General features: G+C 51.1%; 58 protein-coding genes (2 of these 58 only partly in view). 15 read left to right on the top strand and 43 right to left on the bottom strand.

From position 1 onward, the window contains the following. From CBE73_RS16770 to CBE73_RS16730, 9 genes are all read right to left on the bottom strand, one after another. Positions 1-429: the 5' portion of an ABC1 kinase family protein gene (locus CBE73_RS16770; RefSeq protein ID WP_094095203.1), read on the bottom strand. It extends 1,239 nt beyond the left edge of the window; only the first 429 of its 1,668 coding nucleotides appear in the window; the start codon lies at positions 427-429; the stop codon falls past the left edge of the window. Positions 430-468: 39 nt separating this feature from the next. Continuing rightward, the gene (locus CBE73_RS16765) at positions 469-885 is read right to left on the bottom strand and encodes a phasin family protein (protein WP_174704756.1); all 417 of its coding nucleotides are present in this window, start codon (positions 883-885) and stop codon (positions 469-471) included. 284 nt (positions 886-1,169) lie between these two features. Next, the gene (locus CBE73_RS16760; RefSeq protein WP_094095202.1) at positions 1,170-1,925 is read right to left on the bottom strand and encodes a copper homeostasis protein CutC; all 756 of its coding nucleotides are present in this window, start codon (positions 1,923-1,925) and stop codon (positions 1,170-1,172) included. Between the two features lie 119 nt (positions 1,926-2,044). Beyond that, on the bottom strand, positions 2,045-2,692 hold the full coding sequence (locus CBE73_RS16755) for a hypothetical protein (RefSeq protein WP_229752585.1): 648 nt from the start codon (positions 2,690-2,692) through the stop codon (positions 2,045-2,047). Beyond that, positions 2,673-4,463 (bottom strand): sensor histidine kinase, encoded by a 1,791-nt coding sequence (locus tag CBE73_RS16750; protein ID WP_094095201.1) that lies wholly within the window; start codon positions 4,461-4,463, stop codon positions 2,673-2,675. The genes CBE73_RS16755 and CBE73_RS16750 overlap by 20 nt, the downstream gene beginning before the upstream one ends. Further along, positions 4,460-5,140: a response regulator transcription factor gene (locus CBE73_RS16745; protein ID WP_094096364.1), complete on the bottom strand. Its 681-nt coding sequence runs from the start codon at positions 5,138-5,140 to the stop codon at positions 4,460-4,462. Before CBE73_RS16745 ends, CBE73_RS16750 begins: the two co-directional genes overlap by 4 nt. A gap of 252 nt (positions 5,141-5,392) precedes the next feature. After that, positions 5,393-5,887, bottom strand: coding sequence for a low molecular weight protein-tyrosine-phosphatase (locus tag CBE73_RS16740; RefSeq protein ID WP_094095200.1), 495 nt, complete (start codon positions 5,885-5,887; stop codon positions 5,393-5,395). A gap of 72 nt (positions 5,888-5,959) precedes the next feature. Further along, positions 5,960-7,132 (bottom strand): DUF4179 domain-containing protein, encoded by a 1,173-nt coding sequence (locus tag CBE73_RS22585; RefSeq protein ID WP_094095199.1) that lies wholly within the window; start codon positions 7,130-7,132, stop codon positions 5,960-5,962. After that, entirely contained in the window at positions 7,110-7,682 is a 573-nt protein-coding gene (locus CBE73_RS16730) for an RNA polymerase sigma factor (RefSeq protein ID WP_094095198.1), read from the bottom strand. The genes CBE73_RS22585 and CBE73_RS16730 overlap by 23 nt, the downstream gene beginning before the upstream one ends. Before the next feature lie 225 nt (positions 7,683-7,907). Here CBE73_RS16730 and CBE73_RS16725 point away from each other — a divergent pair, with 225 nt between their 5' ends. From CBE73_RS16725 to CBE73_RS16715, 3 genes are all read left to right on the top strand, one after another. Beyond that, positions 7,908-8,888: an aldo/keto reductase gene (locus tag CBE73_RS16725; RefSeq protein WP_094095197.1), complete on the top strand. Its 981-nt coding sequence runs from the start codon at positions 7,908-7,910 to the stop codon at positions 8,886-8,888. A gap of 274 nt (positions 8,889-9,162) precedes the next feature. Beyond that, positions 9,163-9,369 (top strand): hypothetical protein, encoded by a 207-nt coding sequence (locus CBE73_RS16720; protein WP_157739604.1) that lies wholly within the window; start codon positions 9,163-9,165, stop codon positions 9,367-9,369. 303 nt (positions 9,370-9,672) lie between these two features. Next, on the top strand, positions 9,673-10,893 hold the full coding sequence (locus CBE73_RS16715) for an MFS transporter (RefSeq protein WP_094095195.1): 1,221 nt from the start codon (positions 9,673-9,675) through the stop codon (positions 10,891-10,893). Between the two features lie 235 nt (positions 10,894-11,128). Here CBE73_RS16715 and CBE73_RS16710 read toward each other — a convergent pair whose 3' ends face one another. The 5 genes from CBE73_RS16710 to CBE73_RS16690 form a co-directional block, all read right to left on the bottom strand. Then, positions 11,129-13,240, bottom strand: coding sequence for an ABC transporter permease (locus CBE73_RS16710; RefSeq protein WP_094095194.1), 2,112 nt, complete (start codon positions 13,238-13,240; stop codon positions 11,129-11,131). Next, positions 13,237-13,998 (bottom strand): ABC transporter ATP-binding protein, encoded by a 762-nt coding sequence (locus tag CBE73_RS16705; protein ID WP_094095193.1) that lies wholly within the window; start codon positions 13,996-13,998, stop codon positions 13,237-13,239. The genes CBE73_RS16710 and CBE73_RS16705 overlap by 4 nt, the downstream gene beginning before the upstream one ends. 73 nt (positions 13,999-14,071) lie before the next feature. Further along, positions 14,072-15,058, bottom strand: a complete 987-nt coding sequence (locus CBE73_RS16700; protein WP_094095192.1) for a sensor histidine kinase — start codon at positions 15,056-15,058, stop codon at positions 14,072-14,074. Next, positions 15,033-15,710, bottom strand: a complete 678-nt coding sequence (locus tag CBE73_RS16695; protein WP_094095191.1) for a response regulator transcription factor — start codon at positions 15,708-15,710, stop codon at positions 15,033-15,035. Before CBE73_RS16695 ends, CBE73_RS16700 begins: the two co-directional genes overlap by 26 nt. Before the next feature lie 235 nt (positions 15,711-15,945). Then, positions 15,946-16,146, bottom strand: a complete 201-nt coding sequence (locus tag CBE73_RS16690) for a hypothetical protein (protein WP_094095190.1) — start codon at positions 16,144-16,146, stop codon at positions 15,946-15,948. A 269-nt stretch (positions 16,147-16,415) separates the two neighbouring features. On the opposite strand from CBE73_RS16690, the gene CBE73_RS16685 reads away from it, so the two are divergent. Beyond that, positions 16,416-17,393, top strand: a complete 978-nt coding sequence (locus CBE73_RS16685) for a YsnF/AvaK domain-containing protein (protein WP_094095189.1) — start codon at positions 16,416-16,418, stop codon at positions 17,391-17,393. A 329-nt stretch (positions 17,394-17,722) separates the two neighbouring features. On the opposite strand, the gene CBE73_RS16680 is transcribed toward CBE73_RS16685, so the two are convergent. Continuing rightward, positions 17,723-17,941: a hypothetical protein gene (locus CBE73_RS16680; RefSeq protein ID WP_094095188.1), complete on the bottom strand. Its 219-nt coding sequence runs from the start codon at positions 17,939-17,941 to the stop codon at positions 17,723-17,725. A 180-nt stretch (positions 17,942-18,121) separates the two neighbouring features. Between CBE73_RS16680 and CBE73_RS16675 the strand changes: the two genes are divergently transcribed. Further along, complete coding sequence (locus tag CBE73_RS16675; RefSeq protein WP_094095187.1) at positions 18,122-18,964, top strand: copper amine oxidase N-terminal domain-containing protein; 843 nt, start codon at positions 18,122-18,124, stop codon at positions 18,962-18,964. A 128-nt stretch (positions 18,965-19,092) separates the two neighbouring features. Here the strand turns inward: CBE73_RS16675 and CBE73_RS16670 are convergent, their stop codons facing one another. From CBE73_RS16670 to CBE73_RS16655, 4 genes are all read right to left on the bottom strand, one after another. After that, complete coding sequence (locus CBE73_RS16670; RefSeq protein ID WP_094095186.1) at positions 19,093-19,854, bottom strand: ABC transporter permease; 762 nt, start codon at positions 19,852-19,854, stop codon at positions 19,093-19,095. 5 nt (positions 19,855-19,859) lie between these two features. Continuing rightward, the gene (locus CBE73_RS16665; RefSeq protein WP_094095185.1) at positions 19,860-20,615 is read right to left on the bottom strand and encodes an ABC transporter ATP-binding protein; all 756 of its coding nucleotides are present in this window, start codon (positions 20,613-20,615) and stop codon (positions 19,860-19,862) included. A gap of 330 nt (positions 20,616-20,945) precedes the next feature. Then, positions 20,946-21,284: a DUF1048 domain-containing protein gene (locus tag CBE73_RS16660; RefSeq protein WP_094095184.1), complete on the bottom strand. Its 339-nt coding sequence runs from the start codon at positions 21,282-21,284 to the stop codon at positions 20,946-20,948. 20 nt (positions 21,285-21,304) lie between these two features. Continuing rightward, on the bottom strand, positions 21,305-21,625 hold the full coding sequence (locus tag CBE73_RS16655) for a PadR family transcriptional regulator (protein ID WP_094095183.1): 321 nt from the start codon (positions 21,623-21,625) through the stop codon (positions 21,305-21,307). A 284-nt stretch (positions 21,626-21,909) separates the two neighbouring features. Here CBE73_RS16655 and CBE73_RS16650 point away from each other — a divergent pair, with 284 nt between their 5' ends. The 3 genes from CBE73_RS16650 (at position 21,910) to CBE73_RS16640 (ending at position 24,381) form a co-directional block, all read left to right on the top strand. Continuing rightward, positions 21,910-22,359 carry a MarR family winged helix-turn-helix transcriptional regulator gene (locus CBE73_RS16650; RefSeq protein ID WP_068699902.1) on the top strand — a complete coding sequence of 150 codons (450 nt, stop codon included), beginning with the start codon at positions 21,910-21,912 and terminating at the stop codon, positions 22,357-22,359. A 48-nt stretch (positions 22,360-22,407) separates the two neighbouring features. After that, a complete protein-coding gene (locus CBE73_RS16645; protein WP_229752584.1) occupies positions 22,408-22,935 on the top strand; it encodes an arsinothricin resistance N-acetyltransferase ArsN1 family A in 528 nt (175 codons plus the stop codon). Positions 22,936-23,037: 102 nt separating this feature from the next. Continuing rightward, positions 23,038-24,381 carry an NAD(P)-binding domain-containing protein gene (locus CBE73_RS16640; protein ID WP_229752583.1) on the top strand — a complete coding sequence of 448 codons (1,344 nt, stop codon included), beginning with the start codon at positions 23,038-23,040 and terminating at the stop codon, positions 24,379-24,381. Positions 24,382-24,442: 61 nt separating this feature from the next. On the opposite strand, the gene CBE73_RS16635 is transcribed toward CBE73_RS16640, so the two are convergent. The 11 genes from CBE73_RS16635 to CBE73_RS16585 all read right to left on the bottom strand — a co-directional run bounded on the left by CBE73_RS16635 (position 24,443) and on the right by CBE73_RS16585 (position 33,158). Further along, a complete protein-coding gene (locus CBE73_RS16635; RefSeq protein WP_068699898.1) occupies positions 24,443-24,871 on the bottom strand; it encodes a protein-tyrosine phosphatase family protein in 429 nt (142 codons plus the stop codon). A 33-nt stretch (positions 24,872-24,904) separates the two neighbouring features. Further along, positions 24,905-25,330 (bottom strand): arsenate reductase (thioredoxin), encoded by a 426-nt coding sequence (arsC, locus tag CBE73_RS16630; protein ID WP_094095181.1) that lies wholly within the window; start codon positions 25,328-25,330, stop codon positions 24,905-24,907. 41 nt (positions 25,331-25,371) lie between these two features. After that, positions 25,372-26,775: an arsenic transporter gene (locus CBE73_RS16625; RefSeq protein WP_094095180.1), complete on the bottom strand. Its 1,404-nt coding sequence runs from the start codon at positions 26,773-26,775 to the stop codon at positions 25,372-25,374. Positions 26,776-26,789: 14 nt separating this feature from the next. Next, positions 26,790-27,104 carry an ArsR/SmtB family transcription factor gene (locus tag CBE73_RS16620; RefSeq protein ID WP_094095179.1) on the bottom strand — a complete coding sequence of 105 codons (315 nt, stop codon included), beginning with the start codon at positions 27,102-27,104 and terminating at the stop codon, positions 26,790-26,792. 376 nt (positions 27,105-27,480) lie between these two features. After that, complete coding sequence (locus CBE73_RS16615; RefSeq protein WP_094095178.1) at positions 27,481-28,770, bottom strand: ABC transporter permease; 1,290 nt, start codon at positions 28,768-28,770, stop codon at positions 27,481-27,483. After that, entirely contained in the window at positions 28,763-29,668 is a 906-nt protein-coding gene (locus CBE73_RS16610; RefSeq protein WP_094095177.1) for an ABC transporter ATP-binding protein, read from the bottom strand. Before CBE73_RS16610 ends, CBE73_RS16615 begins: the two co-directional genes overlap by 8 nt. Then, positions 29,668-30,576, bottom strand: a complete 909-nt coding sequence (locus CBE73_RS16605) for an ATP-binding cassette domain-containing protein (protein WP_094095176.1) — start codon at positions 30,574-30,576, stop codon at positions 29,668-29,670. The genes CBE73_RS16610 and CBE73_RS16605 overlap by 1 nt, the downstream gene beginning before the upstream one ends. Next, positions 30,573-30,986 (bottom strand): GntR family transcriptional regulator, encoded by a 414-nt coding sequence (locus tag CBE73_RS16600; RefSeq protein WP_094095175.1) that lies wholly within the window; start codon positions 30,984-30,986, stop codon positions 30,573-30,575. Before CBE73_RS16600 ends, CBE73_RS16605 begins: the two co-directional genes overlap by 4 nt. Before the next feature lie 46 nt (positions 30,987-31,032). Beyond that, positions 31,033-31,761, bottom strand: a complete 729-nt coding sequence (locus CBE73_RS16595; protein WP_157739603.1) for a hypothetical protein — start codon at positions 31,759-31,761, stop codon at positions 31,033-31,035. Between the two features lie 256 nt (positions 31,762-32,017). Further along, positions 32,018-32,782 carry a type I methionyl aminopeptidase gene (gene map, locus CBE73_RS16590; protein ID WP_094095173.1) on the bottom strand — a complete coding sequence of 255 codons (765 nt, stop codon included), beginning with the start codon at positions 32,780-32,782 and terminating at the stop codon, positions 32,018-32,020. A gap of 187 nt (positions 32,783-32,969) precedes the next feature. Further along, entirely contained in the window at positions 32,970-33,158 is a 189-nt protein-coding gene (locus tag CBE73_RS16585; RefSeq protein ID WP_068699876.1) for a hypothetical protein, read from the bottom strand. Between the two features lie 475 nt (positions 33,159-33,633). On the opposite strand from CBE73_RS16585, the gene CBE73_RS16580 reads away from it, so the two are divergent. Together CBE73_RS16580 and CBE73_RS16575 are read left to right on the top strand one after the other, a co-directional pair. Then, a complete protein-coding gene (locus CBE73_RS16580; protein ID WP_094095172.1) occupies positions 33,634-34,956 on the top strand; it encodes an MGDG synthase family glycosyltransferase in 1,323 nt (440 codons plus the stop codon). 237 nt (positions 34,957-35,193) lie between these two features. Then, positions 35,194-35,532, top strand: a complete 339-nt coding sequence (locus CBE73_RS16575; protein ID WP_094095171.1) for a DUF4870 domain-containing protein — start codon at positions 35,194-35,196, stop codon at positions 35,530-35,532. Between the two features lie 430 nt (positions 35,533-35,962). Here the strand turns inward: CBE73_RS16575 and CBE73_RS16570 are convergent, their stop codons facing one another. The 4 genes from CBE73_RS16570 to CBE73_RS16555 form a co-directional block, all read right to left on the bottom strand. Continuing rightward, positions 35,963-37,141 carry a LacI family DNA-binding transcriptional regulator gene (locus CBE73_RS16570; protein ID WP_094095170.1) on the bottom strand — a complete coding sequence of 393 codons (1,179 nt, stop codon included), beginning with the start codon at positions 37,139-37,141 and terminating at the stop codon, positions 35,963-35,965. Positions 37,142-37,149: 8 nt separating this feature from the next. Then, a complete protein-coding gene (locus tag CBE73_RS16565; RefSeq protein WP_094095169.1) occupies positions 37,150-37,719 on the bottom strand; it encodes a xanthine phosphoribosyltransferase in 570 nt (189 codons plus the stop codon). 185 nt (positions 37,720-37,904) lie between these two features. Continuing rightward, entirely contained in the window at positions 37,905-38,213 is a 309-nt protein-coding gene (locus CBE73_RS16560) for a hypothetical protein (protein WP_094095168.1), read from the bottom strand. 163 nt (positions 38,214-38,376) lie between these two features. Next, entirely contained in the window at positions 38,377-39,126 is a 750-nt protein-coding gene (locus CBE73_RS16555) for a zinc ribbon domain-containing protein (RefSeq protein WP_094095167.1), read from the bottom strand. 313 nt (positions 39,127-39,439) lie between these two features. Here CBE73_RS16555 and CBE73_RS16550 point away from each other — a divergent pair, with 313 nt between their 5' ends. Beyond that, on the top strand, positions 39,440-40,105 hold the full coding sequence (locus CBE73_RS16550; RefSeq protein WP_094096362.1) for a GTP pyrophosphokinase: 666 nt from the start codon (positions 39,440-39,442) through the stop codon (positions 40,103-40,105). 221 nt (positions 40,106-40,326) lie between these two features. On the opposite strand, the gene CBE73_RS16545 is transcribed toward CBE73_RS16550, so the two are convergent. The 7 genes from CBE73_RS16545 to CBE73_RS16515 form a co-directional block, all read right to left on the bottom strand. Then, on the bottom strand, positions 40,327-41,226 hold the full coding sequence (locus CBE73_RS16545; protein ID WP_174704755.1) for a hypothetical protein: 900 nt from the start codon (positions 41,224-41,226) through the stop codon (positions 40,327-40,329). 20 nt (positions 41,227-41,246) lie between these two features. Next, the gene (locus CBE73_RS16540; RefSeq protein WP_094095165.1) at positions 41,247-44,351 is read right to left on the bottom strand and encodes a DEAD/DEAH box helicase; all 3,105 of its coding nucleotides are present in this window, start codon (positions 44,349-44,351) and stop codon (positions 41,247-41,249) included. 210 nt (positions 44,352-44,561) lie between these two features. Further along, positions 44,562-44,939 (bottom strand): RidA family protein, encoded by a 378-nt coding sequence (locus CBE73_RS16535; RefSeq protein ID WP_094095164.1) that lies wholly within the window; start codon positions 44,937-44,939, stop codon positions 44,562-44,564. Between the two features lie 57 nt (positions 44,940-44,996). Next, entirely contained in the window at positions 44,997-46,421 is a 1,425-nt protein-coding gene (locus tag CBE73_RS16530; protein WP_094095163.1) for an ATP-binding protein, read from the bottom strand. 216 nt (positions 46,422-46,637) lie between these two features. Continuing rightward, positions 46,638-46,916 carry a hypothetical protein gene (locus CBE73_RS16525; protein ID WP_094095162.1) on the bottom strand — a complete coding sequence of 93 codons (279 nt, stop codon included), beginning with the start codon at positions 46,914-46,916 and terminating at the stop codon, positions 46,638-46,640. A gap of 36 nt (positions 46,917-46,952) precedes the next feature. Continuing rightward, on the bottom strand, positions 46,953-47,153 hold the full coding sequence (locus tag CBE73_RS16520; RefSeq protein WP_094095161.1) for a CsbD family protein: 201 nt from the start codon (positions 47,151-47,153) through the stop codon (positions 46,953-46,955). A 223-nt stretch (positions 47,154-47,376) separates the two neighbouring features. Next, positions 47,377-48,807, bottom strand: a complete 1,431-nt coding sequence (locus tag CBE73_RS16515) for an HD-GYP domain-containing protein (protein ID WP_308420925.1) — start codon at positions 48,805-48,807, stop codon at positions 47,377-47,379. 287 nt (positions 48,808-49,094) lie between these two features. On the opposite strand from CBE73_RS16515, the gene CBE73_RS16510 reads away from it, so the two are divergent. The 4 genes from CBE73_RS16510 (at position 49,095) to CBE73_RS16495 (ending at position 54,677) form a co-directional block, all read left to right on the top strand. Continuing rightward, the gene (locus CBE73_RS16510; RefSeq protein ID WP_094095159.1) at positions 49,095-50,771 is read left to right on the top strand and encodes a potassium/proton antiporter; all 1,677 of its coding nucleotides are present in this window, start codon (positions 49,095-49,097) and stop codon (positions 50,769-50,771) included. 247 nt (positions 50,772-51,018) lie between these two features. Next, positions 51,019-52,977 carry an FAD-dependent oxidoreductase gene (locus CBE73_RS16505; RefSeq protein WP_094095158.1) on the top strand — a complete coding sequence of 653 codons (1,959 nt, stop codon included), beginning with the start codon at positions 51,019-51,021 and terminating at the stop codon, positions 52,975-52,977. A gap of 199 nt (positions 52,978-53,176) precedes the next feature. After that, on the top strand, positions 53,177-53,647 hold the full coding sequence (locus CBE73_RS16500; RefSeq protein ID WP_094095157.1) for a hypothetical protein: 471 nt from the start codon (positions 53,177-53,179) through the stop codon (positions 53,645-53,647). A gap of 49 nt (positions 53,648-53,696) precedes the next feature. Next, positions 53,697-54,677, top strand: a complete 981-nt coding sequence (locus CBE73_RS16495) for a polyprenyl synthetase family protein (RefSeq protein ID WP_094095156.1) — start codon at positions 53,697-53,699, stop codon at positions 54,675-54,677. Between the two features lie 681 nt (positions 54,678-55,358). On the opposite strand, the gene CBE73_RS16485 is transcribed toward CBE73_RS16495, so the two are convergent. After that, positions 55,359-56,231: a 4-hydroxybenzoate octaprenyltransferase gene (locus CBE73_RS16485; RefSeq protein WP_094095154.1), complete on the bottom strand. Its 873-nt coding sequence runs from the start codon at positions 56,229-56,231 to the stop codon at positions 55,359-55,361. Positions 56,232-56,235: 4 nt separating this feature from the next. Beyond that, positions 56,236-57,363 carry the 3' portion of an aspartate aminotransferase family protein gene (locus CBE73_RS16480; RefSeq protein WP_094095153.1) on the bottom strand. 255 nt of this gene lie beyond the right edge of the window, so the window shows 1,128 of its 1,383 coding nt (coding positions 256-1,383); the start codon falls outside the window, past its right edge; it ends in the stop codon at positions 56,236-56,238.

Here is a 57,363-nt window from a genome sequence, read left to right as displayed (position 1 = left end):
GTCTGGCAGCACGGCCTCATGCACCTGTCCGATGGAGGCCGCCGCCATAGGCACGCGGGCAAAATCCAGGAACAGCTCCTCGATAGTACCGCCGAGCTCTTCTTCCACGATCGCCGCAGCGGCTTCGTAAGAGAAGGGAGGCACGTTATCCTGCAGCTTCTCCAGCTCGGCAATAATGTCAGCCGGAAGCAGATCGGGACGGGTGCTGGCGATCTGGCCGATCTTCACATAGGTTGGCCCGAGCTCCTCCAGAATGAGACGGATCCTTTCGCCCCGCGTCTTCGGATGGGACTCTTCTTTCCTCCCCTTAAACGGAATGTGATCGGGAAACCCCAGCTCATGGGCAATATACCCGAAGCCGTTGCGGACCAGAGCCGATGCGATTTCCCGGTACCGGAGGAGATGCCTTACCCGTTTCCCCGCCTTCATCGTCCGCTCTCCTCCCTCCTTGTCCGGTATACGCCGCCGTTATAGGCGGTCGTCCGGTTTCTGCAGATCGTCTGCCAGCTCTTGAACCGGAGCCGAAGCTCCCCCTTCCGCGGAATCTCCCGCCGGCGCCTGTGCCTGCGTTCCAGTCAACCCAGGATTTTGCGCAAAAACCTTTTGCTCCAGCAGTTCAATCCGTCTCAGCAGCTCCTCAACCTGCTCTTTTGTTGCATAGTGATGAGCTCCTGTCATCTTCTGGACGCGTTCATTGACCATAGTCTCCAGATTCCGCCGGGCCTCCTGGCCTTTAGCAACCAGATCATTGACTACGTCCGACGATTCGCCTCGGGTGATTTCGCCTTTCTTGACGAGCTCCTCCACCGCTTTCTCAATTTGCTCCTTGCTTTGTGCCGCTACACCCAGTCCGAGTGATACCGCTCGGTTAAACAGATCCTTCATTATCCTGGCTCCCTTCGTATGATCTTCACCTTCACATGCTCTTTCGCCTACACAGGTTCTTCACTTGTTCGAGTTCACATGCTCGACATCATCAACGTATTTGAGCAGCCTGTTTCCAGATCCAAAACCTGCCTTAACGGCATCAAACTCCCGGCTTTGGCCTTTGTTTTATTTTACCACTTTTGGGCCTTCCCATTCGAGTCCGGACGGAATTCTCCAGCAGATCCGAAAAAAATACATTAATCCGTTCATTAAGTCCGTCATTAATCGGCTCATTCACATCATTAACCTTTAAGTCTCTTAACGAGCTTCCGCAGCCGCTCCGGATCGATCTCCTTTAAACCGTCTCCATCCCGCCGCACCGACGTTCCGAAATGCACCTCAGCCACACCGGCGGCCTGGACGAAATCGGCGATGCCTTCTATCGTAAGACCGTGTCCTGCCAAAATGACCGGCCGTTCCTGCCGAGTCTGGGTCTGGCCCTCTTGCCCGGACCCTGCGGGGCTTTCCTGCGCCAGGCTGGCGTCAGGCTGCCTGGACAGCCGCACCAAATCGGCAATCACAGGAATGGCCTGCGGAGCCGGCATCACACCTCCCGAGGTCAGCACCCGGTTGATCTGCGGGTAAGCCTTCAGCTCCGCCAGCCCGCCGGTCAAGTCAGCCAGCTCGTCAAAAGCGCGGTGGAAGGTCACATTCATCCCTTCCGCCAGCGGCAGCCAGCGCTCCAGCGCAGCCCGGTCGATCCGCCCCGCCGGCGTTAAAGCACCGATAACGATGCCGGCGGCTCCAGCCTGCCGGATCGCTTTGATCTCCTCCGCCATGACTTCCTGATCCGGCTGGCTATACACGAAGGAGCGGCTGTGCGGACGGACCATAACGTGAACCGGAATCCGGATGGACCGCACCACCTGCTTGACCATGCCGATTCCGGGCGTCAGCCCGCCTTCGCCGATGGCGGTGATAAGTTCGATCCGGTCCGCCCCGCCTTGTTCGGCGGTGACGGCATCTTCGATGCACGTTGCGATGACTTCGAGCAGCATAGGAACACCTCTTTTTCCAATATTAATGTAGTTACAGCTATTATAAAGGAAAAACTGACGCCAGATGAATCCTGGCGCCAGTTGAATGCGGCTGGGTAAGATCGCTTCTATTTGCCCGTTTATTTCAGCTCGATTTCTTTCTTCCAGCTGAGTTCTTGTCCTTGATCGTTCTGGAACTGGAAGATGACCTGGCCCTTTTCGCCTTTCATCTCTTCCGGATAGAAGAAGCCGGAGAACTGGCCGTTACCGCTGATATAGAAACCGTCAGCACCCGTCTGCCCGTTCTGCAGGGCTTCTTGCGGCGTGTTCGAAATGTTGTTTTTGTCCGACACCCACTGCATTTCTTGAAGCATATAACCTTCCGGCACTTTCTGGATCGAAAAGTCGAAGCTGCGAACCTCCGTAGTCGGCTTCGGCGTCTGATCAATGATGATCAGGATCTCTCCGCTGCTGCCCTCCTCCGCTCCTGTATTGGCATCGGAGGATGAGTTCCCGGACGAAGGCACAGCTGAATCTCCGGTGCCCGGCTGCTCGTCTGCAGCCGGAGCGGAGGGTTCGTTTGGTTCCACTGATGGAGTTGCCGGAGCTGACGAAGCTGACGAACCGGCGGAGCCGTTTGGACTGTTTGGCGAGGAATCCGCCCCTGCATTACTTCCCACGCCAGCTTGATTCCCGCCCGAGGCTTCGGGTTTGCCGCAGGCACTCATCATCAGAGTAAGCAGCAGCGCTGATCCAACCAAAATCGTTCTATTTATATTCATATTCATCTTCATAGTCATCTCCTTTGAATTCTTGCAAGGTAAAATAAAAGGCAACGCCCTTTGCGGTATTTACCGCGCCATACCGGCTGCCGTGCAGCTCCAGAATATGCTTGACGATCGCAAGCCCCAGCCCTGTCCCACCGGACTTCCGGTCCCTGGAGCGCTCCACGCGGTAGAAATGATCCCAGATCCGATCAAGGTCTTCTTCCGCAATGGGAGCTCCGGTATTTTCGATCCAGACCGTAAGGGTTCCTGCATCGCCCGCTCCAACCTCTACATAGATCGTGCTATTCGGGCTTGCATGCCTTACGGCATTGCTTAACAGGTTCAGAATAACCTGCTCCAGCTTGCCGGGGTCTCCGGTTACGTAACGCTCTGCGCCCCCGCCTTGTGTCTCCATCCGGAATGTCAGCCCTTTCTTCTCCATCTGCTGCGAGAAGGATGCTGCCATCGTCTCTATCAGCTCTGTCAGCGGGAACACTTCCGTATGCAGCTTCACGGCCTTCAGTTCATATTTGGACAGCTCGAGCATTTCGAGGATCAAGGCGTTCATCCGATCCGTCTCATGGACGATCAAAGCGAGGTAACGCTCGCGTTTCTCTTCAGCCACGTCATCCTGAAGCCCTTCGGCGAACCCTTTTACAATGCCCAAAGGGGTCTTCAGCTCATGAGACAGATTAGCGATCAGCTCTCTGCGGAGCTGCTCGGAACGTTCTTTCTCTGCCACGTCCTTCTTAAGCTGCCAGTTGGTCCGCGAAAGCTCCCGGAGAGTCTCATCCAGATTGCGGGACAGCGAAACCAGGTTGCGAGACAAGGTGCCGAATTCATCACGGGAACGAATATCCGGCTGTGCCGAGAAATCCAGCCTGGCCAGCCGCTCGGACAATCGGTTCAGCTTGACCAGCGGCCGCGATACGATGCGGGAATAGATCAGGGACAGCAGGACCACAAGCAGCAGAATGGCCGGAGCCGCATACACAAAATATTGTTTGAGCGTCCCTACGGCTTCCCCGACCGGCTGCAGCGAGGTCATGGCCAACAGGTAACGCTGTTCCCCGCTCTGCGTCTGCAGCTCAGGCAACGGCTGGATGAGCACCGCATATTCAACACCGCTCCATTCATCCGTCCACTCCCGCCTAAGGAGATTCCCATCGCTAAGCTGGTTATCCGGCTGGCTTTGCGGCGCAAGATCTCTCAGCGCGTTATCCACCAGCGCATCCTGATAATACGGATTAAACGAGCGCTGCTCCGGCAGGATCAGATCGGTCACCGTCCCGGAGACCCGCATCAGCCCTTCCCCCGGCTCTGCCCCGGATGGCTGAAACTCCACCGGATGCAGCACGGTGTCCTTCTCATCCATGTAGATACCGTCCACGACCAGCTGGTCGCCCGGTTGGATGTTCAGCTGCAAATCGCGGACAGTCATTCCTTCAGACGGGAACAACACGGTGACGGATTTATCAGCCGTCCGAAGCTGAATAAAATAAGGATTAATAGCTACTCTGTTGAATTCCCCGTTCAACAGGGCTGTGCTGGCATCATTGCGGTTCATGAAGGTCCCCAGCATTCGGTCCATCTCCTGCTCACTGCCGCCCTTGTCTTCTTGCTGCAGCTGCCGGGCAAAGACCTGCATATTTTGCGACAAATCGTGGATCTTGCTGGAGCGGTAGAACCGCTCAAAGAACAAGCTCTCCAGCAGCATCACCAGGGAGAACAGAACCAGAATGAGAGCGGAGGTCACGGCAAACAGCTTGAATACAACGCCGCGCATGCTCATAGGTCGCCTTCAAACTTATAGCCGGAGCGAATAACCGTGCCGATATACCGGCCTTCTTCCCCCAGCTTGGCCCGCAGCTTCTTGATATGCGTATCGACCGTACGTAAATCCCCAAAGTAATCGTAGCCCCATACGCTGTCCAAAATATATTCCCGCGGCATCACCTTGCCGTAATGGCTGATCAGAAACAGCAGCAAATCGTATTCTTTGGGCGTAAGATTGACTTTATTTCCCGCTACGGTTACCACATGCGATTGTTTGTTGACCGAAAGCCTTCCCTGGACGAACAAATCACCTTGGTTCTGCCCGCTGCCTTCGGCCCGCTTCATCAGCGCTGCCGCCCGGGCCACCAGCACTCGCGGACTCAGGGGTTTGGTGACATATTCATCCGCGCCGAGTTCAAATCCGAGCAGCTGGTCGTCGTCCTCCGTTCTGGCCGTAATCATAATGATCGGCACATTGGATTCCCGGCGGATTTCCCGGCAGGTAGACCACCCGTCGAGCTCAGGCATCATAATGTCGAGGATGACCAGATCCATTTTCGTCTCGGCGAACAACTGGAGCGCCGCCACCCCATTTTCCGCTTCATAAACGTCCCAATCTTCCTTCTTGAAATAATCGGTGATAAACTCGCGCATCAGCGCGTCGTCTTCCACCAGCAATACTTTTCGCTTCAATAACATTCACTCCGCCTCTAAGGGTCTTCTATTCTTTGTACCCCATCGTTCCCTTTTTCACCAAAGTGTATGACTTTATTTACCCGGGAGAAGCCGGAACCGCGCCATGCATCCTCTTATACTTCCTCCCGCTAACGCCAGTATAGAATAAACTTGTGTCCATCGTGTGTAGGGCGGGATATGTATTTTTATGAGAAGCTGGCAAAGAAAAAAGGAGCCTGATCGATTCCTCGATTGGCCCCTTACTTGTCTTTACAAATTATGCTCACGCCGGATGTGTTCCAGTAAAGCCTTGTTTCCCTTGCCTACCAGCTCGTAAGTCTCGTCGAAATTGCCGGTATAATAAGGGTCCGGTACATCTTTCAGCTTCACATCGGGAACGAGATCCAGCAGCTTGATGACCTCGGTGGAGGTGCCTTTCATCAGCTTGCGCAGATTGCTCACGTTGGAGTCGTCCATTGCAATAATATAATCGAAGTCTGAAAAATCATTGGCAGCTACTTGTCTCGCCCGCAGCCCCTCATAGGAAATGCCGTACCGGTCCAGAATAGTCCGCGTACCCTGATGCGGGGGATTTCCGGTATGCCAGTCGCCGGTTCCGGCCGAATCGATGTTGAAGCGATCCGCAAGTCCTTCCTGCTGAACCAGATGGCGGAACATCGCCTCGGCCATCGGCGAACGGCAAATGTTGCCGAGACATACAAATAAGACCCCGATCTTGTCTTTATGTTGTTGATCCGTTGTCATCTCTATCACCTCAAACCCGATAGTACATGATGGATGGAAAGGAGGCAAGCAAAACGCGACTTTCTACTGGGTTTAACGAGACTCCGGTGGACAAAGCAGCGTCACCTCTAGTTCAGGAATATAATCGACAATCGGGTATCCGTCTTCATCAAGCTGGAAACTTGTTTTGTCCTTCTTAAATCGCATGAAATAAGGTTTAATAATAATCTTTTGAGGAGTGGAGGGAAATGGATTAAAGCGATATTCGGTCACTAATTCGGTCCCCCCCGTTGCATTCCATCCATTGCCGCTTAACAGGTTGAATTTATTTCCCTTCTCATCAAACACATCGATCCCCATACTTCTTGTTGGTACATCAAACTCTGCATCTCCCAATAACCTGAGATGCGTTGTTATTGTGGTTGTAAGAGGAGAAAGCTCAATTTTATCGATGGTGAAATCAAAATTTTTATAGTGTTTGCTTACAGATGGCTGCAGAACCAGAAAGTTCCCTGTATTTCGCTCAACCGGGATATGGATTCTAAAGGGCTCCTCTATTCCTGACACTTTAATATTCAGACCTAAATTGAAGTTGGAAGGGAATGCCTTCCCTCCTTGGTTGTGAAGATCAGAAAATTCCATAATAGAAGAATTGTTGTCCTTACCCGGATATTGAAGGATCCCTATTGAGTTTGAGGAATCCGGAGCGAAGGTTTGTATGGACTTCCCGTCAATGAACAGGTCTATATCACTTATTCGATTTATGATCCCATCTTCGGAATCTGTTTCCCCAAAAGCGGCCTGCTGCTGTTCCTGTTCCTGTTCCTGTTCTTGTCCCTGCTCCTGCTCCAAACCAATGGCTACACGCGATCCGTCATAGGTTACCAAGGGTACTTTGAGCGTTAATCCTTGATGTGTATCTTTGGCTTCGAGATGCGTGACAAGACCGTTGTCTTCAGCCGACTTCAAACCTAAATCATCGGATAAATTAAAGATAGAAGCAAGTCCATGTTTAATTGATGCAGCCATGGTGGGAGAAACAAAACTACCGCTAATCACAATGATAAAAAAGGCGGCCGCCGAAGCTATTATCGCCGTTATTATCTGACGTTTATCGTGCCGAGCACCAGGGGAATCGTTACTATTTTTATAGCGTTCCATAGTGGGTTCAGTCAGATCGATTGCCATCGGAGTATTTCGGATTAACTGTTCTATCCGTTCTAATTGAACATCTTGAACATCATCAACCTCTGAACGAGTGCTCATATTGTCTCCCTCCTTGTACCTCTCTCTTTACGATTTTCTTTCGGATTCTTTCGTATTTCTTCCTGACTGTAGCTGGTTTGAGACCCATAATGGCCCCTATTTCATCGAAACTGTATTCTTCAAGCGCTCTTAGCAGCAGTATCCTTTTGTCTTCGGTGTTAAGCTTCTCTAACAATTGAATAATTTGATCGGTATACTTGTTCCCTTTATCTTCTTCAGCACGTTCTCTTCTATACTGTGACAACATTTGGCGCATTCTGTTCCTCTTCTTGATTAAGTCGATGCAATGATTGTGAGCAATTTTATAAACCCATGCGGAAAAAGAAGCTGTAGGCGCATAATCCTGGATTCGCCTTAAACATTTAATAAAAATGTCCTGAGCAGCATCTTCAGCCTCAGCCTGATCCTCGAGCAGATAATAGCAATACAGCAGTATGTTTTTCTGCAAATGGCGAATGATCACCGGAAAGGCAGAAATATCGCCCGACTGGACTTGCTCCACAGCCCGCTTTAAATCCAGGCTCGGTTGATCCTCTTTGTCGTTGTTCAATGGATGACCTCCTTTGCCTATATAACTTTCACAAAAGGCAATTTGTGACAAGCGATGAAAAAATATTTACAGCTAGTAGGAATCTAGTATGAAGTATGTAATTTTTAACACAGGAAATATTTGCATCCGCTTTGTTGCTCCTCTAAACTAAAGATAAGCACTCGCTTATGTGACATGCTGGAATCATAACCAATCAAATCCGAATGGAAGGGATGGAGAATTCGCATGCAATACGTAAGACTAGGAAACACAGGAATGCAGGTATCCCGGCTGGCTTTGGGCTGTATGAGCTACGGCGATCCTGACCGCGGCAATCACACCTGGACCTTGAATGAAGAGCAGAGCCGTCCTTTTATTAAAAGGGCTTTGGAGCTTGGCATTAATTTCTTTGATACAGCAAATGTCTACTCGGACGGAACCAGCGAAGAAATCGTTGGACGGGCCTTAAAGGATTTCGCAAACCGTGATGAAGTCGTGATTGCGACCAAGGTACACGGCGTTATGCGTCCGGGTCCAAACGGCGGGGGCTTGTCCCGCAAAGCGATTATGTCGGAGATCGATAACAGTCTGAAACGACTGGGCACCGACTATGTGGACTTATATCAAATTCACCGCTGGGATTACAATACTCCGATTGAGGAAACGATGGAGGCCCTCCATGACGTGGTAAAAGCGGGCAAAGCCCGGTATATCGGCGCTTCCTCCATGTACGCCTGGCAGTTCCAGAAGGCACTGTACACAGCGGAGCGGAACGGCTGGACACGGTTCGTCAGCATGCAGAATTATCTGAACCTGCTGTACCGCGAAGAAGAGCGGGAAATGCTGCCGCTGTGCCAAGCCGAGAATATCGGCGTCATTCCTTGGAGTCCGCTGGCCCGCGGCCGTCTGACCCGGGACTGGGAAGACACCAGCCTGCGCTCGGAAAATGATAACTTCGCCCGCACCTTGTACACGGCGACCGAAGAAGCCGACCGCAAGGTGGCTGCAGTCGTCAAAGAAATTGCCGAAGCCCGCGGCGTGCCCCGCGCGCAGATCGCTTTGGCCTGGGTGCTGCAGAAGCAGCCTGTAACGGCTCCGATCATCGGCGCAACGAAGACCCACCACCTGGAGGATGCCGTTTCGGCGCTCGAAATCGTACTGACCGCCGACGAAATTCAGCGGCTCGAAGAGCCTTATGTACCGCATCCGGTAACAGGATTTGCGTGAGGGATTGTCCGTTTAAGGACAAATGCAAAGCGGTCCAGCCTGCCTGAACTTGCTGCATAAGGACTTACTGCATAAGATGGACGGCCTCCGCTTAATACGCTTAATAACAGTAAGGCGCTCAGGCTTTGGTCGGAGCGCCTTTCTGTTTTTCATATTTAGAGTTTGGCTTGATGAGGATGAGGAGTGTACAGCTCAACTTAGGTTAGGAAGAATATGGAATATGTTGTATAATGATATTATACAGATCCATATCCTGACAAAGGAGTTGATCCACATGTCTGACTTCGGGGATTTCAACGTTCCGACTAATCCCGGCACCAATGACCCTTATGCGCTTAAGGCGAACCACGATGTGAACCAGCATAACCTTCATCATCACGGCGCTCCGGGCCTTTGGCGGCAGATTTCGAATCAGTTTATTGCACTCGCCATTTTTGCAGCTATTATAGGGATAATTATTTTGCTCAATAAAATATTCTAAACCATGTTCGGGCTGAAGTATCCGAGTTCATGTTCAGGTTTCGCGTTCAGGATTCGCGTTCCTGTTCAGAGTTTGAATTCAGGATCCGATTCAGGATTCGAGCTGATGTCTAATCCGGCCAAAGGGACCCCTTTGGTCTTGTTTGTTTATCCACAATGAGAATTCAGCCTTTCCAAACACTTAAAGATTTGCTTGCTTATTTGCCCGAATTGTCATTATGATGATATAGATTTATCGGGGCGTTCTTAGAGAGAAATAAACAAGTGGAGATTTATATACTGTATGCAGAAAGGTTGACTCATCATGGCATTATCTCAGCCTCAGCCGCTTACTACGAAACAGGTTCGTAAAGATCCCTTCCCGATCTCGATCCTGTCTTTGACGGTAGGCGCTTTTGCTATCGGCATGACCGAATTTGTGATCATGGGCATTCTGCCCAATGTCGCTCAGGATTTAAATGTCAGCATCCCCACGGCGGGCCAGCTGATTACGATGTACGCGCTTGGCGTTGCGGTTGGCGCGCCTATTTTGACTATACTGACCCACCGGATTCCGCAAAAGCTGCTGCTCTGCCTCCTAATGGTCATCTTTATTCTCGGCAACGGCGTTTCGGTCATTGCACCGAATTATGCTTTTCTGATGGGAGCCCGGCTGCTGACCGCGCTGACACACGGAACGTTCTTCGGCGTAGGAGCGGTTATCGCCTCCAACCTGGTTAAGCCGGACAGAAGGGCTGGCGCCGTATCCATTATGATGGCCGGACTGACGATAGCAAATATTATCGGTGTGCCGGTCGGTACGTTTATCGGCCAGCATCTCGGCTGGCGCGCTTCGTTTGCGACCATTTCCCTGATGGGAGTGGTTGCGCTGATCGGCGTGATGATCTTCATTCCAAAGATCAAACAGGACGAATCCGGCGGGATTCTCCAGCAGGTCAGCGCTCTGGTGAAGCCGAAGCTGCTGCTGTTCCTGTTCGTCGCTGCGCTTGGCAATGCCGGACTGTTCGCTGTCTTCACTTACATCACTCCGCTGCTGACGCAAATCACCGGCTTTGCGGAATCCAATGTGACCTGGATTCTGGTGCTCTTCGGCTGCGGCGTTACGATTGGCAACATAATAGGCGGCAAGCTGGCCGACTGGAAGCTGATGCCTTCCGTGCTGGGCATTTATCTGACCACCAGCGTGCTGCTGACGATTCTGACCTTTACGATCCACAGCCATGTAGCGGCTGTGCTGACTATTTTCCTGTGGGGCATGGCTTCCTTCGCCGTAATGCCCGGCATGCAGATTCGCGTCATGAATCTCGCCAAAGGAGCTCCGGCTCTTGCTTCTACCTCCAGCCACTCGGCAGGCAATCTCGGCAATGCAGCCGGGGCGTTTATCGGCGGCTGGACCATTAACCAGCTCTCCATCGGCGCTTTGCCATGGGTAGGTGCCGTTCTAGTTGGCTTGGGTCTGGTGATTGGCGCTATTAGTTACGCTGCGGAGCGGAGAACAGAGTCGCATGAAGGGCAGGAAAGCTGAACAATAGAGCATCATAAAATGATCTATTCTCTATCCATCAAATGTTCTAAGCCAACAAATGATCTGGACATCAAATGATCTAACCAAATTTAGAACCAACTTATTTGAACAATTAATAAGCCCAAAGGGAGTCTATCCGTTCCCCTTGGGCTTAGTTTTTTTCTATGATAAGTCTGACTATCAGCAATGCAGCAGTACAGTAGTGCAGTAGATCGCAGAACAGCAGAATGGCAGATCAGCGGCTGCGCAAGAATAGCCCTACTCCGCGGATGAACTTCTTCTTCAGCGATAGATAAAACAAAATATCAAACAGAACAAAAATTCCATACATCAGCAGCACACGGCCCTTTAGATAACCGGCATAGACGGTAAAATTCAGCGCGGCATCGATCAGGAACAGGCCGAGTCCCCCGCCAATGACCATCGGAGCGAAGAAAATGATAGCCAGATGCGTTCGCAAATAAGCTTTATATTCGGCTTCTGTGAGACCGATTTTGCTCAGCAGCGCCGCATGCTCCTTCTCTTCATCGATATCCGTTGCCACTTTGTAATACAGCACGATGCTGGATGACAAGAGGAACAGAAAACCCAGGAACGACAAGGCAAACAGCAGAAAACCGTTGACCCGGAACGCAATCTCATACCGCTCCCCTTTATAAATCGGGCGTAAGCTTTGCGCTTTGTCGTGTTCGACGTACACGCCTTCTCCCCGATCCACAAACGTTGTTTCGGGGCTGGCCCACAGGGAAGCGTCCGCGTTGTTCTTTTCCCGAAGAGTATTCAGCAAAGCCGAGAAAATCCGTTCACCGTCGCCGCTCTTCAGGTTAAACAGATAGGTCGTTTCGCGCTGGGCCTGAAGCTTATTGTAGACCGAATCGTCGACGACATGGGCCGTAACGGCCGGAAACTCAAGATCTCCGTAGGAATTGATAAAGCTTGCGTACATAGTCTTGGTCTGGGCGCTTTTATAGACGAGGCGCTGCGCATCCCCCAGTCCCTTTAGAAATTCGTCCATCGAAACCGGATTCCGGAGAGAAGTAAGGGCACGGTTGACCCCCTCACGCCAAGGATCTACGGTAATAACCGAGTCGTAATGGACCGGCTCATCAGCCATTTCCTTATGATTGCTGACGATAATCAGCTCATCCGGCGCTACATTCAGCGACAGTCCCATATGGGCGTTAAATTGAGATTCGCTGATCAGCATGCTTTCTCCAAGGCGGGGAGCGAAACCGTCCGGGCTGTTCCTGTAATGCACATCGGGGATAAATTCCAAAGCATGGAACAGATCCAGCGTCCCGCCGTTCTCTGTGACCACTCTCTGCAATTCCGGCCCGGAAATACGGTTGATATCGCCGCTCGTCTGCACCATGTAGTCGTACGGCTCGTATTCGCCGATCGTCTTCTTGCCGAAGCTGAACGTACTCAGTCCAAAGCCCATAAACACGACAGCCAAGGCAATCAGCAGCGTCACCAAATAAAGCGACACCTTGTAGGCCACAAACCGGTGGGACAGGTTAGACAGGATCAAAATATAGCGGTTATAAACCGGCGGGAACCGCTTAAGCAGCGTCCGAACCGCGTCAATGAAGAACGCGACCACAAAATAAAGCGAACCGAAGATCCCGAATACCAGGATCAAATAACCCGCCATGGGATAGTCCTCTACGATTCCCTTAGCCCAGCCGTTATAAGCGACAGCCGCATGGTAGAACCAGAGCGAGAATGCCAAAACGAGGATCGTCATACATCCCAGTACCGGATGGGATTTAGCATGTCCTTTTGTGCTGGACGCCTTTGTGATTTGCAGGATCGATAATTTGTGCAGGAAACGGCTGGTAAACACCAGATTGCACAGGAACACAACCAGAAATACACCAAGACTGAGCAGGAACGTTTTATAGCTGATGTAGTAGATGTCGCCTGAGATATCAAGCACCCTGCTGAGCATCAGATAGAACAGCTTGGACAAAAGCACCCCCGACAGCAGTCCGCACAAAATCGAACCCGCCACGATCACCAGATTCTCGATCCGGATCATCCGGCTGAGATCCCGCGTGGTCATCCCTAAAGTCAGGTACACGCCAAACTCCCTGCCGCGGCTTTTGACGAAATAGATGCCCGTGTAGGCCACAAACACAATCGAGAACAAAACAATCGCATAAGCGGCGCCATTGACATAAGATTTGGCCAGCTTCATAGCCGGGTCCCGGGCCAAAATCTCGTTGAACAGCAAACTGCCGTACAGAAACAATACCGCCACCACAAAGCTGTTCACGAATAAATACGACAGGAACCGCCTCGTGTTGAATTTCAGATTCTGCAGAATGACATGCCGGAACGTCACCGGGAATCGCCTCCCAGAACGCTTTGAACCTCCAGAATTTTATCGAAAAAGACCTTCCGGTCGCCGGCCCGCTGGATCTGCGCAGCGATTTGGCCGTCCTGGATGAAAATAATCCGTTTGCAATACGAAGCTGCAAAGGCATCATGCGTCACCATCAGGATCGTACAGTCCTTCTGTTCGTTCATTTGGGTCAGCATATCCATCACACCGGCCGAAGACTTGGAATCCAGGTTGCCGGTCGGCTCATCGGCGAAACAAACAGCCGGGTCCGGCGCAAGCGCCCGGGCAGCCGCCACGCGCTGCCGCTGGCCTCCGGAGACATGGTATTGAAATTTATCCGCAAGCTCGGCAATGCCGAAGAACTGCATCAGCTCTTCCACCCGCTGCTCGATTTGGCCCGGAGGTTTCCTGTCCAGAATCAAGGGCAGCGCAATATTTTCTTTGAGGGTCAAGCTGTCGAGCAGGTTGAAGTCCTGAAAAATATAACCTGTCCGTTTACGGCGGAACAACGCCAGCTCATCCTTTTTCATCTCCGCGATATTGCGGCCTTCGATGTGAATCGAACCTCCGGTTGGCGTATCCACGCCCGACAGGATATTCAGTAGCGTCGTTTTCCCGCTGCCGCTCGGCCCCATAACGCCGATAAATTCCCCTTTCTGAACGGAAAGGCTGATTCCGTCCAAAGCGGTGACCTCCCTCGCCCCCTTAAAGGAGCGGTAGACCTTCGTCAGATTGTGAATTTCTATCAGATCTTTCATTCTATCATCCTCCATGATTCAGCATTGTAGAGGATTTAACGTAAATTAAGGATCGATTCCCCTTACGGTAACCTTACATTTTTGTACGAAAAGTAACGCTGACGCAGGTCCCTTCGCCAACGGCTGACGTCAATTCTACTTCGTGCCCCAACTGCCGGGCAGCATGTTTGACGATCGCTAGTCCTATGCCCGTAGCGGTATTGGCAGTTGACCGCCCGTTCTGCCCGGTGTAAAACAGGTCGAACACTCGCGGTATGTCCTCTGGCGGGATGCCGATGCCTTCGTCCCGGATATGCAGCACGGCTTTCTCACCTGCCGATTCGATATCCACAAAAACTTTCCCGCCGGACGGGCTATACTTGATCGCATTCGCCACGATTTGATCGACGATATACCCGCACCATTTTCTGTCGGTATACACATAGGCTTTCTGTTCCCCTAATTTGGGATACACGCCCGCATAAATAAAATCCCTTCGTTTCTCGTTGATCACGGACTCGGCAAGCCCGCGAAGCTCGATGCGCTCCGGCACGTAGTCGTTCGCGAATTCATCCAGACGCAAAATGTTAAGCGCCTGCTCCAGATGGCTTTTCAGCTTCTCGTTCTCCTGAACGATGTCGCCCAGCCTATCCGCTTTTGGAGAAGCTGCGGCCAATTCGATAACCGCGGCCGACGTCTTCATATTATGAATAAAGCTTGTAAACATCGTATTGCGTCCCGACACCTGTTCTTCTAACACAGCCATTTTATGCTGATAGGCGGTATGAATATCGGCTATTGCGGCATAAACGGTTTCCTCCGCCGCAGTATGAGGATAACGCGGCTGAATGCCGGGGGTCTTGACTGCGTTTAAATCGTCCAGAAACCGATATAAGGCAACCATTTTGTACACCAGATACACAGCTAACAGTACCAGGCTCATCGTAAGAGGATAAGCGATCACGACGTGATCCAGCAGCAGGTTAAAGATCAGAAAAAGAAGGGCTGTGCTCGCTAAATAAAAGGCAATGACCGTTTTCTCAAGCTGCAGGGTTCTACAAACCAGCCGGGTCCAGGACATAACCGACACTCCTTCTCGTAGCAATGATATTCTCCAGCCCCAGCTCGGCCAGCTTCTTCTTCACCCGCGACATATTGACCGTAAGCGTATTATCGTCCACAAACCCGGCGTCATCCCACAGCTCCTCCAGGATCTGCTCACGGGTCACGATTTGCCCGGCGTTCTTAAGGAGAAGCCGCAGCACTTTATATTCATTTTTCGTAAGCTCACTGGTCCGGCCCCGGTAATGAAGATTCATTGTATCTTCGCTGACGGACAAACCGCCCACGCCCAAAGAGGATACCGACTGTCCTTCAGCCCGCCGCAGGACGGCATTGATCTTGGCTAATAACACACCGATCGAGAACGGTTTGGTTACATAATCATCCGCGCCAAGCTCCATCCCGCGAATCTGCTCCCCCTCCTCGTTCAGCGCCGAAATGATGATGACGGGCGTGTTGTATTTTTTCCGGATTAAACGCAGGTAATAGAACCCGTCAAACTTCGGCAAAGTGATATCCAGCAGGATCAGGCGGGGCCGGGATTCCTCTACGGTCTCCAATACAGCATCATAATTCTCCAGTCTATAAGCCTCAAAGCCATAGGCACCGAGGTAATCGAATATATATTTCTGCAGTTGTTCATTGTCTTCGATGAGCAAGATGCGGTTCATGGTTCAGCTCCTATAACAAAATCATTCAGTGACGAGACCATCTCGTAAATAAGATCGTTTCGTATCCTCCCTTATTCTACATGGGTTCGGTGGATTTAAGAAATGGACCTTGTCCTTCCTCTTCCACTTTCAGTTTGGAAAAAAAAATCAGGAGCCAAGCTTTTTCCAGCTCTGCTCCTGATTTTGAATGTTTTTGCTTTTGTATGAGAGTGGCAGTCTACCGCCCCACTATGGATTATTTTCTGTAATCATACTCATAATCATCTTCAGTCATCTTCATCCTGTAATCGAAAGAAAGGACGGCCATAACGGGAAGGAACGCGATCAACACGGCATACAGCAGATTCTCCGGCTTAAAGTCAAAAAGGTATCCCACACCTGCAAAACTGAGCAGAAACGCAGTCATCATAGCGATGAGTTTAGCTTTCCGAGTCATTTGATTTCCTCCTGTTCACAATCACAGCCTGCTGCAGGATTCTGGGTGATTAGAGGTCTTCGGCCTTTGTGTGATTCATTCAATTTAGTAATATTTTACCATGAATAATGGAGATTGAATAGAATATTAGGACAAGGTGCTGAAACTACAAATTCCGCTTATAAGGAAGAAAATTAACTGCCTTCAGGAAGAAAAGCCCTGGCCGTTTGAATACAAGAGTAGTGGTTAAGTAACAGATGAACCCAACATAACATCTGGAGGTAATGACAATGACACAGAAAATAGTGGGTGTATTTGCTACAGAACAAGATGCTACGAATGCGATTCAGGACTTGAAGAGAATTGGCTATAGAGCCGAGGATATTTCGGTTATCGGAAAGAACAAACACGACTTAAATGACATTCACGAAGAAACAGGTACGAAGGCGCCGGAAGGTGTAGCTGCAGGTGCGGCGACCGGAGGAGTCCTCGGTGGTATAGCAGGTTTGCTCGCAGGATTAGGAGCCTTGGCGATTCCGGGCATCGGTCCTATCCTCGCAGCCGGACCAATCGCTGCTACGCTCACAGGTGCCGCGGTCGGAGCAGGTACGGGTGGTCTTGTCGGCGGTTTGGTGGGCATGGGTATCCCGGAAGATGAAGCCGAAGAATATAATGCAAATGTAAAAAGCGGCCGGATCCTCGTCATGGTCGATGCCGAAGAAACCCGGAAAAATGAGGTCTACTCCTTATTCCGTGACCGTCATTCCATGAATGCGAGCCATTATCCGCTAGTTGCAGATACTAGCGAAACAAGAGAACCGGTCTTCTATCAGGAAATTGCGACCATGGACCCGCCGGATACGATCCTTGATGGAACAAGTCAAGACCGGACCATGCGCCTGCATGAAGAGCAGCTGGACATTTCCAAGAAACGTCAAACGACGGGCGAGGTCAATCTGCACAAAGAAGTGATCGAACATGAACAATCCATTAATGTTCCTGTGTCCCGCGAAGAAGTGGTGATCGAGAAAAAGGCGGTTCAGGATGAAGTTACCGGCGAACCAATCGGCCGCGACGAAACGATCCGGATTCCGGTTACGGAGGAACGAGTGGAAGTCAGCAAACGGCCTGTTGTCATCGGCGAAGTGGATATTCACAAACGCCAGGTGCAGGACACCGAACAGGTCCGCGATACCTTGAAGAAGGAAGAAGCCCGTCTGGAGCAGACCGGCAATCCTACAGTCAAGGGTGACAAAGATTTGAAATAAACGGCAGGCCAGTGTAATGATGGCCCCCCCTTGTTGAATAGCAGAAGATCATGGACAGAGGCCCCCTGAGCAATCAGGGGGTTTTAAAGTTGTGTCTTCCATTTACAAAATAACCTATCGAATCCGCTAAGAAGGCATTGAAGAAAGATTAGTAAGATTATTTATTAATATAAAGGAGAACATTACCAATGTAATCGTCCACAAGTTGTGAGGTGTCTACTTTCAAACACTCCAAGTGAACTGGCTTTTTGGCACGGTTGATTTCCTCCTGCCATCTTTCTTCAAATATACGACTGAACCAATTTGGGTAATCATTTGCTCGCGACTTTTCAGCCTGTTGTTAAGTTTTGACCATTCAATATGATACGCAACCCCACCGGACGCTTGGGATCTATATTTTTATCTTGTCCCTCTAACTCCAGCCCCTCTAATAACCCTGTTTTCACAATATCAAGGTCAATAATAGCAGCTTTAGTGAACTTCGCAATTGCCCTGGCAAGAGTCGATTTTTCCGACCCAGGAGAAATCAGACATTTGTAAAAAAACATAGCGGCGCCCCTACTCTCATCAAAGTCTACTTTCAACTATTGGCTTGCTTAGAACCGATTCTAGCACATTTTGGAATGTCTATATAATTGGAAGTAGAAACTTATTTTGGTATATAGCGTCTTATATTTGGTTAGCTTTCCTGCAGCATAAATAAGATCTTTAGAAAGTGAGGAATTAAAATGAAGGGTATAAGGTCCTTATCCATTTTATTAGCTTCCATTTGTTTGATTTTGGCGGGATTCAAAAGCTCTGCGTATGCAGAGGGTATCACCTCTCCCTCATTAAAGCTAAAATTAAACAACGCTTTTGTTTTGTATTCAAACCAGCAATTGCCTTATGCAGATTCTAACGGAAGGACCCTTCTGCCCTTACGATTAATCGGAGATGTTATGGGAGCAGCAGTGAATTGGAATGCGAATGAACAGAAAGCAACTGTAACTATGGGGAATGACAAGGTTATTGTAGGCTTGAATGAAAGAAGCGCATATGTCAATGGAATACAAAAACAAATGGATACAACCGCTGTTGTCAAGAATTCAACTATTATGGTGCCGGCAAGGTTTATTTCTGAAGCTTTTAAAATCAAAATAGATTATAACAGAGGCTCTAACGTTGTACAGTTAGCCGATCCCAGAATGATGAACAGCGAAAAACTTAATGTTATAAATGAAATGCAGCGAGTAAATAAAGATTTTGCGAATGAAATTATTCCCTATCATTTTTCTTTTTCAGCAACTAAGAATATAGAGAACAACAAAATAATTGTAAATTTAAAGAACCTATCCCCCTATAATATTGCTGAAGGCCAACTGAATCGAAATATGATCTTCTTCGCCAATCCATCTAAAATCGCTTTTGTTGGCACAAGAGGGCTGATTTCACCAGACGGATCAACTGGCATAAATGGATCTACTATCTCTTCAAAGGGTAACTATATAGATGAAATAAATTGGGAGTTCATAAACAGCGTTCAAGGAGAACCTCTAAAATACATTTTTGCTAATTATTTTGTAACGGAATAAAAGTTTATACCGGAGAATGGGATACAGGAAAAATAAATCTCTTCTAATGATTGTGTACTATTGTCTGAACTATCGTTTCCCCGTTAGCTTAACGGCCTCAATCCCGATGAGCAAAACGAGCGCAACTCTTAAGCTGCTTGCCGTTTGTACACGCGCATCGCAAAGAAATAAGCAACGAGCATAATGCCGATACACCACGCAAGAGCGATCCAGATCTCATGGCCTGCCGGTTGATTGGCCAACAGGGCACGAATGGTTTCTACGATCGAGGTCACCGGCTGATTTTCGGCAAAAACGCGAACGGCCTTCGGCATCGAATCGGTTGGCACAAAGGCCGAACTGATAAACGGCAGGAAGATAAGCGGATAAGAAAAGGCGCTTGCGCCTTCCACCGATTTTCCCGATAAGCCGGCAATCGCCGCAACCCATGTCAAAGCCAGCGTAAACAGCATGAGTATCCCGGTTACGGCAAGCCATGGCAGGATCCCTGCCGACGAGCGAAAGCCCATAAGGAGCGCTACGAGAATGATGACAACAAGCGAAATGACGTTGGATACCAGCGAGGTCAGCACGTGCCCCCACAGCACGGCAGAACGCGCAATCGGCATGGAGTGGAACCGCTCAATGATGCCCCGCTGCTTATCCATAAACAGACGGTAAGCCGTATAGGATATACCGCTGGCAATCGCAATCAGCAGGATGCCGGGCAGCAGGTAGTTCACATAGCTCTCCGTTCCAGTTTGAATGGCGCCGCCAAACACATAGACAAACAGCAGCATCATAGCAATCGGAGTAATGCACACTGTGATAATGGTGTCAATACTGCGGAGAATATGACGCATGGAACGTCCAAGCATAACGGTCATGTCGCTGAAAAAGTATTTATACATCGTTGCTAGGCCTCCTTTTTACCGATAATGGCGAGGAAGATCTCCTCAAGTGTTGGCTGTTTTTCCACATACTCTACCTTTACGGGCGGGAAGAGCTTTTTCAGTTCCTCAAGCGTACCCCCTGCAATAATCCTGCCCTCATGCAAAATAGCGATTCGATCGGCAAGCTGTTCAGCCTCATCCAAATACTGAGTGGTCAGGAATACCGTCGTGCCGCTGTCTGCAAGTTCCTTAACCATCTTCCAAGTCTCAATGCGCGCCTCGGGGTCAAGCCCCGTGGTCGGCTCATCGAGGAAAATAAGCTGCGGTTTCCCGATGAGGCTCATGGCAATGTCGAGCCTGCGGCGCATACCGCCCGAATAGGTGGACATCCTGCGGTCGGCGGCCTCAGTTAAGCCGAAGCCATTCAGCAGATCGTCAGCCACTTGACGCGGATTAGCCAGGTGCCGCAGTTTGGCGATCATGATCAGATTTTCCCGACCGGTCAATATCTCGTCTACGGCAGCAAATTGCCCGGTTAGACTGATCGCATGTCGCACTTGCCCGGGATTTGATGCAACATCAAATCCGTTAACGGCGGCGGTGCCTCCGTCCTGTTTGAGCAGCGTAGTGAGGATTCTGACAATCGTCGTCTTGCCTGCGCCGTTGGAGCCCAGCAAGGCGAAAATTTCACCCCGCTTCACTTCAAAATCGACGCCTTTTAACACTTCCGTATCCTTGAAGGATTTTCGCAGACCTTTAACCTCAATTGCGGTTTCCATCCCGGTCCCCCCTTTTACTTGGTTTATCCGTAAACTTGTTCATGGCCTTGTTACCTTCCTTTGTTCCTTCTTGGTCCAAAGATTCTTGATAGAGATCGGCATAAGTTTTGAATCCTCGATGAGATCGTCGCAGAAAGTCGCTACGTCACTGCCGGTGATCTTTTCCCAAAATTGATTCCCTCTCCTTTAACCACTCTACTTAGTCTGACTGATAATCTGTATAACCGACTACCTGGGTGAAAATAAAACTGAATAGCGAAGATGGCATTTGCTCATTTGTAATCAGCTATTCAGTGTCGGTATGATGATCAATTGCAATTCCTTTTCACGTTAGTCACGGCCAATCGTATCGTTCAACTTCTTGCGGTACTTATCTTTCCAGGTTTTCGTATCCTTCACGAGTTCATCGCAGAACGCGGCCACGTCCTCACCCGTCAGGTCAATGACCTTTCTGCCTTCCGCCGCCCCTTCCTCAAAGAGATCAAGAACGCCGCCAAAGATCCGGCTGCTGTCCTTCCATTCCGTAGTACCGCCAGCGGTCCATACATAGCTTTTGATCGCACTGTAAGCTTTGCGGTATTCGCTTGGAAGAGACTTGGCACGCGCCTCCATCGCCCTCCATTCCCGCTTGTCATCCAGACTGCCGATCAGCTTTTCAAAAAAATTCATGCATCTTCTCCCCCTTAAATTTATTTCGCTTTAAGTTCATTAAGTTTGCTGGAGATGAAATCCCATTTCTTCCAAAAAACTTCAAGCTGCTCCTGCCCGGCTGCATTAAGCGTGTAAAACTTTCTTGGCGGCCCCATAGTGGAAGGCTTCTTCTCGATGTCCACCAGATTATTTTTCTCAAGCCTCATGGTAATCGTATACACCGTGCCTTCAACCACATCGGTGAAACCAAGTTCTCGCAGCTGATGCGTGATTTCATAGCCATACGTTTCGCCACGGCTGATGATTTCAAGCACACAACCCTCAAGCACTCCTTTCAGCATTTCCGTAATATTCTCCAAAGTTATCCTCCACCTGTGCTTTGCTTTATTTTCTTTCGGTACTCTGTATGACTTGTATTTAGTGTTACTTACTACAGATACATAGTAACGCAGAGTAGTGTTATTGTCAACTAGCTGCTTAAAGTCGTACTTGCTAGATCGAGAAAGAGGATTAAAATTCTCCCCTATCTAAGAATAAGCTAAGCATTTGTAATATTGAGTCTGCTTTTTAAATAAAACGATTAGATTTTTACTTGCATTTTGCAAATAAATAAGTTATAACTATATCCAAGAGGTGACATACTTTGGAAAACGCACGTGAACTGTTTCAAATTATGACTCGTCGCTTCGGATTGCTCAATAAGAACTGCTGTAGTGTAGGTGGGTGTGATATCTCCCCTGTACAAAGCCATATCCTGTATGAAGTGGATCGTCGGCATCAACCTTCGATGCAGCAAATTGCGGACATCCTCGGCACGGACATTACAACGTTTAGCAGACAGATTCAGTCATTAGTTCGAATGAACTTGATTCAAAAAACACCTGATCCCTCCGATCGTCGAGTATATACCCTATCCCTCACTACGGAAGGAAAGTTTGTGGCTACGACCATTGATCAGCAAATGAATGCTTTTTTGGATGAAGTTTTCTCTTATATGAGTGAAGAAGAGCACCAAACGGTTCTAAAGTCCATTAAACTGATGAATGAAGCCATGGCAAAGTCAGATAATTGCTGCCGCCCCGTCAAGGGGTGATAGCTTTTAAACAATACTTGCAAAATGCAAATAAAAGGAGTGTACTTTATGCATGAGTCCCAGCAAATGTCAACTACAACTATGAAGATACGCCAAGCTCAACCTTTAGACTTGGAAAGTATTCGGCGCATCTATAATCAAGGAATTGAGGACCGAATCGCAACTCTAGAAACCGAAACTAAAGATATGGCCTATATGCAGCAGTGGTACGATTCGCACAGGGATCGTTTTGTCATCCTTGTTGCCGAAGAACAAGGCAAGGTGGTTGGCTGGGCCTCCTTAAACCCCTATTCCCTCCGTTGTGCTTATGCAGGGGTAGCCGATTTGTCTATTTACATTGATCGTGACCATAGAGGGAAAGGCGTGGGAAGTGCTCTTCTTACCGAGTTAGAGGAACAAGCTAAGGCGAATCAGTTTTATAAAATTGTTCTCTTTACGTTCCCCTCGAATCAAGGCGGTCAAGGTCTATATCGAAAATTAGGTTATAGAGAAGTTGGAGTTTTTCAAAACCAGGGCGTCCTAGACGGTCAATTTATTGATGTCATGATTATGGAGAAGCTGTTTATGGGCAGTTAATTACTTAACTAAATATAGTAGAGCCCTTACCCTATTTGGTAGGGAACTATTTAAACAAAAACTTGCAATGTGCAAATAAAATTTAAAGTTATGGAGGAACACATGATGAATAAACAATTACCTGTAGCTATTATTGGCGGTGGCCCAGTGGCTCTTGCTGCTGCAGCACAGCTTGTAAAAAGAAATTTACCATTTGTTTTATTTGAAAAAGGATCAACCGTTGGAGCCTCGGTCTTAAGCTGGAAACACGTCCGCATGTTCTCCACCTGGGAGTTTAATATAGATCCGGTTGCCAGGGAATTGCTCTTGCAAAGCGACTGGCAGGCACCTAATTCAAATGATCTACCGACGGGAAAGGATTTGGTGGAACTCTATCTTAACCCTTTATCCCAATTAAGCTCCATTAAGCCTAATGTTTCTCTGAATACAGAAGTCACGGCTGTTTACCGGAAAGACATAGACAAAATGAAGACACTGGGCAGAGAAAAAGCTCCTTTTATTTTGGAATACACTCAAGAAGGCCGAACGGGAATAGTCGAAGCTTCAGCAGTCATCGACGCTACTGGTACTTGGCTATCTCCAAATCCCATGACAGCAAACGGAAAGGTTTCTGATGGGGAGCTTAAACATGGCGAACATATTCGTTATGGCATACCAGATATTTTGGGTATGGAGTATAAAAAATATGCTGGCAAAAATGTAGCTGTCATCGGCAGCGGTCATTCTGCTATACAGTCCCTTACTCTTCTTCATCAGCTGCAGTTGCAGGAGAAACAGACTAAGATCCATTGGATTTTGAGAAAACAGCAAGTAGATGAAGCCTTTGGAGGCGGCGAAAATGATGGTCTTCCGGCACGCGGTGAACTCGGAATGAAGGCGTATCGATTTGTTCAAGAGGGGAACGTGGAAGTTCATACACCTTTTCTTGTTCAGGAAATTAAAGAGGATCAGGAATCCCGGCAGCTTGCCCTTATCGGCAAACAGAACGGCGATCAAGCTCAAATTCTTAACCTGGACGAAATTATTGTCGCCACCGGATCACGGCCGGACTTCTCATTTCTGAGTGAACTAAGATATACCTTTGATCCGGCAATTGAATGTGTTCCTCAGTTAGCGAACCTCATTGATCCTAATATTCATAGCTGTGGGACAGTTCGGCCACATGGTGAAACCGAACTGCAGCAACCTGAGAAGGATCTGTACATCGTAGGGGCTAAAAGTTATGGCCGTGCTCCAACCTTTTTGCTTGCAACCGGTTATGAGCAGGTAAGAAGCGTTGTTGCTGCCATTGCCGGTGATTTTGAGGCTGCTCGTGAGGTCAAACTGAAACTTCCTGAGACTGGAGTATGCTCGATCTCTAAACATAATCTTGCAGCTCAAGAAGAAACGGGATGTTGTGGTCCTGTGGTTCAGGACTCAGGATGTGGACCAAAGAGTTGCTCGTAATATTACACTTCGGAGAAATGAAGAAGAGGCCCTTTATGGAGACCTCTTCTTTTTCCGTTTATCAATACATTTTTTCAAGGGACTGACGATGGGAGGATTTAATGTTGATGCTTGGACGAATGGTTTTCGCCAGGACTTCCGCTTCCTGCAAGTCTTTACTTATTCCTAATTCAATAAGAGTACCGATTGCTACAGTTCCCGTTCTGCCTCTACCTCCACCACAATGGAATCCTACTTTCTTCCCACTATGATAAGCTTTCAGCACATTGTCTATCGCCTCACGGTAAAGCTCATCCTGAGGGCCTGTAGCATGGTCCTCTAAAGGGACTTGGACCCATTGAAGCTTCTCATTTGCCAAAGCCGGCTCTGAGGCTTCACCACGCAAGTCAACGACTACTTCAATGCCTTCGTTATAAAACATGTCTTCAACATCGGCTGCCCCACCGAAAAAAATTTTATCTTCTATAAGTGCCTGATAATTTTTAACCATAATGGATCTTCTCCTTAAAGGTCTTGAGTAGAATCATTTTCCAGTCTCAACAAACTGGGCAATCCGGTTTTTAATGGCATCACGAACTTGATTGAATTGAGCCGTAATCTCTTCATCCGTACCCGTGGCTTTAGCAGGATCATCAAAACCCCAATGCCATTTTGTAACGTTAGGATTAGAAATGACTGGGCAATGTTCATCCGCATGGCCGCACAGCGTAATCACATAATCTGCGCGATTCAGGATTTCCGGATCGATTACATCCGAGGTATGGCTGCTGATATCAATACCAGCTTCTCTCATCGTTTGTACAGCCCGTGGATTTAATCCATGAGCTTCCAAGCCCGCACTTTTCACTTCATATCTATCTCCACCAAGTGCTTTTAAAAAGCCATCTGCGATTTGACTCCGGCAAGAATTCCCTGTGCACAAGAAATAAACAAGTGGTTTCTTTTCCATAATTAAAATCCCCTTTTACTCTTGATTTTGATAGGTATTGTTTAGTTGGTACCCTGTTGGCCTTTTCTATTCAAAAGTTTCTGTACTCCCCACCAAACAGCTATGAGACAAACAAAAATTCCAGCAATGACAAGCCATAAATTGACCGAAGTGGAGCTAATAAAGGATAGCCATAAATAAAGGCCGGTCAAAGTGATGAACAGTGTCGGAACGGTTAAGATTAAGCCAATTTTAAAATAAGTTCCCCAACCAATTTTGACTCCTTTCTGAGCCAAGACATGAAGCCAAAGCAAAGTAGCTAATGAACCAATCGGCGTAATTTTAGGTCCCAAATCTGACCCGATCACATTCGCATAAATAAGCGACTCTCGTATAAAGCCTTCTGTTGAGGTTGCTTTAATCGCAAGCGCATCAATCATAACCGTAGGCATGTTGTTCATGATGGACGACAAAATAGCTGCTATAAAGCCGGAAGCTATTGTGGAGATAAACAATCCATGCTGGCTAACGGCCTCGAATAGCTTGCCTAATTCATCTGTGAGACCCACATTTCTTAATCCATACACGACGACATACATACCGATGGAGAATACTACAACGGCCCAAGGAGCTCCTTTAATAAGTTTCCAAGTATGGATTTGAGGGCTACTCTGAGCAAAAAGAATAAAGACCAAAGCGGCAATTCCAGCGATTACGGAAACAGGAATATTAATGAACTGACTGCACATGTAGGCGATGAGCAAAACACCAAGAATGACCCAGGACAAGCGGAACAGTCGTCGATCTTTGATTGCTGCAGAAGGGACTTTAAGCTGCTCTACTTCATAGTGAACAGGGATACGTTTTCTGAACATTAAAAACAGCATGAACAGGCTTCCTGCGATTGAAAACAGGGTTGGGATAATCATCCTGCTGGCATAATCTACAAAGGAAATGCCAAAAAAATCAGACGAAACGATGTTCACCAAGTTACTGATTATGAGCGGCAAAGAAGCCGTGTCTGAAATAAAACCGCTTGCCATGATAAACGGCAAAATCATTCGCTCATTAAAGTTAAGGCCTCGCACCATTGCAAGTACAATAGGAGTCAAAATCAGGGCTGCCCCATCATTGGCAAATAATGCAGATACGGCAGCTCCGAGCAATATCACATAGACAAACATCAGCCGGCCGTTCCCCCTGGCGAACCTGGCTACGTGTAAGGCTGCCCATTCAAAGAAGCCAATTTCATCTAAGAGGAGTGAAATCAGAATTATAGCCACAAAGGTTAGAGTAGCGTTCCATACAATCAGGGTTACGTCCCATACGTCAGAAAATTGAACAACCCCAAAACATAGAGCGAGAATGGCCCCCCCTGCTGCTGTCCATCCAATGTTTAACCCCCTTGGCTGCCAAATAACGAAGGTTAGCGTAACCAGAAAAATAACAATAGCAACGAATAACATAGGACCTCCGGAGATTAATCACATGATAAGCCGATTCGGCCTTCAAGCTTAGATTTCATACAAGGCAGCTGGTTCATCAAACTTTCCAAATATGGTTTGTCTTCTACGTTCAAGGAATAATAAACCCACTGGCTTTTTTTCGTTTCATAAACCAAACCGCCTAATTTCAATTTCTTTAGATGCTGGCTTACGTTTGGCTGACTTGTCTCCAAAATATCCACGATATCGCAAACGCACATCTCACGTTCCTTTAAAAGAGCCATAATGGTCAGTCTTGTTTTATCAGCGAGCAATTTCATATGATATGACATTTCATCAATAGTGCTCACTAACATCCCTCCTCTCTCGCAGCTGAAATGCTCTTATATTCATGTCAGATTATATAATCAATAACGAATATAATCAATAAGTTATGTTTAACTCGCGTAACTTTATTTAAATTCAACTATCCATCCATTAGATTATTGAGTGGTAAAGGGGAAAGGTAGCAAATATCTTGTGATTATATCTACTTCAAAAACTTATCTTTAAAGAGTTTTTCGCTGAAGAATAATTAACTATATCACTTGAAATTCAATTAAAAAGGTTGCCCTAGGAATTAGGGGCAACCTTTTTAATAACCGGAAAATATTACATAACATTGTACAAGTGAATATTTATGCAATTCTCATTAATTATGACATCACACATACACCCGCTTACCCCTCACATCTTATAAGCCCGCATCGCCTTACCGAGCTCTTTGAGCGAAGGACGTTTGCCGTACAGGAGCACGCCAGTGCGGTAGATCTTCGCGGACAACCAGCCGAACAGGAACGTGGCGACCAGCAAAATCACAAGCGAAACCACGATTTCCCATGCAGCTACCTCTCCTACTCCTACTCTCACCAGCATGGAGATCGGCGAGGTGAACGGGATAAAGGAGGCGATTTTGATCAGCATCGTATTTGGCGTTGCAATACTGAAGATGCCGATATAGAAGGAAACCATTAACAGCAGTGTAATCGGCATAATTGCCTGTCCCAGCTCCTCTGTCCGGCTGACCAGGGAACCGATCGCTGCAAACAAGGTAGCATACAGGAAGTAACCCAGAATATAGAACACCAGCCCGTACAGGAAGACGTCTGCACTGATCTGCGAAATATCGACGCCAAGGCCTTTGATCGCTTCGCGGTTATGCGGCATCGAGATATTCGCCACCACGACCACGGCGAAGAACACGATCTGCATTAAGCCAAGCAGGAACATGGCAATGATCTTGCCAAACATCTGAACCAGCGGTGAGACGCTGGTGATGAGGATCTCCATGATCCGTGAGCTTTTCTCAGCGGTTACTTCGGAGGCAATCATACTTCCGGTGGTTGTATTAATCATCAGGAACAGGATGATCAGAACGTATACGTAAATATAATTAGCTACCTTCGTGCTTTCGGAGGATTTTCCGTCTTGATCCCCGCCGGCAGTACTGCCCGCCTTTTCCGCATTCAGCGTAACCGGGGCCACCAGCTCAGCCAGCTGGCTGTCGCTGAGCGAACCTCCTGCGATGGTCTGCATTTTCACGGATTGTAGGGCGCTCTGCAAAGAAGCCGACAGACCTTGTCCCGGATCGTCACCGGATTTGGATACATAAGTCACTTCCGGAAATCCGACGCTGCTGTCCTGGCTGAATTTCAGGTAGGCATCCAGCTTCTTGTCGGTCAGATCCTGCTGGAGCTGCTCATCGTTCACCTCGCCTTTATAATCAACGAGGGCATAGTCCGGGCTCTTCAACTGGTCTGAAACCTGGCGGAACTTCTCGGCGATGGCCGGCTGCGGTTCATAGACCAGGCCGATATTCAGCGCCTTTTCATCTTTGTTCATAAATTTATCAATCAGGAACGGAACGTTGGCCAGAACCGTAATCAGGATAGCAATGACCAGCATCGTAATCAGGAAGGATCTCTTGCGGATCTTGCTCATGAACGAGAAACGGATAACAGTACCCAGCTTATTCATTGGATTCCCCCACTTCCTTGATAAAGATTTGGTTAAGCGTCGGCTCCTGGATTTCAAAATGCTCCACTTCGCTCTGCGCCATAGCCGTCGACAAAATCGTCTTCGCCGCCGAAACATCTGAAATCGTCAATTGATAACCCCGCTCTTTGCGTTCAACCTTCGTCACGCCGCCGATCTGCTCCAGCCCTTCCACAGCGCCTGTCGTCCGCAGGATCACCGATTCACGCGGATAACGTTTCTTGATTTCCTGGAGGTCGCCCTGAATGACCGGGTTTGAGCGGTGCAAAATCGTAATGTTGCGGCACAGCTCTTCCACGTGCTCCATCCGGTGCGTGGAGAACAAAATGCTGGTGCCTTCATCACGCAGCTGCTTCACATTCGCTTTCAGCAATTCTACATTGACCGGGTCAAGGCCACTGAACGCTTCGTCAAGGATCAGAATCTTCGGTTTATGCACAACGGCCGCGATAAATCCCATCTTCTGCTGGTTGCCTTTGGACAGCTCTTCGATCCGTTTATCGTAATACTCCGGCACCTCAAAGCGATCCAGCCAATACTTGAGGCTTTGGTCGGCTTCCTTGGCGGACATGCCGCGCAGCTGGGCCAGGTAGGTGATCTGCTCGCTGACCTTAATCTTGGGATACAAGCCGCGTTCCTCGGGCAGATAACCCATTTCATGACGCTGATCCGGGCCGTAAGGTTTGCCGAAATAAGAGATGTTCCCCCCATCCGGAAAAATAACCCCAAGCACCATCCGCATCGTCGTTGTTTTCCCGGCGCCGTTTGCGCCAAGCAGGCCGTAGATTTCCCCTTGCTCAACCTCAAGTGAAATTCCGTTAACGGCGGTCTTGTCTCCAAACTGCTTGAATACCTGACTTAGAACCAGTGGTTTTGCCATTACAACGTCCCCCTCTTCCATTTCAGTTCTTCGGGCAAATGCCCCTTCATCCAAAGCTCCAAAGCCTCTTCCAGCTCGATGCTCCTTCTACGCAGCACCTCAATTGGCAGCTCTGCCGCCAATCTTTCGGCTTCGGCCGAATTGACCAGCACTTTCATCAGATCCGGACCCTGCTCCAGCTCCAGAGCGCCAAGCTGCTTCACTTCCGCCTGTCCGCCTCTGATCCACCATTCCTGAAAACATTCCTGCAAAGCATCCTTCTCAACCATCCCGTAGCTTCGGCCGTCACGCATCAGCACGACGTAATCTGCCAGCCGTTTGATTTCATCCACGATGTGGGTGCATAAAAGGACCGTGATTTCCTCTTCGGCCAGCAGCGACCGAAGCCCGCTGAGCATTTCCTTCCAGGCGAACGGGTCCAGACCGGAAGAAGGCTCATCCAGGAGCAGCAGCTTAGGATGGCAGGCCAAAGCGGCGGCGATCTCAAACTTGCGGCGCTCCCCCTTCGACATCTTCGAAAGCTTGATGCCTCTTGGGACGTCAAAGCGGTTCAGCAATTCCTCAAACCTCGTTCCGTCCCAATCTGGGTACCAATACGCCCGGAAGCTGCCAGCCTCTTCAGCCGTTGCCTGATTCTCCTCATATAAAGGGATCTCCGGTACGTAGGCGATCATGCGCTTCAGCTCAATCGGCAGGCCCTGCTCATGCTGCTGACCGAACCACTCCATGGTTCCTCCATCCGGCTGGATCGCCTTCATGATCAGATGAATCAGCGTGCTTTTTCCTGAACCGTTTGGCCCCACTACCGCAACGACATGGCCGGCAGGAACATCGAGGTCAATAGGACCGATTGTTTTTCGCCGCCCGCTTTTGACTATGCCGCTGAGCTTAACCGCTAAGTCCGTCATAGGGAATCTCCGCCTTTCTCCGTATCCTTAAATTTCTCCTCCAACACTTCAAGGAACAACGTCTTCAACTCTTCTTTGCTATATTGAACCGACCGGGCACTGTCAATGGCGGCTCCCAGCGCTTCCTCTACAAATGTTCGTTTATAAGTGCCACGCTGTTCTTCTTCCACTTTAGCGACAAAAGTACCCGTCCCCTGCTTGGTCCGCAGCAGTCCTTCGCTCTCCAGGTCCTGATAAACCCGGCGCACCGTAATCGCGCTGCAGTTCAGGTTGCCTGCCAGCTCGCGTATGGAAGGAAGAAGGGTCCCTTCGGCCAGCTGACCACCGACAATCATCGAACGCAGCTGCGTTTCGATCTGATGATAAAGCGGCTCTGCGCTGCTCTCATTAATCTGTATGGGAATCCACACTCCGTGGCACCTCCTGTCCTGCTCTCCTATCTGTAAATCATTTAGATTAAACCAGGTCTCTCGTTTCTATTTTTTGGGCTATATGTCTCCCTGACAGGTATAAAATCGCGGCGCCTATTAGCAAACTTGCCCACATGAGTGGTGACAGCAATCCGTAACGACCGGACATATCAATCGTATAATTGACCAATCCTCCATCCAGCAGCAGGATCACCACCGCAGCCAATGCGCACAATCCCATCAGGACAAAACTCATCCACATATACACCTTGCCACTGCGGAGAAACTCGAAATATAGGTAATAAGCGCTTGCCGCAAAGCTGTATCCTGTCCAGGTCAGGACAAAGGCTATATAATCAGCAAACCTAAGGCTGGAATCCAATCCGCCCGTAGCGATATAAAGAGTGCCATACATCAGTACGCTGTTAATGAGGATGTAGACCAACAGCTGCACCACGCGTGCGCTGATGATCACGTTCGGCCGAATCGGCAGCGTCTTGAGATAATACAGCTTCTGCGTGTAGGAATCATCCCTAAAATAATGAAGATGGCCGCGGGAGAAACAGAATCCAGTCATCGGGGCCATCATTAGAAGCAAGAAATCGAGCAGGACATTCATCGACTTCACTGCATCGCTTTCCTGTCTCGAATAGACCAGCAAACTGATGCAGCCCCCGGTATAGACCATAAAAAACAGGCTCCAGAGCAGGAGTCTGCGGTCTTTTCTCCACTCTCTCCTGAACAGAAACAAACTGTCCCTCCAAAACTCGCTCATGCAGTACCACCTTCCCCTTGTTTCTACTCTTAGCTCTATTTTTTAATCATGCCTCACTGTTATACTGTGTATATCTTTATACACAGTATATGAGCACACTTCTTATTTGTCAACATTTAGGAGGTGGAAATTCCCGGGCCGAACCCTGTCCAGCTTCCCTTCCTTTCTGAGCATAGAAAAAAACCGGCGCAAAGCACCGGCTGATTGAACAGATCCAATTATGAATTCCATCCTTTAAAACCATCATAAATATCCGTCATTTTATGGATTGCTCGGTTAAAAGATCCGCCCCCCGTTCAGTAATCGCAAGAGTATGCTCGAACTGGGCTCCCGGCGTTCCATCGGCCGAGCGGATTGTCCAGCCGTCCGAATCCCAAAGCACGGCCCCCGTCTCCCCTAAGGTAAAGACCGGCTCGATGGTAATCACCATGCCTTTGCGAAGCTTCAGGCCCGTACCCGGACGGCCATAGTTGGGAACATCGGGCGGTTCGTGCATCATTTGTCCGATGCCATGGCCAACCAGTGGCTTCACAATCCCAATGCCCGCCTCATCAGCCGTCCGCTGGATGGCATAGCTGATGTCGCCGATCCGGTTGCCCGGAACGGCCGCGGCAATGCCCCGTTCCAGCGCCAGCTTGGTGATTTTATACAATCTTTCAACCTCCGGCGACGGCTGACCCACCAGATACGTCCATCCCGAATCGGCCATCCACCCGTCCTTCTCCACAACGATGTCGATCGTCACAATATCACCGCTTCGGAGCAGTTCCCGGGTGGGGAAACCGTGGCAGACTACATCGTTAACCGACGCACACGTCGCAAACGGGAAACCTCTGTATCCCTTCTGCGCTGCCGTCCCGCCCCGCTCGGTAATAAACCGTTCTACAAACTCATCGATCTGACGCGTGGAGATCCCAGGAGCAATTGCTTTTCTCAAAGCGCGATGACAATCCGCCAATATGCGTCCCGCTGCCCGGATCAGCTCAATCTGCTGAGCGTTTTTCGTAGCCACTTTCGGCATGGGAAACGCCTCCTTTTTATTCTATACAACTAAAGTATCTAATGTCTGCCGGACGTGTGCCTGACCTGAATGCTCTAATATATGTTAGCTTATGAAAGAAAAAAACCGCCCCCCGCACAAAAGCGGAGAGACGGTTTGAAAGTGTCCTATATCAAATGTGATAGCGGCCGACCGTCAGAGGATCGCATCAGGAAACTGAAGAGTTCAGCTTACCCATTTCCGTTTCCACAAGGTGAGTCAATTCTTCTTCATATCCGCCCATGATGCGGTACTTACGAACATACTCCCTGACAAATTTTTTGGGATCCTTCGGCCTGAAAATTCTTGTCATCTCCCGCAAACTTTCCTTAACTTCATTATGACCTTTCGTTGCCATATGATTCCCTCCCAGAACGCTAATAGTACTGCTTCCGTAAATGAGAACGCCGAAAAGATCCTGCAAGTATTCATCTAGAAGTGGTTAAGTTTGTCCTGCCACCGGCAGGCATCTGACATTTACATACCCGGCAAGGTTTAACCTGAATCAATTGCTTGCTGTCAAACAACCGGTTATGATCAGGCACCCGTTAACACTTTATGTTTATCCGGATACAAATGGAACGGCCTCCTATCTCTCTATATTGTAACATATTCATTACGGCGTTTCAGCTTTCACCTTTTATGGATTTATATTTCAATCCTTAATAATATATTTATCGGTTTTTGATCGGGTTAAAATAAGGGGGAAGGAATTGTATGCCCGACCGGCAAATTCTTCTATAGGCGCCTGCAATGTATATACTTATAACAGGTGAGTTCGCCTAGGCAAAGTTCAGTTATTTTCTTATCAGGCTACCGGGAGGAGACGGCTGATGCGTAAACCCAAGGTATTGATTGTATATGCCAGTTACGGGGACGGACACTACCAGGTCTCCAAAGCAATCGAATCTTCCTTTCATGAACAAGGGATTACCGATGTGGTTCTGCTGGATCTCATGGCGGAGGCGCACCCCCTGCTGAATGGATTAACTAAATTTGTATACATGCAAAGCTTTAAAACCATTCCGTACTTGTACGGATGGGTCTACAATACGACACGGCGCATGCAGCCAAACCGGCCGCTGTACGGCCTGCTGCATTCCATCGGCTTGAACAAGCTGGCCAAGATTGTCGCCGGCATCAATCCGGATATGGTCATTCATACCTTCCCCCAGCTGACGATGCCCAAGCTGCTCAGGAGAACCGGTCAGACCATTCCCATCATTAATGTGATTACCGATTTTGACATCCATGCACGCTGGTTCCACCCTGCCGTCAACCGGTATTATGTAGCGACGCAGGATTTGAAGAACGAAATGGTGTCCCGCGGCATTCCTGAGGAACGGGTTGTCGCCAGCGGGATTCCGCTGCGCCCTGGCTTTTCCGGCTTATTCGAGCCGCAGGACGGCGAGGGTGACGAGGCGGGTGTGGATATGGGTGATCGTCGGGATATGGGTGTAAATGCGAAAGCAGATGCAGACGTAGATGGGAACGTCGATAGGGATGCAAATTTGAATCCAAATTCAAATACAAGTGTGAATATCGATGGAGATCCAATTGCAGCTGCGCGTTCGGCCAGACAGCTTGCAGCCCGGATACGCCGGGATGGAAAACCCGTAATCCTGCTGATGGCCGGGGCTTACGGGGTCATGCCGAATATTACCGACATCTGCCGCCGCCTTACTGCCGATGGTGAACGCCGCGTTATCGCGGTATGCGGAAAGAACAAAGAACTCTTCACACAGCTGCAGCAGCGATTCGCCAATCACGAGGACGTTCAGGTCTACGGTTTCGTCAACGACATTGCCAGCCTTATGGCGGTGAGCGACTGCATCATCACCAAACCTGGCGGAATCACCTTGTCCGAAGCACTGGTCAGCCGCCTGCCGATGTTTCTGTTCCGGCCAGTTCCGGGGCAAGAATTAAACAATGCCCTTTATTTGAAAAAGAAAGGCATCGCCTTCATTTCCCACCGCCCGTCCGATCTGGTCCGCCAGATCGAGCAGTTCTTCAGCCGGCGGCCGGAGGGGGACCTCTACCGGGAGCTGGAGAGCTTACGACGGCCGGATGCCGCCAGAGCCATTGTCGAGGACGTGATCCGGCAGTTCATCGCCCCGGATAAAATCGCCGTAACAACCGCCGCAGCGCCGTCCTGACTGGAAGGCGCAGGAGCGGACGCGGATGCGCAGACGCAGGGAGCAGAGCGTGGGCGGATAAATGAGCGGACGCGGGGAGATTGATGAGGGCCGTAAATAAACTGATGCGGGAAGTGAGCGGCCCTTCCCCCTCTCCATCGTTCTTACATAGGGCAGCTTGTCATACATTAAAAGGGAGAGGGGGATCAAATGCCTGTCATGTCCCCTTTATCCCTTGACTCAAGAAGGTGTATGCCCTTGACCCCTTTCCGGTCCTCTACAGGCCTGCCTGAAAGTTTAGCCGCATTTCTGTGCCACTTATTTCCGTTTGTTGGCGGGATTATTTTTCTGGTTATTGAAAAAAGAAGCCGGTTTGTGCTGTTCCACGCCCTGCAGTCCGTTCTGCTGTTCGGAGGCCTGACCGTCTGCCATACCGTAGCCGGCTTTATCCCCATCCTGGGCATCGCTCTTGCCGCGCTGCTCAGCCTCGCAGGTGTCCTGTTCTGGGTGGCGCTGATCATCGCCTCTCTCCAGAGCAAATGGCTGAAGCTTCCCTGGATCGGCGACTTTGCCGAGAAGCAGATCCGCAATTGGTGAGTGGAAGGGTACTCAGAGTTTGGCGATGGAGCCGTGAACTTGACCCATACCCCTTAATGAACTAAATAAGCCCCGGTGTTCCTTTATAGGGAAGGGATACCGGGGCTTACTATGGTACGCTGTATGGCTATAGCAAGGCGGCACTACCGCCAAGCGGGTAAATGGCTAATTTGTCCGGCGTAAGACAGAAGTAGCTGACTTTGGGTTGCGGGTTGTCCTCTACCCGTTTTTTATATGATTTTTCGCATACTCCCCATGCTAACTGGCGTGGCGCTCATCTTTTATATGTTTTTTCATACAAAAGTCCACCATACGCCGCGGATACGACCCCAATTGTACGATTTTTCGAACAAGTTCCAGAAATCGACCAGCTGGAGTCGCATTTTTGTATGACTAATCATAAGAAACGAATTAGCGGTTCAACTGCCGGTTATACGCTCTTACCCGGCAGCAGACGAGCCGGCAGCCAGTGCTTCCTTAGTCGTCCCGCGCTGGCCTCCTTGTACTCATCTTTACCGCACTTGTTACCGTACTTGTCACCGTCTTCTGCACCGTACCCGCCAACATTCTCACCGTCGTTCTTGTCATCATCCTTGTCCTCATGCATACCCTCCTGCATGTCCTCATCCTTGCACTCGACCTTGCCGCCGTCGCGGCTTTCGATCTGCTCCAGCAGCAGTTCTACCGCCTTTTCGCCCATCTCCTGATAAGGCACTGCCATAACAGTCAGCGGCGGGACCAGCCTGGAGCTGACCCGATAAGTATTATCGGAGGACATGACCGCTATGTCATGCCCGATCTTCAGGTCAAGCCGGGCGGCGGCACGGTAGATTTCGAGCGCAGCATCGGTCCAGTTCGAAAGGTAAACCGTCGGGACCCCGGCGGCACGGTCATACTCCAGGACGGCCTGGATTTGAGCCGGCTCCTGCCGTTGGACTCTCTCCACTCTATACGTCCAGCCTCTCTCCGCGCAAAAGTCGGCATAGGCTTCCCGGCGTGCTCTTTCCGCCCAATTCTCGGGACAGTGCCCGTCCTCCATTTGAAGATAGGTCACGCCGGCCTTCCCTCTGCTCTCCATAAACTCCATCGCTGCACGGACACTGCCGTAATAATCAGCCATCACCGAATAAATGTCTTCGACTCCCGCATAACCCTCCACCGACACAAACGGGATCTGATGCTCCCGAATGCTGGACGCCCATGCTTCATCCGCATAACCGAGAGGATCCAAGGTGATTATCCCGTCTACACGCCGCTGGAAATACAGGGAGATCAGCTCGTCACGGCTTGTGCTGCCGCTGCCCTGACCCACCAGCAGCACATGGTAGCCATGACGCAGAGATGCCTGCTGCAAACCTTCAAGCAGCTGCAGGAACAGCGCATTGGACGTGTCTCCAAAGACGGCCACGCAATAACTCCTGCCCGTCTTCATGGCGCGGGCGCTCGCATCAACATGATAATTCAATTCCCGCATCGCTTTCAGCACTGCTTCCCGCTTCGTGCGGCTCACTCCAATGCCCTGAGTGCCATTAATAACGGCCGATACTACGCTGCGAGAAACGCCAGCCAGCCGGGCTACATCCATACTGGTTACTCTTTTTCCTGTCATATCGCCACCTACACCAGCTCGATCTTTCCGCCGGCCAGGGAAGCAATGCGGACCAGCGACTCTACACGATAGCCCGCTTCGGTGAGCAGACGCCGGCCGGGCTGGAATGATTTTTCGATGACGATGCCCATACCCGCCACTTCAGCTCCCGCCTGCTCCACAATCCTCGCTAGGGCAGAAGCCGCTTCTCCATTGGCCAGGAAATCATCCACAATAAGCACCTTGTCCCCCGGCTTCAGAAATTTGCGGGATACAGTGATTTCGTTAGTCTCCTGTTTGGTAAAGGAATAAACCTTCTCCACAAAAATATCCTCGGTCAACGTCAAAGATTTCCGTTTACGTGCAAAAATCAGCCTCACATTCAGCACCAGCGCGGTCATAATGCCCGGGGCTATGCCTGACGATTCAATGGTCAGCACTTTAGTGACAGACTCTCCGGCAAACAACCGGGCGAATTCATGCCCGATCTCCTGCATTAATACGGGGTCCATCTGATGATTCAGAAAAGAATCGACCTTCAAAACATCATTCCCCAGCACAATTCCTTCCTGCATAACCTTGTCTATCAGCAGCTTCATGGTTTCTCCTCCGGCTCTCTTGTCTTATATCTCTGCTTTATGTCAACTCTGACTCCGACTCTGATTGATGGTTCTCATTCAGCGTGATCCTGATCCGCCTTTTCGCATCAAGATCCTCTGCTTTCCTTTCTATTTTATCGCAAAAAACCCGTTCCCCGATACGGGAAACAGGCTTCGCATTTTTCTCAAAGGGATTTAGGTTTATTCGGCAGCAGGTTCGCTACCATGCTCTTGAGGTTCTTATCCTCGTAATGGTCCTCTTCCTTCCCGGTATCCAGGCGGCGAATGCGGATCTCTTTATATGCCGCGCCAGGATCAGTCGGTACAAAAGTTGGCGGATCACTTTTCTCTAAACGAAGATGATACCCCATATCCGTAAGCATATTCAGGTAATCCTGCTCGGCAGGCAGCCGGTCGTCATTCAGAAAAATAAGCCCGCGCAGCTCCTTGACTCCCTCATCGTGGACAACATCAAAATAAACGATGCATTCCATGTTCCCTCACACTCCTATCCAGAATCTCTTGTTTCAGCTTCTCCAACCGAGGCATAAAACATCCGGAAAGAGCCACCATTACTAGTAATACGGAACAGGCGACCGGAGAACGCAGGCTAATTAAGGCAATTTTATGAATTCAGTAAACGTCAGTCGGTTCGGTTTAGATCTGCTCCGCCCCGCAGTGCGGACACCATCTGGTTCCTTTAGCAAGCGTGGTGGAACAAATCTGACATTTCAGAACATTTTCATTCGATTCTTCCGCTCTGGATGGAGAAGCAGGCTTAGGCGGGATCATATTTTCCTTCCACGTCTGGATTCTACGGTCCAGCTCCAACTGGCGCTCCCGCTCCCGTTCAAGCTCCAGCTGACGGCGTTTCTCGTCTTCCGAGGAAAAAGGAACGGACTCGGCTGCCTCATATTCAGGCTCCTCTTTCACGAGCGGCCCCCGATAAACCATCGTCTCCATAGCGGCTCCGGCTTCGCTCACCGCTTCCTCAGGCTCTCTTACTGGCCCTTCTTGTTCAGCCTGATAAGGGGCTGCGTTTGGGCTCTCACCGCGGGACTTTAGCTTTCTGCCGCAATACGGGCAATAAATGGCTTCCTGCGGCACCACTTTCCCGCATTCGCACAGGCGTTCATTTCTGAGCGCGGCGATCCGGTGGCGAAGCTCATCCCGCTCCTCTGCAAGCAGGTCGCAGGTTTTGGCGAGCTCCATCATTTCTTTTTCAGCCAGGGACATATCCTTTGCGCGGTAGCCCTCATAGAAGACCTGCCCCATTTGCTGATAATAAATGCCCATTTCGCGTTCAATATTTGAAATTTGTCCGTTTAATTTGTTTATTTCCACTACATGCTGGGCGCGTTCGCTCGCTTTGTTAGCTCCATTTTTAATTCGGTCCAAAAAACTCATTATTATTCATCCTCCGATCCAAGCGCGTCGTTAATCTCTCATCAAGGTATGATGCCTGGCGAAAATTTAGAAGGTGTCCGCAGGGCCGGAAAGGCCGCAAACCCCGTTAACGTTAACTATCATAACAGATTTGAAGCGTTCTGTGAAAACCTAGCCTGCCAGCCGTCCTTTTGGCTTTACCGGTTTTGATTTGGCGGGAGAATCGGGGTACAATAAAAAACGTCGGGCGGCGTTATTTTTTATCATATTAGGAGTAGATACTTTGAGCATATCGAAAGAACCGGGTAAAGGACTGACTGTGAACCCCGCAGCAATGACGGAATTTTGGGAAGCGGGCGGCGAACATCTCGCCGGGCTTGAAGAATGGAAACAGCTTCCGATGATGTACCAATTGGCACTAGATGAGCTTCATAACAAAATTAAACTGCTTCAGACGGAATGGAAGCACCGCCAGGGCTATAATCCTATTGAACATATCAAAACCCGCATCAAGGAGCCGAAAAGCATCCTGGGCAAAATGCAGCGCAAAGGGCTGGCTCTGACGCCAGACAACCTCGTTAATGAAATTCATGACATTGCGGGTATGCGCATTGTGTGCGCCTTTGTAAAAGATATATACAGCCTGGTGGATCATTTGCAGACAAGGGATGATCTGAAGGTGTTGGAGATTAAGGATTACATCGCTAATCCCAAACCGAACGGGTATCAAAGCCTGCATCTGATCGTTACTGTTCCGCTGATTCTGATGGAAGGCCCGGAATGGATCAAGGTTGAAATCCAGCTTAGGACTTTAGCCATGGATTTCTGGGCCAGCATGGAACATATTCTGTTCTACAAATACGACAAACAGGTTCCGGCCCATGTCATTAAAGAGCTGACCGAAGCCGCCCGCGCGGCAGACGCACTGGACAAAAAAATGCTTGGCCTGCGCAAGGAAATCATCGCGCTGTCCGAAGGAACGACCGGCTTGGATCAATAAGCCGAGGGCAAACACCGCACTGCTAAGAGCAGCGCGGTGTTTTGTTGTCCGGCGCGGGGGCGTCTGAGCAAGCGTATGCGAGTGTGCGGTAGAGAGCGTGTGTGGCGAGCGTGTGGGCGCAGCATCCAGGGGTGGACTTTTGGGAGTGAGCTTGCGGGCATGAGCGTGTGGGCGCGGGCTTGCAGAGACGAGCTTGCGGTCAGACGAAAACGCCCGGGGAATTATTTCCCCGGGCGTTTCGTCGTTTCGTGCAGGCCGGCCGCCTGCTGAGCGGCCCGGCGCACGATCAAATCCAGGCCGTCCGGCGCTGCCGGGACGGCCGGAAGCATGCCGGCCAGCCAGCTGCGCACGCTGGCCGCGGCCCCGCCGCCCCCGTCTGCCGCAAGGGCAGGCAGACTGCGGGCTTCGGCAAAGCCGGGGCCCGGCTCATGCAGCGCGCCTTTGGCGGCTGCTGCGCTGAGCCACTCGGCGATGCCGGGCCCCGAGCCCGCCGGGCGGGGGGCCGCACTGCCGGCCGCGCGCTGCGCCGCGGCCGGTTCCTCAGGCGCGCCGGCATCGGGCGCGCCTTCCTCGGCCCACGCGCCAAACACCGCGCGGGCCAGCTTCTCCGGCGCGAGATCCAGCGCCGTAAGGGCAAGGCGTATGTCCGTGCCCCAGCCGGACAACGCCGCTTCCCGCAGCGCGGCGGCATGCTTGCAGCCGCCGCTGCCGCAGGCGCAGCCAGGCTCCGCCGTTGGCCGCGCCCCTTCAGCCGCCCCGCCTGCAGGAGGCGGCGAAACCAAAGGCGGCTCCGCTGGAAGCAGCTGCGCCAGTTCCTCCGGCAGGGCCGCAGCCGGGCCCGCCAGCAAGGCGGCTAACACCATGGGCTTCTCCCTCAAGAAGCCCAGGATCCTTGCCGCCAGCCCTTCATCGGCCCGCCGGATCGGCAGGACCAGCGAGCAGCGGTTTTCCTGCGCTGAATCTTCCGTTTGTGCCGCTGATTTCCGCTTTGGACCCGGCCCTTCGGCGGTCCATTCCGCTTTCCATTCTCCCGGTGCAGCCGTTAATTGAACCTTTCCGGCAGCCGCCTTCTCCTTCGCCATACATGCATTGCTCCTTTTCCTTACCTGATTTCCATACAAGCTGCAGCATAGCCGCAGCATCAGGACCACTCAACCGTCTGCAGCGTAATCAATTCCTGAAGCTGGTCCGCCGACATTTCCGTCAGCCACTGTTCGCCGGAGCCTACAACCTGCTCGGATAAAGCCTTTTTCCGTTCAATCAGCTCATCGATTCTTTCCTCCAGCGTCCCTTGGCAGATCAGCTTGTGGACTTCTACATTCTTCTCCTGCCCAATCCGGAACACCCGGTCCGTCGCCTGATTCTCCACCGCCGGATTCCACCATCTGTCATAATGAATGACGTGGTTGGCACGCGTCAGGTTCAGGCCTACGCCCCCTGCTTTCAGGGAGAGAATAAACAGCGGCGGTCCGGAGCCTTCCTGGAACGCATGCACCATTTCATCCCGTTCCTTTTTAGGCACGCTGCCGTGCAGGAAATAAGGCTCAAACCCGTAGCGGCTGCCAATATGCCGGGCGAGCAGCTCACCCATTCGGACATACTGTGTGAAAATAAGCGCGGCCTCGCCGTTTTCCGTCACCGTATCCGCCAGCTCCAGCAGCCGTTCCAGCTTGCCGGAACGCCCTGCTGCCGAGGTTCTGGATGCAGCTGCGCCATCCGACTGAAGCGCCGGATGATCGCAGATCTGCTTAAGCCGGGTGAGCGAAGACAGGACCAGCCCTTTGCGGGCAATCCCTTGACTGTCATGGATTTTAGCCATGAGCTCGTCGGTTACATTTTTATATAATACCGCCTGTTCGGCAGTCAAACTGCAATAAGACTTCATTTCGATCTTCTTCGGCAGATCCTTGGATATATCGGGATCGCTTTTGAGTCTTCGCAGCAGGAAGGGCGCTACCAGCCTCCGCAGCCGCGCCAGCTCCTCAGGGTGTTCGTCTCCGCCTGCCGCAAATTGACGCCGGAAAGCCGCTGACGTGCCCAGATAACCGGGATTCAGGAACTGAAAGATTGACCATAACTCGCCAAGGCGGTTCTCGACCGGTGTTCCTGTCATCGCGATGCGCTGCGGCGCCCTGAGCTTCATGACGCTCTGCGCCTGCTTGGTTCCGAAGTTCTTGATATACTGCGCCTCATCCAGCACAATGGCCGACCAGTACAGCTCTCTCATCTCCGCCGAATCCCGCCCGGCCAGCTGATAGGTCGTCAGCACGACATCATACGTTTTGCAGGCCTGGATAAACGCTTCTCCGTGCAGCCTCTTCCCCCCATGGTGAATATACACGCTTAATTGAGGCGCAAAGCGGCTCAGCTCCCGCTGCCAGTTCCCCAGCAGGGATGTCGGGCAGATAATCAGGTAAGCCCCTTCCTCCTTACTGCCGTCCAGCATCGCTGTAATCACCTGAATCGTCTTGCCAAGACCCATATCGTCCGCCAGCAGCGCACCGAACCCCAGCTTTCTCATCAAGGACAGCCACTGGAATCCCCGCTCCTGGTAAGGGCGCAGCGTGCCCTGGAGCGATTTCGGCACTGGACGGGTTTCCAGGCTGCCCAGCGTGTTTCCTTGCACCAGCGACTGAAGCAGCCCTTCCATTTCAAAGCCGGCAACATACATGCCTTCCCACTGCCCATCCAGTTCAGGGTCCGCCGCAAGATGCATCAGCTCGGCAAAGGTCATGCTGCCATCTTCATGTTTCTTCATATATTTAAGGACCTGACGGATTTCCTTGACGTCGATTTCGATCCATTCCCCCTGGAAAAAGACCAGCGGCACCTTGGAGGCAGCCAGCTCCTCCAGCTCCTGCTGGCTCAGCATCCGGTCGCCAAGCACAGCTTCCAGCTTGAAGGTGACCAGCTGCTGCATGCCCACGCCGGCCCGGGGCGCACGATCCGTCTCTTTCGGATCCCAGCTGCCCGTGCGCAGCTTGACGCCCGCCCGTTTCTTTCCTTCCTTGGTCCACCTCGACGGCATTTGCACCGTTACCCCGCTGCGTCTGAGCAGCGGCACCGTGCGGCTCAGAAACCGGTAAACCTCTTCCTGGTCCAGCTCCGTTCCTTCAGGCCGGGAGCTCCGCATCGCCTCCTGAATTTCGGGAGACCATTCCGCTGCTTTATACAAGCAAAGCAGAAGCTCCTTCTGCACTTCCTGATACACTCTTCCTCCGAAAGAAAGATCAGGCTCAGGATGGTTCCAGATGCTGTCGGCCGCAAGCCGCAAGGATGGGTCCTCCTTGCTTTCCGCCCAGAAGGATAACATCCAATACGGATGCTCATCCCAGCGCTCCGGCGGTTCCAAGCGCAGGCAGAGCCCAAGGGCGGGCCGGTCTTCGGAAGCCTCGCCACCCCGTTCGAGCGGCTGTATACCTCCTGCCTCTGCAATAGACTGCTCTAATTCCGCGATCTCGGGTGCACTCCCCTGAATTTCGGCCGGATAACCGGAACCGGTCAGATTGTTCCACCACAGCTCGCTGAGCGGTGATGTTCCTCTTCTATAGTTAGCACGGACATTCCTGAGCTCCCTGCCCAGCTCCTGTACCGTCTCCTGCACTTTCACATCAATCAACGCAGTCATGAACGAATGCAGCACGGTAAGCTGCCGCTGTTCGATCGACTGCGTCTCCTCCTCTGCGGAAGGCCGAATCTGTGCCAGGCCGATCGGAGGCATAGCGGCAGCCAGCAGCCGGAAACGCTCCTCATCCTCGGGCTGCTCCAGCAGCGGGCACCAGACGGCGCGAATCGCCGAAAGGGTTCCTCTTCTCCTGCCGCCCGGGGGAACCGCAGGCCTGGAGCCTGGAGCAATTCGTCCACGCTGCAGCAGATCCTTGGCAAAACGGGCCGCTTCCCTCCAGTATTCCATTTCACCGCCCGGCGTGATGCCCCGGGCTTCCAGATTGGTATCATCCCAGGCAAACAGCATATTCCAGGTGTCCCGGGGAGATAAAGCCAGACCTTCGAGGCTTCGCCCCGACAGCAGCCGGCGTTCTCCGCGCCGGACCTCCCCGCGCAGCACCGCTGCCGGCCATCTAAGTTCGGCCAGACGCAGCGCGGCCTGCTGAAACGGTTTTTCACCAGTCCCGGTTTGGAGGCGGCGCATGGTCATGACCCATGCATCTACTTTTGATTCTGATATTTCTCCAGAGAAGCTGAAGAACACATCGCCAAGCCAAATTCCAAAAAGACGTTGATTCATTGCTTTCTCCTGTCTATCTCCGTTTGAGAACTTAATACTATATTATACATTAAGCTGCTCGTTTAAAAACAGGTTTCGGCAAAACTCCAGCCAAAATGAACCTGCAGAAACAGGTAAATGGTCAAAAAAAAAGATAACCCCCTAAGGATCAGGGGTCATCCTGCCGTACGTTTATGAGGATTCAATTGCTTTAACCGTCTCTCGGCAGACTTATTTCTTCAGGGCAATGACCTCGATCTCCACCAGCGCATCCTTAGGAAGACGGGCAACCTCTACGGCGCTGCGGGCCGGGTAAGGTTCAGTGAAGAAAGTGCTGTACACCTCGTTCATCTTCACAAAGTCATTCATATCCTTCAGGAAAACAGTCGTCTTTACGACCTGGTCAAGCCCGCTGCCGGCCTCTTCCAAAATAGCTTGTACATTACGTAAGGATTGAGCAGTCTGTGCTGCTACCCCGTCAGCGAGTACGCCCGCCGAGTCCATGCCCAATTGTCCCGATGTATAGACCAAATCTCCGATGGAAACCCCTTGCGAATACGGGCCGATGGCTCCAGGTGCGTTTGTTGTGGCGATAACTGATTTCTTCATGGCTAATATCCCATCCTTTGCTTTACGGTTATTCAAACTATAGACAGGGTTATTGTATCATTTGAGCGGCAGGAAAAGCGAGAAGGTGCTGCCCAAACCAAGCTTGCTCTCCATGCGGATAAATCCGCCCAGCAGCCGGGCCAAATCCCGGCTGATTGACAATCCGAGTCCTGTCCCGCCATATTTGCGGCTGATCGTCCCGTCTGCCTGCTGGAACGCTTCGAAGATGGAATGATGTTTGTCTTCCGATATACCGATGCCGGTGTCTTTGACTTCAAACACAATCCATTCTCCCTGTACAAGATCGCTCTGCTCTGACTTCCGCATGGTTAAGCTGACTTCACCTTGTGACGTAAATTTAAAGGCATTGGACAGCAGATTCCGAAGGATTTGCTGCACTCTCTGTCCGTCGGTATAAATCGTTTTAGGCAGCCGCTCATCCCTGTGAACCTCGAATTTCAGGCCCTTCCGCCGGGCCAACAGCTCGAACGGCAGATAGACCAGATCCGGAATCTCGCAAATACTGATCTCTTCGGCCGCAATTTCCAGACGGCCGGCTTCAACCTTCGACAGATCCAAAATATCATTGATCAGCTGAAGCAGCTCCTGACCGGACTTGTAAATAATTTCGCTGTAAAGAACCGTTTCATTATCCGTTTGCTTGCCCGGTTCACTTTCCCTGCTGCTCCCGCTTTCCGAAATAAGCTGCGCCAGATTGATAATGCTGTTCAGCGGCGTCCTCAGCTCATGAGACATATTCGCCAGAAACTCCGACTTGTACTGTGAAGCCAGCATAAGCTGCTTCGCCCGTTCCTCCAGCACGATCTTGGCCTTGTGCAGCTCCTCCGTCTGCCGCATCATCAGCGTGTTGGTTTCTTTCAGCTCCTGGTTGCGTCTTCTTTCCAGCTGGAAATCACGGAACATGAAGACAAACCCGGTGCTGAGAACCACACCCATCAACAGGGTGCCCGGGGCGATATGCACGATATAGAAGTTAAACGGAATAACTCCAAGCAGCGAAACATCCAGCTGATTTATCGCATTGATGACGACAATAAAGATAGCAGCCTGAACAATATAGCCCGTTCTGTGGCGTATAAACCACCATTTGAGCAGCGCTGCCACAACGCCCAGCACAATGATATTCGTACACCCGGCCATGGAGGCGGCATTAAGGCCAAATAACAAACGGCAAAGCCCGATTCCTACGCCGACGAACACTAGGGTATAAGGTTTCCTGTAGCTTAACGCCGCGATGATCAGCGGAACAAACCGGAGATCAAAGATGACGTCTTCCCCGAGTTGAAATCCGAAATACATGGATGCATAAGCGGAGAAGAAGATCAGCAGCAGAGAAACGGCGTATTTGATTTTGCCTGAAGCAACTACCAAAACATATTTATAGCCCAGATTGGCCAGGTAGGCGATAGTGACCAGAATACATAAATTTATAGCAAACGAGCTTCCAATGTCATTATTCATTCATCCTATCACTCCCGGCTGCAGGCCGAAGCCCTTAAGAATACTGGTATTATCGGGCAGCGATCTTAGTCCCTGCATCCTATATTTATCCGAATTACTGCTAGATTTCCTAGAATAACGCCTTTAAAAATAAAAAGTAACAATTTGTAACTTATTACATTTACCCTATCATATCATGAAGACCTGTCTTGGAACAGATCAAAAAGACGCGAATCCTCAAGCCCGATTCGCGTCTCTGTTTAAAAAGGCCGGCAGCGTCAGACGAGGCCACCTCAATTTCCGTTCCCTTCTGCCTTTGCGTACAGTTCTCTTGTCGAAGGAGGTTTCCTCCAGCCGATCCCCTGCTGATTCAGCGGATGCCTCGGCTGAATGTTCTTCGTCCGGCAGCATATAGTATCTGCGGTGATAGGTGCTGATCATATCTCCTCGAACCGTTACTACATAATCGTCATGCAGCTCTAACAATCTGCCTTCCACAACATGAGATTTGTACATGCAGAATCGCCTCTATTCCATGATGTTCCAGGGCTCTTATCCCCGGCTTCGCACCCAGTCGTCATACTCTTTCTCTGCAGTATCCTTGCTGTGCCCGTAACGCTCCTGAAGTTTGCCGACCAGCTTGTCCTTCTCCCCGGCAATCACATCCAGATCATCGTCAGTCAATTCTCCCCACTGCTTCTTGGCTTCGCCTTTCAACTGGTTCCATTTGCCTTTAAATACGTTATGATCCATGTCCAGTCACTCCTTTGCTGATAAAGCCAAATTTCAGTTGCCTGGCCTCTATATTTCTATATTAACCTGCAGCTTTTGTCCTGAACCTGATTCCAATTTCCTGCTTTTGTGATGACCCAAAAAGCCGCAGAGCTTTCGGCAGTCCAATGAATGGACTGTCTGAAAAATGCTCTGCGGCTTTAGAAGTGCCACCTGGAACAAGGTGTAGGGTATCCCTCTCGATTTAATAGCTTCTCTTCTTCTGTCTGTAATCATCTACGAACAGGCCTGCAAAATAGGGATCCCACTGCGTCCCCCGGCCTTTATCCAAAATACTGATCGCCGTATCCGTATCCATTCCTTTACGGTAAGGACGGTCGGAGGTCATCGCGTCAAAGGCATCGGCTACGGCAATAATCCGGCCGAACAGGGGGATCTCATTTCCTTTCAAATGATCCGGATACCCAAGCCCGTCATACCGTTCATGGTGGGACCTTACGCCCGGCAGGATCGGAGCCATAGCATCAACAGGCTCGATCCGCTGCAAAATCATTTCTCCCTGCACCGGGTGCTGCTGAATCTGATGGAACTCCTCTTCTGTCAGAACTCCATCCTTAAGCAGCACGGCGTCGCGCGTGCCGATCTTGCCGATGTCATGCAGCAGCGCCGATTTGCGGAGCTCGTCCATTGTCTGTTCGGGGAGCTTCGCCAGCATGCCGATGTGCATTGCGTATTCGGCCACCCTCTGAGAATGGCCGGCTGTATAGGGATCCCGCGCATCGAGTGCTGCAGCGAGTGTAGAGAAATAACTTTCGATCAGCTGGTCGTTGCGGGAATTTTGAACTTTAATCCCCTCAAGCATATGATTGAAACCCGAAATCAGCTTGGCGAATTCATCCGCATACAGATCTTTCGCCTGAATATTCATATCTCCGGACTTCACCTTGGCCATCATCTTATACAGATGCATAATCGGCCGCTCCATCTCTCTGGCAAGCAGACGGGAACCGACATAGGAGAAAGCCAGTCCCGCGGCCAAGATCATGGCCGCCAGCTCCCAATACAGGCTGGCGGCCTTTTCCCAGCCGCCGAACTTAATTTGGATGACAATGCCATAGAGCAGCAGCGGAAATACGCCGATCATAAAAGCCCCAAGCTGGAACTTGTAGCGGATGGACATCATCACTTGTCCTTCCAGTGAAATACGCCGTCCGTACTTACGCTGGCTGATCTCCAGCATTTCCATGATCAGCTGCCTGCAGGACCAGGAAATCAAATAATATTCAATCAACGCTTGCAGGAAAGCCAGGAACAAAGCACAAATTGCACCAATTACAAGATAACAAACCGGAAGATCAAGCAGCTTATTATGGATCATCCACAGCGTCAAAGCCATAAACGGGATAATCAAACCTGCTATACGGGGACCCGCAATCCGTTTTACGTTCAGGTACGGAAGACGGTGTATGTGCAAGTAGATTTCATGGAAATCCGGCCAGGAAAGAGACTCCTGCTTAAACAGGGTGCGGACCGGCTTTAAATCTTTTCTAAATACCAAAACATCCATAATAATCATAATGATCACGGATACGAAAGAAACCAAAGACAGCCGTACGACCTGAATACGCGGAAGATGCAGACTGCTGAAAATAAGAATGCCCCCCAGGCTGAACACAACTAGGAATGATCCTATAAGATGGGTTAAAAAGAGGCTTGGCGTAAATTTCCGGTAGACTTCCAAAGGAGCGTTCCCTCTTTCCGCAATCTAGTAATAATGAAGTTAATACTTTAATTATTATCGGTTTAGGGCGAGATTTTATTGACAAAAAAGCCCTTTCTTTTTAGAGGAAAAACCTTCCATATCCCTTTATGATCCAGATCACTTGTTTCGCCCCTCTCCTGTTTCGTCTAATTACATATAGAGATTGAGATAGTAAGGCATAAAATAAGGGGCTGCTTTCTATGGAATTAACCGTATTAACTGAACAAATCGTTATTTTACTCGCGATCCTCCTGCTCGTCGGGGTGCTGGCGACCAAATTCTCCAGCAAATTCGGACTCCCGGCCCTGGTCTTTTTCATTGCAGCGGGTATGGTCCTCAGCCGCTTTGTCTATTTCGACAATCCGTTTCTCACCCAGCTTGTCGGCACCCTGGCCCTGGTTGTCATTCTGCTGGACGGGGGCATGCAGACCAAATTTTTCACCATCAGACCTGTTATCGGCTCGGCGCTTTCGCTCGCTACGATCGGTGTTGTGGTCACCACCGTACTCATCGGGCTCGCCGCTCACTATATACTGAACGTATCCTTAAGCGAGGGACTTCTGTTCGGCGCCATCGTCGGCTCTACCGATGCCGCTGCAGTCTTCTCTGTGCTGAGCGGGCGAAACATCAAAGAACGGATTACGTCGACGCTGGAAGCGGAGTCCGGGAGCAACGATCCGATGGCTGTTTTTCTGACTGTCACTTTGATCAGTTGGATTCAGCATCCCGACCAGGAAATCTGGCGGATGCTGCTTTCCTTTGCGATGGAAATGGGAATCGGGCTGGCCGCGGGGCTTGCAATCGGCTGGCTGGCCGTCAAAAGCATCAACCTGATTAACTTTGACTCCTCCGGGCTTTATCCGGTCATGGCTATCGCTTTTGCAGTTCTCACTTATGGCCTGACTTCCGCTGCGCATGGAAGCGGTCTGCTGGCCGTATATGTAATGGCCCTCGTGTTGGGGAACAGCGATTTGACCTACCGCCAATCCATCCTGCAGTTCAACAAAGGGTTTGCCTGGATTATGCAGATCACAATGTTCACTCTGCTCGGTCTTCTGGTCTTCCCCGAAGATCTGCTGGGCATTATTTGGCCTGGGCTTGCCTTATCCCTGCTTCTGATGCTGGTAGCCAGACCCGCAGGTGTGCTGGCCGCCCTCCTGTTCTCTAAATTCAAGTTCAAGGAACAGCTGCTGCTGTCCTGGGCCGGACTAAGGGGCGCCGTGCCGATCGTGCTGGCGACCTATCCGCTGCTCGCCGGCCTAGAGCACGGCCAGCTGTTCTTTAACGTTGTCTTCTTCGTTATCCTGACTTCGGCAGCCATCCAGGGCCCTACCATTTCTCCGCTGGCCCGCAGGCTTAAGCTCTCCGAAGAAAGCAGAAGCAGCGGGCACTCCCTGCTTGAACTGGTCTCCTTGGGGAAAACCCGCTCCGAGATCAACCATATTCATATTCACGCCGGGATGAGAGCAGTCGGCCGGCGGATCAGTCAACTCGAACTGCCCGAAAATGTCCTCGTCACCGCCATCATTCGCGGTGAACAAATCGTTACCCCTTTGGGAGATACGATGATAAAGGAAGGCGATACGCTGTATATTTTAGGCCCTAAAGCCGAGCGAGCAAGCATCAAAAGCGTCTTCAGCTTCCAGGACACCGCTCTCAGCTCTGTCTCCCCGGAACCGGAACTTATTCCCGAACCGGCACCTAAAGCGGTCAAAGCAAACGTGGAGTTGACGCAGGCCGGGATAGAGACTCCAGGGAGTCCGGAGAATACGGAGCGCGCGGGGAACCTGGAAAGTACAGGTGATCTAGAAAGTGCGGGTAACCCGAATCATGCGGAGGTCCGGAAAGTACGCGGGGACGGTGAGTTTCGGAAATGATAAACTGCCGGACCAGCGTTTCGTCAAAGCCTTGTCCGTAACGGGCAGGGTTTTATTTATCACAATACATGTGATTAATTTCACATATTTATTGCAATTTGATATGCTAAGATTCCATCGAACAAGTAGAAAAGGCTGCACCTTTTTCCATCAGAATACCGGATTATAGTGCCGCTTCCGGCAGCCGTTACCTTCAAGGAAGACGGATGGATTGAAGAAACCAGCTCAAATAGAAAAGGTGAGTATAATGAAGAAAATCGTAATTCTTGGCGGCGGCTACGGCGGTGTCGTGACCGGCAAGCACCTGGCCAAAAAGTTCAAGAAAAACAGCGACGTACAAATTCAGCTGATTGACCGCAACCCCTATCACACGCTTCTTACCGAGCTGCACGAGGTTGCCGCAAACCGTACACCAGAAGATGCCATCCGAATCGAACTGAAAAAAATGTTTGAAGGCCGCAATGTGGATGTCGTACTTGATAGTATCGACTCCATCGACTTTAAGGCCAATCAATTGTGCTCTGCCGAAGTCACCTACGATTACGATTATCTCGTTATCGGCACCGGCTGCAAGCCGACCTTCTTTGGTATTCCAGGCGCAGAGGAAAATGCTTTGACGCTGTGGTCTTACGAAGACGCCGTCCGCCTCAAGGAGCAGGTCCGCACGATGTTTGGCCTGGCTTCCAAGGAAACCGACGCAGATAAACGCCGCAAAATGCTTAGCTTTGTTGTCGTAGGCGCCGGCTTCACAGGCATTGAGCTGATCGGAGAGCTGTCCGAATACCGCGACGAGCTTTGCCGGGAATACAACTTCGACCGGGCGGACGTCCGTTTGGTGGTTGCCGATATGGCGCCAAAAATTCTGCCGATTCTGCCGGATAAGCTGATTGAGAAATCGGCCCGTTATCTGGAGAAACGCGGCGTCGAGATCATTACCAGCGCCAAAATTACCGGCGTAAACCAAGGCAGCGTTGTGCTGGGCGAACAAGAGCTGGAAGCGGACACGATCGTCTGGACCGCCGGCGTCGAAGGCTCCGATCTGGTCGGCACTTTGGATGTGCAGCAGCAGGGCCGCAAACGGATCGTGACCAACGACAAGCTGCAAAGCGTTGATCATGATAACGTTTATATCGTCGGTGATAATATCTTTTTCATTCCGGAAGGTGAAACCCGTCCTGTGCCGCAAATGGTTGAAAATGCCGAGCAGGCCGGGCCGGTCATTGCCCATAATATTCACGCCGAAATCACAGGCAAACCGAAAAAGTCCTATAAACCGGGCTTCCACGGCACGATGGTCAGCATTGGCAGCCGTTACGGCGTAGCCAATGTAGGGATGCCGAACAAAATGTTCCAGGTCAGCGGCTTCCTGGCCATGTTCTTCAAGCATATGATCAACCTGTATTATCTCTTCACCGTAGCCGGCTTCAACAAGGTTTGGACGTATATGATGCATGAGTTCTTCCATGTCAACAACCGCAGAAGTTTTGTGGGCGGGCATTTCTCGAAACGCTCCCCGAACTTCTGGCTGCTCCCGCTGCGCTTGTTCGTCGGCTATAAATGGTTATCGGAAGGTTTGGATAAGCTTCCTAAGGTTTGGAATCATCCGAATTCCATTTTCCTGATTCCTGCTTCCTCCAAAGCGGCCGACGCTACTTCCGCGGCGAGCGAAGCCGCCGGTGCCGTATCTACAACCGTAGACGCGCAAAGCGCCGCATCGGCTGTAGGCAGCGCCAAAGAAGCGGTGGAAGCGATGCCGGTTCCGCATTTTATCACCAGTATGGTGAACGGATTTATGGATATCTTCTTCTACCATGCGGACGGCAGCTTTACCCCTCTCGCCAGCGTGTTCCAATTCTGCATGGTGCTCGCGGAGCTTGCTATCGGCGTTCTGCTGATTGTTGGTCTGTTCACCGCTATCAGTTCTATTGCTACTGTCGGGCTAGGCGTCATGATCTGGTCCTCCAGCATGGCTTCGACAGAAATGCTGTGGTACCTGGCGGCAGGCATTGCCCTGATCGGCGGGTCCGGCAGCGTGTTTGGCCTGGATTACTATGTACTGCCTTGGCTGAAGAAACACTGGAAAGGCATTCCGCTTGTCCGGAAATGGTATCTCTATACCGAAGAAAGTCCGGAGCTTGGCGCTTTGCATAAACCTGCTCTGCCGGCATCCGGAAGCAAATCCGCTTCAGCAGGACAATCGAAATAAAAGGCAGGCTGCCAATCAGTAGGAAAAAGCCGGAGCCGTGCGGAACTCCGCATGGCTCTTTCTATTTTTCGGACAATGCGATTTTGAAGGATCCTGAAACACGGTGATCTTGATTTGCGTAATATAAAATAGATGGAAACGATGTAATAGGTTCGGGTACAGAAGGCCCGTGCCCCGCGAAGGAAAGGAGCGACTAACGATGAATAACAGTCTTATCCCGGACGCCTCAAGGCTCCTGCAAACCCAGTTGGCGCCGGAATCCGGCATTGCCCCAGAGGCCTCGGAGGTCTCACTGCTGCTAAGTGATGCTGCCCGGATTCTGGAGGCCAGCCCGCTGCCCCCCCTTCGCTCGGCACGGATTCTCGCCCTTTATTTGGCTGTGGCGCTGGCCATGCAATACCACGAGCAATGCGAGAATGCAGAAAACCGGCTCGCCCGTAACCTGCTGGACGGCGATTATTTATACAGCTTGTATCTGGATTTGGCGCTGAAATGGGAGGAGTATGATTTGGTGGCCCTGCTGGCTCCAGCTATCAAAAAGGTGCAGATCGGCCGGGCCGAGGGGCGGCCACAAGATGAACTGCTGGTTCAAGGCTTGTCCCGTTTTGTCCGTACTGAAAGCAAAACACTGCAGGAAGCAGCCCAGCCGCTGGCTGCGGAAGCCATGTAGCAGAAGCTATGCAGTGGCGTTCTCGCAATCTTGAAAGGAGAGGAACGTTATGAAGCTCAATGAAGCCCTTCAGATCCACCTGCCATCCGTCGACCGCGAGATTGTTAATATCGTGAAGCATGATCCCGACGTCAGCCGCTCCTCCGTAGTAGCCGAAGCCATCACGTCGCTGATCGTTTCAGGCGGCAAACGGCTCCGTCCGCTGATGGTCATTGTCGGAAGCCGTTTCGGACCGTCTCCCGACAAGAAGAAAATCTGGCGGCTGGCCGCGGCGGCCGAGTTCATCCATGCGGCTTCGCTGATTCATGACGATATGCTCGACGATTCCCCTCTCCGCCGCGGGCGTCCGGCCACCCATACCCAGACCGGCATTTATCCGGCCGTGCATATCGGCAGCTACATGTCTGCCCGGGTGGTCGAGCTGATTGCCGAATATTCGGCCGACCGCAAACGTTATGCGTTCGACCTCTCTTCGGTGGCGACCAGCAAGCTTTGCCTCGGTGAATATCAGCAGCTGAAGCATGCTTATGACTATGACCTGACACTCGAGCAATATCTGGAGAAGTCGCGCAATAAAACCTCCCTGCTCATGGCGGCCTGCCTGCGTATCGGGGCACAGGCGGCCGGAGCGGACGAAGCTGTCGCCGGCAAGCTATATGAATTTGGCGACAAGCTCGGCCTGTCGTTCCAGATCCGTGACGACCTGCTGGACTTCACGGGCACCAAGGAGCAGCTCGGCAAACCGGCGGGCAGCGACCTGCACAGCGGCCAGGTCACGCTGCCGGTGCTGTTTGCGCTGGAGGATGCGGAGCTTGCGCCGCGCATCCGGCGGATCGGGCCTTCGACGCCGCAGAGCGAAGTCGAAGGCGTGATCGCTGCGATCAAGAGCAGCGGCAGTCTGGAGCGAGCCGAAGCGTACAGCGTTCGGCTGCTCGAGGAAGCCCGGCAGATTGCCGCCGGGCTGGAGAGCTTTGAGGCGCAGCGGGACCTGTTCACGCTGCTCGATTATTTTGGCTGCCGGAGCCGGTAGGCGGCCAGGGTTAATGCGGCTGTCCGTGTCCGGGGTTAAATCAGGCTCGGCAGCAGGCAGCAGGATCGGGGACGGGGCCGCTATGGCTCACCTCCCGGCACCAGACTATAGCCGAAGTTTCCGCGGTTGCGGGACTTCGGCTTTGTTTTTTAGGTGTAGGTATAGGCAGGCCCATCACTCCGTCACTGTTCGTAGGATATATCTAGCCATTTATTATATTTTAGGTTATATATGAACTTAACACGTTGTCACCCTGTTGAACGGAACTTCAACAATCATGAAATTGGGAGTGAACCATCCAATTATGACAACCCGGTCCGCGAGATTCATCCTCCCGGCAGTCAGTTTACTGGTACCTTTATTGTCTTTATGGATTCCCTATGAACGAATTGACCAGGGGCATTATAGGCTGGGCTTCCCCCTTTGGTTTTTAAATTATTACGGAGGAAGTCTGCCGCTGCACAAATACGAGCTGTTTACATGGCCTGTATTCACTCAGCACGTCTTATTTAATCTGCCTCGGTATTTGCTAAATGTTATGCTGATCTACTTCATTGAATTAGCTGTAATCAAAATGACGTTGCGGCTCCGCAAAAGGACTGCCTGAATCCTACCCGGATTTTGCCCAAAAGAAAGAGTGCAGCAGGTGCCGCACTCTTCTTTCTTGTTTCTTATCCAGCTTTATGAAACAAAATAATCTGCCAGGGTGAAAGCCAGAATCGTCATGCTGATGACCTGGTTCAGGTTGTAGGAGGCGATTTTCATCAGCTTCGGATTGGTTGGTTTGATCAGGTTATGCTCCGTCAGGAGCAGGAGCACGGCGATTGCGATGCCGATCAGGTAAAGCCAGCCCAGTCCTTGCCAGACATAAAGGAACAGCAGCAGGAACACCATGATGGCATGCATGCCTTTGGCGATCCAAAGCGCGTTGTGCAGTCCGAAATAGCTCGGAATCGACCACAAGCCGATCGAACGGTCAAATTCGATGTCCTGGGTGCCGTAGATGACGTCAAAACCTGCGATCCAAAGCATGACCACGGTGCCGAGCACAAACGGCGTGAACGCAAAATGTCCGGTAACGGCGAACCAGGCGCCGATTGGCGCAGAGGCAATGACAAAACCCAGGTACAGATGGCTGAGATACGTAAACCGTTTCGTATAGGAATATGACGAAATCAGAAAGATGGCCACGGGCGAAAGCGCCAGGCAAAGCGTGTTCAGCATGGCGGATGCGCCGATAAATATCGCGTAATTGACGGCTACAAATATCAGCACTTCCTTCGAGCGCAGCTGCTTGCGCGGCATATGACGTTCGGCGGTGCGCGGGTTCATGGCGTCGAAGGTTTGATCGGCGACCCGGTTAAAGGCGTTGGCCCCGTTCCGGGCCGCCACCAGTGCAATGAGCCCCCATAACATCGTCCGCCCGGACGGGATGCCGTGGGCCGCCCATACCATGGAGATCACCGCAAACGGCAGGGAGAACAAGGTATGGGAAAACATGACCAGCTCGCCGAACAGCTTTGCCTTGCGGTAGACAAGCGACAAGGTCGACATGTGTTCACCGCCCTTCTGGATTGGCTGGAGCTGCAGAGGTAGGGGATGGCCCGGATGATTCGCCGCCGGCAGCCGCTTCCTTCGCCCCCGATCCCTCTCCTTGCTCCTCGAGAGCGGCAAGCTCCGAGGCCAGCGCGGTCAGCATGCCCGCAATGTCCGCCGCCGATATGACGAGCGGCGGCTGGAAGGCCAGCACGTTGCGGCCGACGCCGTTTTTGCCGATCAGATAACCTTGGTTCTTCATGCCCTCCAGCAGATCGTCGGTCAGCCGGGCTCCCAGCTCCGGCCGGTCTTCGGAGATGCCAAGCCCCATCATCAGGCCTTCGCCCCGGACATCCGTTATGATCTCCGGAAACTCGGCGGCCAGGCGTTCGAGTCCTTCGCGCAGCTGTGCGCCAAGCTCCTCCGAACGCTGTACCAGCCGGTGGCCTTCGATAAAGTCCAGCACCGCGATGGCGGTCGCCGACGACACGGGGTTGCCGCCGAACGTCGAAGCGGACGGACGGTTCAGGCTGGCCGCGATTTCGTTGGTCGTGCAGAATGCCGCGACCGGAATGCCGCTGCCCAGCCCTTTGGCGACCGTAACAATGTCGGCGGTGACATTCCAGCGGTCCATCGCAAACATGCGGCCGGTCCGGCCGAACCCCGTCTGGATTTCGTCCGCGATCAGCAGCACGCCGTGCTGCCCGAGCAGACGTTTCACCTCGGGGAAATACCACGCCGGCGGCACCACGATGCCGCCGTTGCCCTGGATCGGCTCCGCGATCATGGCGGCGAACTCGCTGCCCCGCTCCGCGAGCAGCGCCTCCAGCGCCGCCAGCGAACGCCGCGCCGCTGCCTCGTTGTCCCCGCCCTGCTCAAACGGGCGCGGGATAAAAGCCACATCCTGATCCTTCGCCAGCTCCGGATCCGTCCGCCACATGGCCAGACCCGTTACGCTCATCGTCAGGTACGTCCGGCCGTGCAGGCCGTTCTCGAGCGCAATGAACTTGCGGCGGCCCGTGTGCATCCGGGCCAGCAGCAGCGCTCCTTCGTTGGCCTCCGAGCCGCTGTTGCAGAAAAAGCTGCGGCTGATGTCCCCCGGCAGGACGGCCGCCAGCCGCTCGGCGAGCTCAACATTTTGCTCGGTCAA

It is taken from the genome of Paenibacillus physcomitrellae, assembly GCF_002240225.1.
Classification (GTDB): domain Bacteria; phylum Bacillota; class Bacilli; order Paenibacillales; family Paenibacillaceae; genus Fontibacillus; species Fontibacillus physcomitrellae.
The sequence above is the reverse complement of the archived record's forward strand: the minus strand, read 5'-3'. Positions and strand labels throughout refer to the sequence as shown.

Coding starts and splice junctions, on each gene's coding strand:
- CBE73_RS16760 (WP_094095202.1), bottom strand. CDS start 1,925: ATGCTGCTCGAAGTCATCGCAACGTGCATCGAAGATGCCGTCACCGCC.
- CBE73_RS16605 (WP_094095176.1), bottom strand. CDS start 30,576: ATGACGGACTTAGCGGTTAAGCTCAGCGGCATAGTCAAAAGCGGGCGG.
- CBE73_RS16695 (WP_094095191.1), bottom strand. CDS start 15,710: ATGAACCGCATCTTGCTCATCGAAGACAATGAACAACTGCAGAAATAT.
- CBE73_RS16510 (WP_094095159.1), top strand. CDS start 49,095: ATGGAATTAACCGTATTAACTGAACAAATCGTTATTTTACTCGCGATC.
- CBE73_RS22585 (WP_094095199.1), bottom strand. CDS start 7,132: ATGAGCACTCGTTCAGAGGTTGATGATGTTCAAGATGTTCAATTAGAA.
- CBE73_RS16665 (WP_094095185.1), bottom strand. CDS start 20,615: ATGGAAACCGCAATTGAGGTTAAAGGTCTGCGAAAATCCTTCAAGGAT.
- CBE73_RS16505 (WP_094095158.1), top strand. CDS start 51,019: ATGAAGAAAATCGTAATTCTTGGCGGCGGCTACGGCGGTGTCGTGACC.
- CBE73_RS16670 (WP_094095186.1), bottom strand. CDS start 19,854: ATGTATAAATACTTTTTCAGCGACATGACCGTTATGCTTGGACGTTCC.
- CBE73_RS16640 (WP_229752583.1), top strand. CDS start 23,038: ATGATGAATAAACAATTACCTGTAGCTATTATTGGCGGTGGCCCAGTG.
- CBE73_RS16520 (WP_094095161.1), bottom strand. CDS start 47,153: ATGGATCATAACGTATTTAAAGGCAAATGGAACCAGTTGAAAGGCGAA.
- CBE73_RS16555 (WP_094095167.1), bottom strand. CDS start 39,126: ATGAGTTTTTTGGACCGAATTAAAAATGGAGCTAACAAAGCGAGCGAA.
- CBE73_RS16485 (WP_094095154.1), bottom strand. CDS start 56,231: ATGTCGACCTTGTCGCTTGTCTACCGCAAGGCAAAGCTGTTCGGCGAG.
- CBE73_RS16720 (WP_157739604.1), top strand. CDS start 9,163: ATGTCTGACTTCGGGGATTTCAACGTTCCGACTAATCCCGGCACCAAT.
- CBE73_RS16565 (WP_094095169.1), bottom strand. CDS start 37,719: ATGAAGCTGCTGATAGACAAGGTTATGCAGGAAGGAATTGTGCTGGGG.
- CBE73_RS16740 (WP_094095200.1), bottom strand. CDS start 5,887: ATGACAACGGATCAACAACATAAAGACAAGATCGGGGTCTTATTTGTA.
- CBE73_RS16625 (WP_094095180.1), bottom strand. CDS start 26,775: ATGTTATTCGTTGCTATTGTTATTTTTCTGGTTACGCTAACCTTCGTT.
- CBE73_RS16540 (WP_094095165.1), bottom strand. CDS start 44,351: ATGAATCAACGTCTTTTTGGAATTTGGCTTGGCGATGTGTTCTTCAGC.
- CBE73_RS16755 (WP_229752585.1), bottom strand. CDS start 2,692: ATGAATATGAATATAAATAGAACGATTTTGGTTGGATCAGCGCTGCTG.
- CBE73_RS16715 (WP_094095195.1), top strand. CDS start 9,673: ATGGCATTATCTCAGCCTCAGCCGCTTACTACGAAACAGGTTCGTAAA.
- arsC (WP_094095181.1), bottom strand. CDS start 25,330: ATGGAAAAGAAACCACTTGTTTATTTCTTGTGCACAGGGAATTCTTGC.
- CBE73_RS16595 (WP_157739603.1), bottom strand. CDS start 31,761: ATGAGCGAGTTTTGGAGGGACAGTTTGTTTCTGTTCAGGAGAGAGTGG.
- CBE73_RS16585 (WP_068699876.1), bottom strand. CDS start 33,158: ATGGCAACGAAAGGTCATAATGAAGTTAAGGAAAGTTTGCGGGAGATG.
- CBE73_RS16550 (WP_094096362.1), top strand. CDS start 39,440: ATGACGGAATTTTGGGAAGCGGGCGGCGAACATCTCGCCGGGCTTGAA.
- CBE73_RS16660 (WP_094095184.1), bottom strand. CDS start 21,284: ATGAATTTTTTTGAAAAGCTGATCGGCAGTCTGGATGACAAGCGGGAA.
- CBE73_RS16615 (WP_094095178.1), bottom strand. CDS start 28,770: ATGAATAAGCTGGGTACTGTTATCCGTTTCTCGTTCATGAGCAAGATC.
- CBE73_RS16680 (WP_094095188.1), bottom strand. CDS start 17,941: ATGTTTTTTTACAAATGTCTGATTTCTCCTGGGTCGGAAAAATCGACT.
- map (WP_094095173.1), bottom strand. CDS start 32,782: ATGCCGAAAGTGGCTACGAAAAACGCTCAGCAGATTGAGCTGATCCGG.
- CBE73_RS16645 (WP_229752584.1), top strand. CDS start 22,408: ATGCATGAGTCCCAGCAAATGTCAACTACAACTATGAAGATACGCCAA.
- CBE73_RS16690 (WP_094095190.1), bottom strand. CDS start 16,146: ATGACTCGGAAAGCTAAACTCATCGCTATGATGACTGCGTTTCTGCTC.
- CBE73_RS16610 (WP_094095177.1), bottom strand. CDS start 29,668: ATGGCAAAACCACTGGTTCTAAGTCAGGTATTCAAGCAGTTTGGAGAC.
- CBE73_RS16530 (WP_094095163.1), bottom strand. CDS start 46,421: ATGAATAATGACATTGGAAGCTCGTTTGCTATAAATTTATGTATTCTG.
- CBE73_RS16495 (WP_094095156.1), top strand. CDS start 53,697: ATGAAGCTCAATGAAGCCCTTCAGATCCACCTGCCATCCGTCGACCGC.
- CBE73_RS16580 (WP_094095172.1), top strand. CDS start 33,634: ATGCGTAAACCCAAGGTATTGATTGTATATGCCAGTTACGGGGACGGA.
- CBE73_RS16725 (WP_094095197.1), top strand. CDS start 7,908: ATGCAATACGTAAGACTAGGAAACACAGGAATGCAGGTATCCCGGCTG.
- CBE73_RS16635 (WP_068699898.1), bottom strand. CDS start 24,871: ATGGTTAAAAATTATCAGGCACTTATAGAAGATAAAATTTTTTTCGGT.
- CBE73_RS16560 (WP_094095168.1), bottom strand. CDS start 38,213: ATGGAATGCATCGTTTATTTTGATGTTGTCCACGATGAGGGAGTCAAG.
- CBE73_RS16685 (WP_094095189.1), top strand. CDS start 16,416: ATGACACAGAAAATAGTGGGTGTATTTGCTACAGAACAAGATGCTACG.
- CBE73_RS16765 (WP_174704756.1), bottom strand. CDS start 885: ATGAAGGATCTGTTTAACCGAGCGGTATCACTCGGACTGGGTGTAGCG.
- CBE73_RS16675 (WP_094095187.1), top strand. CDS start 18,122: ATGAAGGGTATAAGGTCCTTATCCATTTTATTAGCTTCCATTTGTTTG.
- CBE73_RS16500 (WP_094095157.1), top strand. CDS start 53,177: ATGAATAACAGTCTTATCCCGGACGCCTCAAGGCTCCTGCAAACCCAG.
- CBE73_RS16705 (WP_094095193.1), bottom strand. CDS start 13,998: ATGAAAGATCTGATAGAAATTCACAATCTGACGAAGGTCTACCGCTCC.
- CBE73_RS16535 (WP_094095164.1), bottom strand. CDS start 44,939: ATGAAGAAATCAGTTATCGCCACAACAAACGCACCTGGAGCCATCGGC.
- CBE73_RS16570 (WP_094095170.1), bottom strand. CDS start 37,141: ATGACAGGAAAAAGAGTAACCAGTATGGATGTAGCCCGGCTGGCTGGC.
- CBE73_RS16525 (WP_094095162.1), bottom strand. CDS start 46,916: ATGTACAAATCTCATGTTGTGGAAGGCAGATTGTTAGAGCTGCATGAC.
- CBE73_RS16750 (WP_094095201.1), bottom strand. CDS start 4,463: ATGAGCATGCGCGGCGTTGTATTCAAGCTGTTTGCCGTGACCTCCGCT.
- CBE73_RS16700 (WP_094095192.1), bottom strand. CDS start 15,058: ATGTCCTGGACCCGGCTGGTTTGTAGAACCCTGCAGCTTGAGAAAACG.